Origin of the sequence: Anabaena sp. PCC 7108, from assembly GCF_000332135.1 — a bacterium.
In the GTDB taxonomy this organism is placed as follows: Bacteria; Cyanobacteriota; Cyanobacteriia; order Cyanobacteriales; family Nostocaceae; genus Anabaena.
Window position 1 is genome coordinate 3,452,365 of the sequence record NZ_KB235896.1, and the last position, 57,671, is coordinate 3,510,035.

The following is a 57,671-nucleotide window of genomic DNA, read 5'->3' on the forward strand; positions in this document are numbered from 1 at the left end:
AACTTTGCTCTCCCACGCCTCTATTCAAATTGGAGACGCAGACGCAGCTATTTTTGATGCCCATTTGTTATTTTTAGCAGATCCTGTATTACTAGAAGCCGTCAAAAAGAGTATTTTTGAAAAACGCCTCAATGCAGAAGCAGCTTGGCAAGCTGTAGTAGATGAGGTAGCAAATTCCTACCGCAGACTTGAAGATGCTTATTTGCAAGAACGAGTAGATGATGTTGTGGATGTGGGACGGAGGGTGTTAAGAATATTACTGGGAAACTCACCCTCTGACTTAGATTTGACAGAACCATCAATTATCATTGCCAGCGATTTAACTCCTTCAGATACCGCCAAGCTTGATCCCACCAAGGTTTTGGGTATTTGTATGACTTCGGGTAGTGCTACTTCCCATACGGCAATTATCGCCCGGACATTGGGGATTCCTGCGGTTTTGGGTATCGATGCTCAGGTGTTAAACTTGGAAAGTGGTACTTTGATCGCACTGGATGGGGAAACTGGCAGGGCTTGGATCGCACCAAAAGCGGCTACCTTGGCTAGATTAGAAACCAAGCAGCAAGTATGGCGAACAGCCCAAGAAGAAGCACGAAGAAAGGCGCACCAGCCAGCCATTACCCGTGATGGGCGACAAATTCAGGTTTTTGCAAATATTGGTAGTCTTGCAGATGTTCAAATAGCAGTCGCTAATGGTGCAGACGGAGTGGGATTACTACGCACTGAATTTTTGTATCTTGATCGCACAAGTGCGCCTGGAGAAGAGGAACAATTAGCAGTTTATCAAGCGATCGCTCAAGTTCTCGAAAATCGACCTTTAATTATTCGCACTTTAGATGTAGGTGGAGATAAACCACTCCCTTATCTAAATACAGGAGTTGCAGAAGCTAATCCCTTTTTAGGGGTGCGGGGAATTCGTTTCTGTTTAGCAAATCCGCAGTTATTGAAAACTCAATTACGAGCAATTTTACGTGCCAGTACCGGCAATATGATCAAAGTCATGTGGCCGATGATTGTCACTTTAACAGAAGTCAGAGCCGCAAAGGCAATTTTGACTGAGGTACAAAGGGAACTGCGGGAAGCGGGTATAGCTTTTGATGAGAAAATGGAAGTGGGAATGATGATTGAAACACCCGCAGCCGTCGCTATCGCTGATCAATTAGCGAGGGAAGTTGATTTCTTCAGTATTGGCACAAATGATTTAAGTCAGTATGTCATGGCAGGCGATCGCACTAATCCTAGAGTAGCAACTTTAGCCGATGCCATGCACCCCGCTGTTTTGCGAATGATTCAGCAAACAGTACAAGCTGCCCATGAGGAAAGTATTTGGGTAGGATTATGTGGAGAAGTCGCAGCAGACATTTTCGTAGCACCCATTTTATTAGGTTTAGGTTTGGATGAATTGAGTGTCAATCCCCAAGCTATAGCCCCACTCAAACAGGCAATCTCACATTTAACTATAACTGAAGCCCAAGCGATCGCATCTGTAGCATTACAACAAGATTCCGCAACCAGCGTCAGAGAGTTAGTTTATCCAATTGGCTAATATAGTAAATGACAGGTGAGAGTGTGAAAATTCTTTTGGTGTTTTAGCATAACATTTTCGGGATTTTGTTATGTTGTACTGTCGCTTAACTCAACTTATAAATATCTAGAATTTACGCACTATGGCAATTGGGAGCATCCCAAATGTGTAAGTTTATTTTTTATCTGAGCTTCCAACTGAATACAAAGCATAAAATAAACGAACCGCGAAGACGCGAAGAGCGCGAAGGTAAGGGGTAAAACAGGTTTTTTGGGTTAGTTGCGTATATTTTTGCAAAATTGGGATGCTCCCTGGCAATTTCTATTCTAGTGAGATACAAGCAATTAATAATTAAACGCAGCGAAAAGTTCCTCGTTCGCGTAAGCGTTCCGCAGGAAAGCCGGGTTTCCCGGCGTAGGAAACTTTTCAAGACAGATGGACGCAGATAAACGCAGATAATTTTGTACTTCCTTAGACTAGGAAATGCTATATACAAATTGATTGGATATGATCTGAATCAACGATAATTGGTTATTTTAGGCTTTTGAAACAGTATATTAGTAGGGTGCGTCAGACTCGATAATTTGCCACAATTAACAGATTTCCTAGATATGACGCACCTCAATACGGTTCGGTTAAGAGTTTTTGTAGCGACTGTCTTGATTGTCAAGCGATCGCACTTGTTGACGCAACAGGGGAACGCTGCGCTAGATTGGGCGGTGGTAGGTACGGGCATGAAGATTTTGGATTGGTAAACTAGATAGTCACAGCCCGCCCTACCACTTCACTACGTCGCCCAATCTTCCCCAGTTGCTAGATCACTCGTGAGGGTAAAAGTTGAATATTCACATTAAGGTTGAGGAAAAATTAATTTTTGGCAGCAGAAATAGGAACTCTGACTCATAGAGTAAAAAAGCCAACATAGTTTGTAATGACCAAAAATGAATTTCAGGAATTTAAAAGTTTTAAGCTGGTTGTAAATTATATTTAGCACCCCAAGGAAGATGATCCCGAACCATCGCATTTAAAATGACTAACATCTTATGAACGCAAGCAGTAATGGCTAATTTTTTGGATTTCCCACGTTCAACAAGGCGTTGATAAAAAGCTTTAATCACAGGATTATGACGCATGGCAACAACAGCACCCATATAAAGAATGGCACGAACATGAGCGCGACCACCATTAATCATTCGCTTACCTTTGTGTTGTCCCTACGGGTTCAGCAGTTGCTTTCCGACGCAAGGCGACAGGAACGCACTGCTTCACCACTATCATGATTAATAGGTGCAACACCAACTAAGCGAGAAATTTGCTTGGCGGTTAATTGACCTAATTCTGGTAAGTCAGAAACTAGGGTGGTAGAAATAACTTGACCAATGCCAGGAGTAGTTTTGAGTAAATTGACTTTATCAATCCATTGTTGATTATTTTGAGTCAGTTGGTCAATTTCTTGATTGATTTGTTGAAGACGTTGATTGAGATAATCAATATGTGCCTCAATATCTGCCAAGGCTTTACCGCGAGCGCGGTCACGGCGGTTTTTTTTCGGCTGTAGACATTTCCACTAATTGTCTTCGGCGACTGATTAATTCACCTAATTGACGTGCCATTTCGCTTTCAATTGCTAACACTTGCGGTTTCATTGCTTCACCGAAATGTGCCAAAACCTCTGCATCAATTGCATCAGTTTTTGCTAACTTACCTGTGGCTTTAGCAAAATCTCTTCCTTGGCGAGGGTTGATTAATGCTACTGGTAACAGTGCGGCTTGTAATTGGATTATTAGTTCTGTTTCTAGTCCTCCTGTTGCTTCTAATACAATTAGATTTAAGGTGTATAATTGGAGTTCCTTGACTAGATTAGCTATTTCTATTTCCGTGTTAGCAACTTTGAATGCTTTCCCTATTGGACGGATGTAAACATCTAGTGTTGCTTTACTTACGTCGATACCTATCCACTGAGAGATTTTTTCCATTTTTAACTCTCAACTTTCCACTAATTCTTTTACTCTTTTTTTCTTCATCCCCTTGATTTCACTCTTCCTTGCACGATACGGGCTATATTATCTATGTCTTTATTCATAGTTTTTACCCCAGGCGACTGTTCGAGTTCTGTCATGGAGATTGTTGTAGTGACCCTTGCTACTTAACGGTCTTTTTCGACCCTGGTTGGGGCGGTCTACTACTTCCTCTAAGATACAAGGTTGGGTTAAGCGATAGCGCAACCCAACAAATGCTTACAAGTGTTGGGTTTTGTTCCGATTGCTCCGCGAACGTTCACGTTCCACAACCCAACCTACATAATTCTGTTTTTTGAGCTTAACCGACAAGTATTGTAATTAGTAGGGGTTTAGCAATGCTAAACCCCTACAACTGAAGATTATGTAATGTCCTAATTATTTTGGCTATAGCTATATCTTTAACACCAAAAATATTGAGTTACAAACAACTCCTCAATTTCTGAATATCACCATTCATAATCACATCAATATTGCGAGTAATTTTCTCAATATCCCAATTCCACCAACCAATAGAAAGCAGAATTTCTATTTCTTCATCACTAAAACGCTGCTTAATAGTAACTGCGGGATTACCACCAGCAATTGTATAGGGAGGAATATCTTTCACCACCACCGAACGCGCTGCAATTATAGCACCATCACCAATTTTTACCCCCGGCATAATTAGAGAATCATAACCAATCCAAACATCATTACCAATGATAATGTCACCTTTGCTAGGTAAATTCATCAAATTTGACATTGCTGATTCCCAACCATGACCAAAAATTGGAAATGGGTAAGTAGAGATGCCATCAATTTTATGATTAGCACCATTCATGATAAACTTAACATGAGTAGCAATGGCACAAAACTTACCAATAATTAAAGAATCACTACCATAATTGTAAAGGATATTCTTCTCAAACTCCTCCGGGTTCACCGGATCATCATAATAAGTGTAATCCCCAACAATGATATTTGGAGATTTAATACAACTTTTAATAAAGCAAACCCGACGATGTTCAGGTATTGGATAAGGATGGTAAGGATTTGGACCGTATTGTTCCATTAAATTTAAACACCTAAATTTAAACACCCTGATTCTAGCTGCTATTTTTCCTCTTGATTATTATCACAAATCCCCAATCAGAATTTTACCCCTAACTGTCCATTGAAACCACGTATAGAATGATATCCAGCACCAAGAAAAACATTTTTAGTTGCGTTTCCTTGCACACCACCAGAAAAGGCAATACCCTTACCTTCTGAATAGTAACCAACTCCAACATAAGGAGAAATCACAGGTAAATTCACAAATTTTAAGACATCTACACCCGTAGAACTATCAGCACCAGATCCAATTTCAACGCCTAAACTCAATGCCCTAGCACCGATAGCATAGGTAACTTCACCATCTTTTTCACCCACAGAAACCCAAGGTTGTGGTACAATTTGTGCAGATGCTTGACTAGGGGTCAATAAAACTAATAAACCCAGAGAAGTGATAATATTTTTGAGAATAAATACTGGTTTCATTTCTTCCTCCTGATTATTTGCCACAACAAACAATCCTGACGTATTCCATCTAAATAAGTGCCTGAATATTGTAAAAATGATTTAGAAAATTATGCTATCTATCAAAATAAGGTGAGGATAGTCTTTCATTAATTATTTTTTTTGATGATGACTCCAAGAATGCTTATCTAGTGCGTAATAACTGCACAAAAGTATTACTTACTGTATTGTCTTTAGTATCAGCAGCGTATTGAATCAATTTTTCCCGCAGTTCTTTGGCTGCATCTAAAGGAAGCAAGGTTGCTAACAAGAAATATACACCACGAAAACGCGGGTCGCCCATTCTATCAACTAATAGTGCTTCGGCTGCATCATTTTCGCCGATAAAATTCTGCACCAAAAAGAAATCCATAATTTTATCGTGGCGGAAATACCATTCTTTCTTAGCTTCGCCTTTTTCATCTTGCCATTGACGGCTAACTACCATCTTGTATTTTTCATCTTCCAAAGACATTAGCACTTGATAAAATTCATCTGCGGGTAAGGCTTGTTTGTCTTGGATTCGCATTTCATAAACAGCGGCTGAAAATTTCTTCAAGGGAAATTCTTGTTTCCATTCCGTGAGATATTCTGCTGCTATTAAGTTGTATTGCTGTTCTTGCAAGCGAAATAAATTAGGATGTTTACCTTGTGATAACATTAGAGCCACCACAGTTAAATCCATTGGATTTGATAGAATGCGTTGGGCTGCGTCTAACTCTTCCTTGGCTTGTTGCTGTTTGAGGACTTCTTTTAAATAATCAGTGCAAGCTTTTTCATAATCAACGCCTTGAATTTGGGCATTTTTGGGTAGTCGCGGTTGACGAGAAAGCAAAAATTCTTTAATTTGTTGTGGTTCAAGAGGTTGCAATTTATATATCTTGGCCGTTGAGGGTGGTGTCCATTCTAGGGGTTGGGTAGTCATAATAATATTGCCCCGGAAATAGCTTTCCACAAACTGGACTATTTTTGCCCGTGTTTCGGCGGTGACTTCGTTAAGTCCATCAATGCAGATGTCAATTGCACCACTGTAAATCAGATTTTTGAGAAAGTCGGCATCTTGTGCCTGTCCGTGTAATTTGTCTTGAATGGCTTCAATTACCCCTTTATCACACTTTTGGGCGGGGAGATAAACAAGAATACGCTGGGAGTTTTTCACCAGATGACGCAAAAACATCGACTTACCCAAACCAGAATCACCTTCTAAGACAATTTGCCCTTTGATGCTGGGCAGGGCTGCGGTGACAGGGAGAATTTCTTCAGAACCAGGAATTTTAACTCTGGACTCTGGGAAGTATGATTGGTCATTAAATTTATCTAAGCCTACATCAGCTAACAGAGAAGGCTGGAATGGTTCAAATAATTTGCGGCGAAAGGGAGGAAACCAAGTGAGGAGAAAGCCGACATAACCGACACCGAGAATGCGGCGTACCCAAGGATTCCAAAAGAAGATGGCTTGGATTTGGGGGAATTTGGGATAAGCAAAGATGAGTGCCAGCCAAAAGGCAGCGTGAGAAATGATAGTAATTCGGGCGTTAAAAAACCACTGCCAACCTTGGAGGTTAACTATAACTGATTGCAGGGAATCAGCTTCGTTGAATCTAGCTTTTTTCAGGTTGTTGTAGTGAGTTTCTAAAAGCACAATATCTTGTGGTTTCCAAGTGACTTTTCTGGCAACTACAGCAATTTGCTTTGCTAAATCTGCCTTTAATTTAGTTAAATCTTGGCTGGGTTCCCAGACTTGCTGAAGGACTTTTAGTGTTTTTTCACCTTCAGCGTGTGTCAGTTTTTCAGGAGTTGTTTTTGGTTCGCCTACCCATGTCAGCAAGGTTTTCACATCATCAGTGCCGCCACCAAGGAAATAGGTTAAAAATCGCCATTTGGCAATTTGTGATTGACCATCGTAATAGACGCTATCCAGAATTACCACAACTTGATTTAACGTGAGTTTTTCTATCTTCCCCAATGCCACTGCTGCACCATAATGAACAGAGGAGTCAACGGATTTATCCTTGAGGATGTCGAGGATGTCTTGAACGTAGGGTTTGGCAGCCTCCCCTAGATTCCCCAATGCCACTGCTGCACCTTGACGAACAGAGGAGTCAAGAGAGGAGTCAACGGATTTATCTTTGAAGATGTCGAGGATGTCTTGAATGTAGGGTTTGCCAGCCTCGCCTAGATTCCCCAATGCCTTTGCTGCATCTTGACGAACCCCGGAGTCGGAGTCAACGGATTTATCTTTGAGGATGTCGAGAATGTCTTGAATGTAGGGTTTGGCAGCCTCCCCTAGATCCCCCAATGCTACCAATGCTATATTTCCACGACCAGGGAAGTCAACGGATTTATCTTTGAGGATGTCTTGAACGTAGGGTTTGGCAGCCTCCCCTAGATTCCCCAAGGCATAAATTGCACGATAACGAACACCATTGCCAACGGATTTATCCTTGAGGATGTCAGCGATGTCTTGAAGGTAGGGTTGGGCAGCCTCTCCTAGATTCCCCAAGGCATAAGCTGCACTTCCACGAACATCTTTGTCAACGGATTTATCCTTGAGGATGTCAGCGATGTCTTGAACGTAGGGTTTGGCAGCCTCCCCTAGATCCCCCAAGGCATAAGCTGCACTTCCACGAACATCTTTGTCAACGGATTTATCCTTGAGGATGTCAGCGATGTCTTTAACGTAGGGTTTGGCAGCCTCCCCTAGATTCCCCAAGGCATAAGCTGCACCTTGACGAACAGAGGAGTCAACGGATTTATCCTTGAGGAAGTCGAGAATGTCTTTAACGTAGGGTTTGGCAGCCTCCCCTAGATTCCCCAATGCCACTGCTGCACTATAACGAACATCTTTGTCAACGGATTTATCCTTGAGGAAGTCGAGAATGTCTGGAACGTAGGGTTTGGCAGCCTCCCCTAGATTCCTCAATGCCACTGCTGCATGAAAACGAACCTCTGAGTCAAGGGATTCATCTTTGAAGATGTCGAGAATGTCTTTAACGTAGGGTTTGGCAGCCTCCCCTAGATTCCTCAATGCCAATGCTGCACTTCTACGAACATTGGAGTCAACGGATTTATCTTTGAGGAAGTCGAGGATGTCTTTAACGTAGGGTTTGCCAGCCTCCCCTAGATTCCCCAATGCCACTGCTGCACCTTGACGAACATAGGAGTCAACGGATTTATCCTTGAGGATGTCAGCGATGTCTTGAACGTAGGGTTTGCCAGCCTCCCCTAAATTCCCCAATGCCACTGCTGCACTGGAACGAACATCTTTATCAACGGATTTATCTTTGAGGATTTTGGCAGCTTTTTGAGCAATATTTTCTGGTTTCTCAACCACCAATTGCAAATTTTTTAGATCATATTCATTGAGTTTGTCAAAAGCAAGTTTCTTAACTTGGTCATTTCCATCATCAAGGGCGGCTACTATACCGTTAATCTGCCACGGTTCCGGTTTAGGTTTAGGGGTTTCTTTGGCACTTACCCAAGGTAGACAAAGGAGAAAAGAAAGGATGAATGCCAAAGGATAAAGGATAAAGCGATAAGGCTTGCGATTATGGCGCAGAGTTGTGAGCATAATTGGGGCAAGGTGGCAGATTACACGCGATTAACGGTATAATAGCAGACTTGCCAGGATTTTGAACTTTAACCCTTTCTTAGAGGATGTTTGAAAAGCTTATTTTCATGCAGCGATTATTGATATTAAAATATAAACAAATCGGCAATCAATAACTAACCGATGCTAATAAACTAACAAATTAAGGTAAACGTGATGTTGCAACTACAAATTAAATCTGATTCTCCCGATATTGAAATTGTCCAAAATTTAGTTAGAACAGCCATTGAATCTGAGATTAAAAGCTTACAACGCTCACTAGCAAAAACCAATAAATTTTTGATGGAATTTGAAGCGAAATATCAAGTTTCGTCCGAGTTTTTTTTCACGCATTGGACAGCAGAAGACCTGGAAGGAGGTGATGAAGAATATGTGAGTTGGGTTGGGGAGATAAAAATTAAAGAAAAATTAACTAATTCTCTGCAAAAGTTAGAAGCAATTGAATATGTTACTCAACAATTACCAAGCTAATATTATTTCTGTTATTCAAAAATATGTAAATGATGGATGGATTTTATCCTTTAACTTTTCGGTAGATGCTAGATCAACTTATGTGGGTTTTATCCAAGGTAATTTAGAGTTTTTGCAAGGTTCTCACCTATTTTTCAAAGAATATGTTGACCTACAAGTATCTATTGACAAGCTTTCCTATTCATTCCATTATCAAGACCATGAAAATAACTTAATATTTCGCTATGACAATGCAAAACACAAGCCAGATTTAGGTTACACAAATCACAAACACATTAAAGATAAAATTATCCCATCTGAAATTCCAGATATTGAACAAGTAATTTTAGAAATTATTAGGGACTATTTAAATAATACAAAAGGAGAAACGTAATGCAATACTGTTCGGTTAAGAGTTTTCGTAGGTTGGGTTAAGCGACAGCGCAACCCAACAAAAACCCGTCAATGTTGGGTTGACGTTAGGAAACCCAACCTACTTACATCCTCTCCAACACCTTAATTCCCAACAAATCTAATCCCTTCTCTAGCGTTCTCGCAGTTAAATCACATAACATCAACCGCGATGTTCTTACAGGTTCCTCTGATTTCAGCACCGGACAATTTTCATAAAACTTATTAAACTTATCGCTGAGATTATATAAATAATCACACAAACGATTTGGGAGTAAATCCTGTTCAACTTCACCAATCACTTCATCGAGTTGTAACAAATGCTTTGCTAAAGTAAATTCTGTATCTTCTCTCAGAACAATTTTGGCATTATCTCCCAAATTAGCAAAGTCAATATTACCTTCTCGACTAATGCCTTGAGTCCTCACATAGGCATATATCATATAAGGTGCTGTATTCCCTTTTAGGGAAAGCATCTTATCATAACTAAAAACATAATTACTAGTGCGATTTTGGCTTAAGTCGGCATATTTTACCGCACTAATACCAACTACATTAGCAACGTTATTAATAAATTCTTCAGTTTCTTCTCTACCTTCTTCTTTTAATCTCGCTTCCAAATCTGCACGAGTGCGAGAAACTGCTTCATCTAATAAATCTCTTAACCGGACAGTGTCACCAGAACGAGTTTTGAATTTCTTCCCATCTTCACCTAAAACCAAACCAAAAGGAACGTGAACAATTTTCACATCATCAGGTATCCAATTAGCTTTTTTTGCTACTTGGAGAAATTGAGAAAAGTGGTTAGCTTGTCCTTCATCTGTAACATAAATTATCCGCTTGGCTTGATCTTCTTGAATCCGGTAACGCAGTGCTGCTAAATCTGTAGTAGCGTAGTTATAACCACCATCAAATTTTTGAACAATTAAAGGTAAAGGTTCACCCTCCCTATTTGTAAAACCATCCAAGAAAACGCATTTTGCACCTTGGTTTTCTACTAATAAACCAGATGCTTCTAAGTCTTCTACAACTTTTGGTAAGTCGCGATTATAAGATGATTCTCCTCTTTCTTCCAATTTGATATCCAGCCGATCATAAATTTCCTTAAACTCTTTTCGAGAAGCTTGACAAATAAGAGTCCATGCGGCGGTTGTGAATGGCTCTTTTTCAGATTGTAAGTTTACCACTGCTTGTCGGGATCTTTCTCGAAACTCTTCATCATTATCAAATTTCTTTTTAGCTTCTCTATAGAACTCAACCAAGTCTCCTATATTTATATCACCATGTAAATAATTGCCTAGAGAAGTTTCCATCAATCCAATGTCGGGATAAGTATCAACAAGATGAGTAATTAACATCCCGAATTGCGTACCCCAATCACCAACATGATTTAACCGCAATACATCATGTCCACGAAATTCTAAAATCCGGGCGATGCAATCACCAATAATTGTAGAACGCAAATGTCCGACGTGCATTTCTTTAGCAATATTCGGACTAGAAAAATCGACAATTTCCTTTTGGGGATTTTTCGCTGTGGGAACTCCTAACCGAGAATCTGCTTTAATTGCGTTGAGTTGTGCTTCCAGGTAGGATGTTTGCAATTTTAAATTAATAAAACCAGGCCCAGCTATTTCTGGAGGTTCGCAAATATCAGATATATCTAGCTTTTCTACAATAGCAGATGCGATCGCTCTCGGTTGCATTCCCAACTTCTTACTCAGGGATAAAGCCACATTCGCTTGAAAATCCCCAAACTTAGGATTACTCGCAGTCACCAAAATCGGATCTACCTCGGTGTAGTCAGCGCCAAACGCAGCCACCAAAGCCTGTGCTAATTTCAGTTTAAGTTGTTCTTGTGTAGCGTTCATATTCAAATATTATCTATGTCGAAAATGCTATGGGCTGCTGAAAGTTGGGATATTCCCAAACGCTTGACCATTCTAGTACAGCACAGCATAAATAAACTAACCATTCTAAATCTCCGACAATCCTATGCTATCTTCGTTTTGACTTCCGAGAAAGCGGTACTAGCCTCTTGACAGTTAATTACGAATTACGTTCGCGTAGCGTGCCGTAGGCATTATTACGAATTATGAATTATCTAACAACTGTCATACTTTGAATTCGCCACACACCTTGTTTACGAATCAAATCATAACGAACCCGTAACCGATCTTCAGAAGACTTTTTGCTTTCACCCTGTTCATAAAAGTGAGTAACTTCCTTAACTGTAGCTTCTACCACAGCGTTATCTGCAACAGTTTCCCTCTGATTGACAAATTCTACCTTCACATTATGCTCGTACTTGCGATAGCGGCTATCTCTTATATCTTGCTTGACAATTAATCGCCATTGTGATAAGGCAGAACCAGCTAATATCTCATTTAAAGTATTAATTTCATGATTTGGTCCTAAAGCTGCGGCCTTAGTAGATAACCAAGTTTTAATCACGTCCTCTGCTGTTGCTGTTGTTAGTTTACCTAACCCTACTTCTGGTTCGCTTTTGGGGTCAGGAATCATAATTACGGGTTGATTCAGTTCTATCGCCAAAGGTTCTCCCTGCAAAGTTGGTTTTGGGAAAAACATATTGTTTAACCATCCCCAAGCTGTAGAAGCTAATAACCAAAAAACTAATAAACCTCCCAAAGATAAAAAAACCATCCACACTATACGGGTTTTTGCATCTAAGGAGTTCACAAAAGTGCGCCTTTGTCGAGCATGAGATGGACGATACTCCCCAAAACGATCTCGATTGTTAGCGGAAGTTGGCTTGCGTCGCCTACGCTTTTTGGTTTGATTGGGTGCAACAGAATGAACAGCGTCATTCATTTTCTGGTGATTTCCTGCTGTCCCTATTGCTTCAGATGGCGAATGTACAGGTATCTCAGGTGTGTGACTTTCGGAAATAGGTACTTGAGGTGAGGAGAACTGAGAAGATTCAGATATTTCTCTAGCTGGTATTTCTGGGAAATCCGGGTCAGGTGTACGGCTGTGATTGATATGACGACTATTACCAGTCTCATGACTACGATGATGAGGACTATTGATTGGGGGTGTAGGAAAAGGCTGGCGGTGAATTGTGTCCCACTCATTAGTAGTTTGGGCATCTGTTGGTAAAGCTTCTAAATAAGCTTGTACCTGTTGATCAGCAAAGTAATCTTTTAAAGAAGCTTGTTGTCTGACCAAATCACGAAAGTGGGGAAATACCTCTTGTTGTAACCACAATTCACCATATAAACACAATCCTGGGAGTAAGTCTGGAGAATCTTGAGATTTTTCCCGAATAATAGCTAAAGCTTCATATTCCTGACTGAGTTCTAAAACACGAGTTGCTTCTTCGGTTTGTCCCAATAACAAAGCACATAAAGACTGTTCTAAATGGACATCTTGGCGCTTACCCAGACGGATCAACATTTGCTTGGCTTGGCGAATTAAAGCTGGTTGGCGTTGGGTAAAACCCCTAGCTATCAAGGCATAAACCGCTAAATATGTGGCCACGGCAGAGGGTCGCTTGCTTTCGGCTTCAAATAGTTTGTGCTGTTCGGCAACGGTTAAGTGGTTGCGTAACTGCTGGATAAATCGGAGAAAATCATCAATGTTTAAACCAGATTGATCATTGCCATTTCCATCCATTCCGCCCCGATCTTCTAAAATCCCCTGCAATAATCCCAATCCCTGACGGCGTTCTTTGGTTTTTTCTTGAGGTAATGCCAGTAATTCCAAGATTCGATATGGTCGCAGCTTACACAAATCCGCTGCAATTTCTCTTTGCACGCTGGGGAATATCCCTTCACGTAATAGCAATTCTTCGCCAGTTTCTAGAGATATGGCGGCATTTTCATAATGACCTTGCTGCCATTGTTCCCGTCCCAGTTCTAGACAGGCTAAGGCTACAGTCAGAATAATATCTGGTAGTTCAGGACTTGTAAAAAATTCCTCATTTGCCAGACGATTGCCTACTGTCACCCCGACAGTACGATTTTTATTGACGAGGTACGGGCGACCTAGTTTGAGTACAAGTTCATATTCTCCTAACTCTTGGAGAATTAATAAAGCCCCAACTAACTCCTCAGGATCAATTTCGATGCTGAGACTTTGGGTATCAGGTTTGGTGTTGTTGTTTTGGGCGCGGTTTTCCGATCCCAATGTCACAGATGACCTATCAGGATCATAGGCGTGGGCAAGATACTGATGATTGTAGGCGCTGCGTTCTTTGGAATCTGATAAAACCACGTAAGCTTCTTCTATGAGTTGTTTACGAGAAGATATGGCTGTAATCGAATACTCCCGTCGTGGCAATTGAACAATGCGATCGCTATACGCTTGCCGCAATTGTTCCTCACTTGCCGCTAACGGTAATCCTAAAATTCGGTAGTAATCGAGCGGAATTCGCACAGCCTACTTCCCCTGCACCGTGTTCGCGTAGTGTCTAGTAGAGATTGACATAGTTCACCTAGATCATTCCAGGTATGTAAAACCGTGCCATAATAATAGCTTTAGTAGTACCGTATCAAATATACACTTTAAGTGTATATTGCCACAGTCATTTTTCTTTCTTTCGGAGAATTAATTCATATCCTCAGAATTTCTTTTGGGCTTTGGTGTAGCCCACCGAAGATATCTCACTCAGCATGATGCTGTATGCAATTGCCCAGTGAGTCCTAGCCTTCTATTTTTATCCTTAGTAGTTTGCTGCAACCAAAATAAATACACCATTTTTACCCCCCAACGCCTGCAAAGACAACTACCGCTTTTGGTAGTAGCACAGACTTTACATTTATACCATTTTGGACTTGAGATTTGAGATTTTGGATTTTAAAAGACTACTAATAGTTGCTTTCATCATTCCATCTGTCGGCATCATGCTTCAAATGGTACTAACTGTAATCCCTGACAGAGCTTTTCCAGTTAAGGTGTGATATTAACACACCCCAGCATTGGTTTATTTTAATAACTAGGAAATAAACCATATCATAGTTAGACTTTAATGACAACTCTCTGCTCAAATATAAGTATTTTTGCGTAATTTTATCTAAATTCGCTCAAACTGTTAATAGTTATGCAGAAAGCCAGCTATCGGCATTGCTACCTTAATAATGAATGCAGAACATAAGTAGCAAAAACCAAAAACAGATATTTTTGCCTTGAGAAGCAAGAATAGGTCATAAAAATTAAAAATGGAAAAATTACAACTTACCCATTCCCTAGGGCATTGTTTTAGTGCATAAATTAAGATTTGATTGTTAGATGTTGACTCTCGTCAACGTTAGCTGATTCATTGCTGAAGTAATATACAGGAGAATTCAAGGGTCAGCCATAAAATCCCTCTGATACCTGATTTTTAGTAGACATTTTGTACTTCTTGCAACCTACAATCTGCTGTAAGACGAACTTAGATTAAAAACCGTAGCTATCATTTGTACGACAGGAATATTTGACAATAATGCTTCAAGAACGCACTTTACCCCCATTTGATGCTGCCACAGTCCAGATTACTAAAGAAGAAGGCTTGGCTTTATACGAAGACATGACATTAGGTCGCTTCTTTGAAGATAAATGTGCCGAAATGTATTACAGAGGCAAAATGTTTGGTTTTGTCCACCTGTACAACGGTCAAGAAGCTGTGGCCAGCGGTATTATCAGAGGAGCAATGCGACCGGGTGAAGACTACGTTTCCAGCACCTACCGCGACCACGTTCATGCTTTAAGCGCCGGAGTTCCAGCAAAAGAGGTAATGGCGGAATTATTTGGTAAAGCCACTGGTTGCAGCAAAGGGCGCGGTGGTTCTATGCATATGTTTTCTGCTGAACATCGTTTATTAGGTGGCTATGCGTTCGTAGCTGAAGGTATTCCCGTTGCAGCCGGAGCAGCTTTTCAAAGCAAATACCGCCGAGAAGTCTTAGGAGACAACAACGCTGACCAAGTAACAGCTTGTTTCTTTGGTGACGGTGCTTCTAACAACGGTCAATTTTTTGAAACATTGAATATGGCAGCTTTATGGAAACTGCCAATCCTGTTTGTGGTAGAAAATAATAAATGGGCGATTGGTATGGCTCACGACCGCGCCACTTCCCAGCCAGAAATTTACAAAAAAGCCAGTGTTTTTAACATGGTGGGCGTAGAAGTAGACGGCATGGATGTTTTAGCAGTGCGACAAGTGGCTCAAGAAGCCGTAGCCCGCGCTCGTGCTGGTGAAGGTCCAACTTTAATCGAAGCTATGACCTATCGCTTCCGTGGTCATTCCCTCGCCGACCCAGACGAACTCCGCAGCAAAGCCGAAAAAGAATTCTGGTTTGCCCGTGACCCCATTAAAAAATTAGCTGCTTATTTGCTGGATAAAAATCTAGCAGATGAATCAGAATTAAAAGCCATTGAGAAGAAAATTCAGGATATCATCGACGAAGCTGTGAAATTTGCCGAAAGCAGCCCCGAACCAGACCCAAGCGAGTTATATCGCTTCATTTTTGCTGAAGACGAGTAACTAGGGAACAGGTGACAGGTGACAGGTGACAGAGGTAAATTTTACCAATCACCAATCACCAATCACCAATCACCAATCACCAATCACCAAAAATCATGTTTACCATTGACATTCAAGAACAACAATACAAAACTTACATCCTTTCTGATGATAGTGCTGGTACACAAATAGAAGTAGTCCCAGAACGTGGTGGTATCATTACCCGTTGGCGTATTCAAGGTCAAGAAGTCTTTTATTTAGATGCTGAACGCTTTACCCATCCTGATTTGAGCGTCAGAGGAGGAAATCCGATTTTGTTTCCTCTTTGTGGTAATTTACCAGATAATACTTATACCGTTAGCGGTAAAGAGTATACTATCAAACAACACGGTTTTGCTCGTGAATTGCCTTGGGAAGTACGTGATCAAAAAACTGATGGTAAAGCTAGTCTGACTGTTGTCCTCAAGAGTAATGAGGAAACCAAGGCAGTTTATCCTTTTGACTTTGAACTGGCGTTCACTTACGAATTACAGGGTAATACCTTGGTAGTGCGTCAGGAATATAAAAATTTGTCATCGACACCAATGCCATTTTCGGCTGGTTTCCATCCCTATTTTCTCTGTGGTGATAAAAATCAGCTAGAGGTGGAAATTCCCTCTGGACAATATCAAGACAATAAAACCAAAGAATTCCACGCCTTTAACGGCAAATTTGACTTTAACCAAGATGAAATTGACTTTGCTTTTGGAGGGCTAACTAGTAAAACTGCATCTGTGACAGATAATAGCCGCAGGTTAAAGCTGACGTTAGATTATGATGATTTCTCTACCTGGCTGGTTTTCTGGACGGTGAAGGGCAAAGAATTCTACTGTTTAGAGCCTTGGAGTGCCACCCGTAACGCTTTCAATACTGGTGAAAACTTGACTGTGTTAGCACCTGGAGCTAGTTGTACTGCTTCTTTCGGGTTAACGGGAAATTTTTTCTAAAACCCCTTGACAAAACCATAGTTGTTGATGGTATATTGGGAAAGTTGCAAATTGCAGCAAAAGGGTCGCTAGCTCAACGGTAGAGCACTCGGCTTTTAACCGATTTGTTCCGGGTTCAAATCCCGGGCGACCCATTTTTAAGTAAAAGACGCTCGCTGAGACTTTGAAGATAAAAGTTGAGGCGAGCGTTTTTGTTATTAATCCATTTTTGCATGATTTTGCATGATATTTAAGCCCGTCTAATTGCTAATCAAAAAGACTGTACGCGTCACCCCGTTCTGTCGGCAATTAATGAAGAAAATATAAAAATTCTGTAAATTATAATCGTAAGACTAGGCAAAAGGAAATAAATGTTATATATTTTATTCAACGCCTTATACCGAAAGATTTATAGACTACCAAATATGTGATCCCCCTAGCTTGGAGTAAAAAGCAGCTAGGGGGATCTTGTTTTAAGGCAAAAAAGTAAAAAATCTGAGCAACTCTAACTGCTGCCCAGATCGATTTAGTTTAGTTCTGTCTGTGTCTGAACTAACTACACGAACAAGAATCACTATTCCGGGAATCAACTCCAATTTTCTCAGACCAAATTTTCAATCGGCTCAGAAGGTCACAAAGACACGCGGGAAGGCATATTTGGTGGGTGACTCAGACCCTTTTGGGACAAATTCCCTCCTCGTCCACGTCTTTGCATTATTTTGTTGACTTAAAGACAATGAATAAATTATAATTTTGGATTGTCTGTCTAATTCCTGCTCGGATCAGGTAGACATACTGCAAAAGCTGGCAAAAGCTATAAATCGTGTCTCTACAGGAGATAAAAGCCAGCTACCTGTACGGCAACTTCAAGGACAATTTCATGACTTACGCAATTATTGAAACTGGTGGCAAACAAATAAAAGTCGAGGCAGGTCGATTCTATGACATTGAACTGCTGACTGCCGAACCAGACGAAAAAGTGACAATAGACGCAGTATTACTGGTACAGCACGAGAGTGGAGTCTCTATTGGGCAGCCACTAGTGGCTGGTGCGACTGTAGAAGGGACGGTGATGCGACACTTTAGAGGTCGTAAAGTCCTGGTTTACAAAATGAAGCCGAAAAAGAAAACCCGTAAAAAACGGGGACATCGGCAGGAAATTACCAGATTTTTAATTAACTCTATCAACCTCAATGGTGAGGTGTTGGCTTATGAAGAAGCCCCAACTACACTTGAAAATCCTAATGTGGTTGATAGCACTCCCGTTGAAGAAACTGCTGCTGAATAATAAACAACAAGTAAATACATAAGGGGAAATCATGGCTCATAAGAAAGGTACAGGTAGTACGCGTAACGGACGCGATTCTAATGCTCAACGTCTGGGCGTAAAGCGTTTTGGTGGTCAAGTTGTACGTGCAGGAAATATTCTGGTGCGTCAACGTGGTACAAAATTTCATCCTGGTAACAACGTTGGTATTGGCAGTGATGATACCTTGTTTGCTTTAGTTGATGGTGTAGTTACCTTTGAAAGAAATGGCAAAACCCGCAAAAAAATTAGTGTTTATCCAGCTGTTGCTGCTGAAGCAGTAGCAAGTTAAATATTATTTATATCAAGTTCGCTTAATTACTTATACTTCAAAACTATACGTGTATTTGCCTTAGATAGGATGATAAGTGTTAATCCGAACTTGGTATCAGTTGTTCTTAGATATAGGAGTAAAAAAGAATTTAAAACCGAGAATTCCTAACTATAGAAAGTTTCTACAAGGTTTCTAGGTTATGTATATAGGACTTACGCACTGTACAAACCTGCCATGATATGATTGAACGAAATTGCGTCGTTTTCGGCTTTGAGAATATCTTATGGAGTAGGGTGTGTCAGATAGAGGAAATCTGTTTTTTGTGAAAATATCGTGTCTGACGTGGTTGGTGAGCTTGTCGAACCACACCTTTGTATATTTGAATTCGGTTGATGCCTAAATAGTTATTTGTTTTTGAATTTCCTACTGACTGAGGATTTAAATTAACCTGTCAAACAGGACACCTAAGGATAAACCTGTCAGAGAAAAGATACAGGTTAACCAAAAAGCTATACTTTCCTGAAAACCGGCGGCTTGAAAGTCGATCTTGACTAAGATAGTTGCGGAAAGCATAAGTAAAGTATCAAGAAATATCCGAAACCAGGCGATCATAATGAAGAACAATAAAGCTGCTAAAACAGCTACACCAAAGGATCTCGCATTGGATTGAAACAAGGTGTTGTAATACTCTGTTAGTTTTGACCAAGGAGTAGTTAAGCTAACTAGTAAGACTAAGATAGCACTGATAACGATTAACCACACAAACCAAGGTGCTTTTGTTGCGGATATTACCCAGCCCAAAGTACTGTAACTCAGTAGTACTAGTGATAGAGAAAACCAAGGAACTTGTTTTAAAATTAACATATATTGGTATTCCCCGTACCGGGTGCAGATATTATTGCCAAAATTATGTAACACCACTAAAGGTTTTATTTTATAGAATAGCAGGCTGAAAATCCTGGGGATGTTCAAAAAAGTCTGGGGTTGTATTTATTTTTTGAATATCTTCCCTTAAACTCTAAGTTTAACATTATGTTTTTACCGACCCAATCAATCAGCGCTTATGCTGTTATCAACTAATTTCATGAGCAAACTATCAACCTTCCCGGATTTTTTTTGTAAAAATTAGTTAAATTATGATCTTAAACATTTGTAAACTATTAGCAGTCGAGTAGCCGCGTGTCACATTTTATTAAGGTTAAGGACTAATCATGAAAAAACTTGCTATCGTTGAGCGCGTATGCCTGATTGGACACATCGTGTCTATGGTATTTGGACTAGTAGGGATATTACTAGTTGTTCCTAATGCCGAAGTAATTTTGAATTTATCTGAGGTTGGACAGACAGTCATGCAGTGGAGTATGGCTGGTGGTGGCGTAGCTTATATGATTTTGGGTGCAGTAGGTGTTTTCTTGTATGCTTACCGGACCTTGGGTTTAGGTCGCACCTTGGGATTTCTGATCCCATCACTCGGAATTTCTTTGACCAGCGAATTACTGGGAACTAGCACAGGCTTTCCTTTTGGTCACTACAGCTACCTGAGTGGATTGGGTTATAAAATTGCGGGTTTAGTACCATTCACAATTCCCTTGTCCTGGTTTTATGTGGGATGTGTGTCCTACCTGTTAGCGCGTGTTGGTTTAGAAGTAGACAAAAAACCGAGCTTATTACGTCATCTGAGTGCGATCGCACTCGGAGCTTTATTGCTGACTTCTTGGGATTTTGTACTTGACCCAGCCATGAGCCAAACTTCTCTTCCCTTCTGGTATTGGCAACAACCAGGGGCTTTCTTTGGAATGCCTTACCAAAACTTTGCTGGTTGGATGGGTACAGGTTCCTTGTTCATGACTGTAGCGGCACTGTTATGGAGAAACAACCCTCTGAAGTTAGAGCGATCGCAACTCAATATTCCTTTGGTTGTATATTTGGCTAACTTTGGTTTTGCCACAGTTATGAGTTTGGCTGCTGGTTTCTCCATTCCTGTATTGCTAGGCGTGGCACTTGGTGTTGCTCCTGCTGTGGCACTGTGGTTAAGAGGTCCAAGTGCATCTGCTGCTGTTGAAGCCACCACCAAGGAAGTTTCCGTTGCCAGCGTTAAAGTCGCTTTCAAGTAAGCTGACAGAATTTTAGATTTTGAATTTTGGATTGAAAGATTCAAAATTTAAAATTTAAAATTTAAATCAGACATTTTCATGTATCGGCAAGTATGTTGACCAAAGTCTAAATATCCGTTACAAAGCTTAATGAAGTATCTCTAGGGGGACGGTCGGCACTATGACCAATTACGTTAGGGTAGCTCCTCTGTAAGAGGCATGATAAATTACAAATTATTTTTAATTTCCCTCTGCGGTACTAGTTGACATAAATTGTGGGAAGATTAAGTAATTTATAGTTATCCAGAGCAACTACTCAGAATTTTGATTATACAAAGCGCTATTTCCCTCCTGTTACTACTTATACAAGTACCAGCAGCGGCGATTCTACTTTCACGTCTGCTGAAAGGACCAAGACGATACCCTCCCATTGAACCTGAACAACCAACAGTGGAACTGTTAGGTAGTGTAAGTGTCGTTGTTCCCACACTCAATGAAGCAATGCGGATCAGCCCTCTGTTAGCTGGGTTAAGTCGGCAAAGCTACGAAGTCCGAGAAATTATTGTAGTTGATAGCAAGTCCCAAGATGGAACTCCCGACTTAGTAAAAGCTGCACAGCAAAAAGATCCCCGTTTTCGCCTGATGACAGATGATCCTTTACCTTCTGGTTGGGTGGGTCGTCCTTGGGCGTTACATAATGGCTTTTTATTTAGTGCTGAGAAAAGTGAGTGGTTTTTGGGAATGGATGCGGATATCCAGCCCCATCCTGGCTTGGTAGCGAGTTTGGTGAAAACAGCCCAAGCCGAAGGCTATGATTTGGTTTCTCTTTCGCCGCAATTTATTCTCAAGTATCCAGGAGAATGCTGGTTACAACCAGCTTTACTGATGACGCTCCTATATAGATTCGATCCCACTGGCATTTATACAGAGCAACCAGAAAGGGTAATGGCTAATGGTCAGTGTTTTTTGTGTCGGCGCTCGGTTCTAGCGGCTGTAAGTGGTTATAGCAGTGCAAAGGGTTCTTTTTGTGATGATGTGACTTTGGCGCGACATATTGCCACTCAAGGCTTTAAGGTGGGCTTTTTAGATGGAGCAAAAGTGCTGAAGGTGCGGATGTATGAGGGAGCAATGGAAACTTGGAAAGAGTGGGGACGCAGTCTTGATTTGAAGGATGCTTCTTCCCGCGCTCAGATTTGGGGAGATTTATGGCTGCTGTCAGCGGTTCAAGGTTTGCCAATATTGATCTTACTTGGTTTTCTCCCCTTGCTCCCACTGCCGCCCCTGCTCCCTCTGCACCTGTTATTGGGACTAAATATATTTTTATTAATGATTCGCTTTGCTTTATTATTAGCGATCGCTCCTTCCTATGATCGCAAAAATGCTCAGGGTAGCTGGTTATTCTGGCTTTCACCCTGGGCTGATCCCTTAGCTGTGCTGCGAATCTTCTTATCTGCTTTTCGCACTCCACGAGAGTGGCGCGGAAGAAAGTATGATACCCCACCAAGTTGCTAGTACAGCTTGGCAAAAATAAGTAGGTAAGCATCATCAAACCAAACTGTGTAAAGAAAAGTAAAAAAGGCTAAAACCCTTTCTCCCACTGCTCCTGCCTTATCTCAAAAACAATTTTTAACGCCACCCTACTTAAACTTTCTTCCCTCCTAGGGGAAACTGCTGAGTGCTACGCGCAGGCATCTATGAAGAAATGATGACTACCTCCCAAAATAGATATTATCAAAAAGATATTCTGATAGTTGATGATACTCTAGATAATTTACGTTTCTTAGATACCATCCTCACTAAAAAGGGCTATTCTGTTCGCAAAGCATTAGATGGAACAATGGCTCTAACAGCGTGTAAGAATCTCTTGCCAGATTTAATTTTACTGGATATTATGATGCCGGAAATGGATGGATATAATGTTTGTCGGCTACTGAAAGCTAATCAAGCAACTAGTAAGGTTCCAGTAATTTTTTTAAGCGCTATAGATGATATTTTAGATAAAATAAAAGCTTTTGAAGTTGGTGGTGTTGACTATATTACCAAGCCATTTCAAGCTGAAGAAGTTTTAATTCGGGTGGAAAATCAATTGGCATTAAAAGCAGCCGAACAAAAAATTTTAAGCTTAAATATTGAATTGGAACGAAAAGTTAAAGAGCGGACATTACAGCTAGAAATAGCTAATCAAGACCTCAAGCGAGAACTATGGGAACGCAAGCAATTAGAAGAAAAACTATTGTATAGAGCGTTACATGATCCGCTCACTAATTTAGCCAATCGAACTTTGTTAATGGAACGGCTAGATGAAGCACTAAAACTAACTAAGATTGAATCTAATTATCACTTTGCTGTGTTATTTTTAGATTGCGATCGCTTTAAAGTTATCAATGATTCTCTTGGACATTTAATAGGAGATGAATTACTAATTGCGATTGGTAATAGACTGCAAAATTTGATGAAAGATACGGACATTTTAGCTAGATTAGGTGGTGATGAATTTGCTATTTTTTTAGATAAAATTGCAGATATTAGCTATGTAAAACTAGTAGCAGATAAAATTTTAAAAGCCATTTCAGCACCTTTTCAATTATCTAGAACTGAAGTTTTCATTACTGCTAGTATTGGAATTGTTTTCAGTAATAGTAACTATAACAAACCTCAAGAATTGCTGCGAGATGCTGACACTGCAATGTATAAAGCTAAATCACAAGGCAAGTCTAGATATTGTGTATTTACTTATAGTATGTATCAGAAAGCTCTTAAACTTTTGCAGTTGGAAAATGATTTAAATAGAGCAATTGAACTACAAGAATTTATTGTTTATTATCAGCCAATAGTTTCTTTAACTACAGGTAAAATTAGCGGATTTGAAGCACTTGTACGCTGGCAGCATCCGACCCATGGTCTAGTTTCTCCGGCTGAATTTATTCCCGTAGCAGAGGAAACGGGCTTAATTGCTGCTATAGATACGTGGGTATTACAAACAGCTTGCCGCCAACTACGTAACTGGCAAGAACAAAAAGTTATTGGTGAAGAGATTTCAATTAGCGTTAATCTTTCAGTTAAATTATTTTCTCATCCCAACTTACTAGAAACAATTAATCGAGCTTGGTGCGACATTCAGTTAAATCCACAAAACTTGAAGCTGGAAATTACGGAAAGTGCTATTATGGAGGATATTCAAGCAACAGCCGTAATTTTGCAACAACTGCGAGAATCTAAAATTGAATTATCTATTGATGATTTTGGAACGGGATACTCTTCTTTAAGCTACTTGCATAGACTTCCGGTAAATATCCTCAAGATTGATCAATATTTTATCCGTAACTTAGAGCAAAACCCCAAGAATATAGCTTTAATTTCTACTATCATTAACCTTGCTCATACGAGTGAGTTGAGAGCAATAGCTGAAGGGATAAAAAACCCCGTTCAGCTAAAGAAACTGCGAAATTTGGGGTGTGATTTTGGTCAGGGTTATTTTTTTTCTAAACCGTTAGCAGCCAAGTCAGTTGTGGATCTGCTTGCGTCTACACCCCAATGGTAATGATTTATATTCAGTCGGTGTCAGTTTCTACTTGATCACCTCTTTCTAATTCCCAGAGAATTTGATTACCTTCTCTTCTTACCCGTGAAACTATCCAGTTCCGCCAACGCCACTGGTCTCCTCGACTGGTGACAGCACTGGCGTGGACATCCATGAGGTCTGCTAGTTCAGAACTAGTGATTAAGTAGCCTTTTTCAGAAATTTCGTCAGCGATATGCAAAGTTTCCACTAAATTGCGGAGTTGCAAAACCCTCATCTCAGGTAGTTTTTCGTCGTTTGTGGTTGTGGCTGACGTTGTAGATGGTTCCATAGTAGTTATTTCTAATGGAAAAGTAATGCTTTCTGGGATGTTTTCGGGGATTATTGTAGAGTTTCTTGTAGAATCAGATTCTTTTACTACATTTACTTCACTTGTATTAGGTAAGGTTTGGGAAGTATTTCCCGGCGATAATTGTTGAAGAGATGGAATTTTGCTGCTGGCAAAGGAGCGAGCAATCACATCACAGCGTTCGTTACCTATATTACCAGAATGTCCGCGCACGTGCTGCCATTTTACAAGTCGGCTGTTAAGTTCATCGAGGATTTCTAAAAGGTCTTGGTTTTGGACTGGGTTCCCATCCGACTTTTTCCAGCCTTTCTTTTTCCAGCCTTTCACCCATTTGGTCACGCAGTTAATCAAATATTCGCTATCGGTGTAGAGGGTGATGGGTTCATTTTGTCCAGATGCTTCTAGATATTGTAGGGCTGCGATCGCAGCTTGCATTTCCATTTTATTATTGGTGGTATGGCGTGAGGCATCGCCCATTTCATGAATTGACCCATCATTGAAATAGACAACAACAGCCCAACCACCGGGACCGGGGTTGCCAGTGCAAGCACCATCTGTATATATGCTTTGAATTATACGTTGAGTGGACATAGTGGAAGTATTAAACTGCAAAGGACACGAGACAAAAAGTAATTAGTGACAAGTTTTGGTCAATAATATTCAAGTTATTATAGTTAATAATCAGCTTTTTCAACTTTCGTTAAAATTTTTATAGCTGCGGCTAAAATTACTTCCTATTCACATTTTTATGGCTTATGTTTAGGTTTAAATATCATACAAATTACCATTCTTATGTGTGAAAATCCATCCTCCATCATCACTAGATTTAGCAATTAAATCATCATCTGGATAGTACACTTCTTCTCCAGGGCTTCTATCTCCAACTTCCAAATAAATTACGATTGCTTGAGATTTATTCAAAAGTTGATGTCCATTTTCTTCTCCTGCTGGGAAACCTGCCATCATTCCCGCTGTGAGAATTTGCTCACCTGCATTAGTAATTAAAGTTGCTTCTCCTTGAATAATATAAATAAACTCATCTTGTTGAGTATGCCAATGTCTTAATGCTGAACAGCTTCCTGGAGTCAGAGTGACTAAGTTAACACCAAAATTTTTTAGTCCGGCTGCATTTCCTAAAGCTTGTTTGACTCGTCCTACAATTCGAGATTTAAATACATCTGGATAAACAGAAGTAGTTCGACGAGGTACATTGTCTGGATTAATAATCATGATCCTATTCCGCAAATAATGGGTTATAACGTCGCATTAATTTAAGTCCATCTACATCATATTGGAAACCCCATCTTTCATAAAAAGGAATCATTTCTGCTAAACAATAAAGGGCAATATTTTCAACTTTTTTCAACTGTGGATGATTAATTACTTCATCTAACAATTTAGCACCAAAACCCATTTCTCTATAGTTAGATTTAATAATTACGTCATAAAGAGTACCTCGATAAACAAAATCAGTTAGAACGCGACAAAAACCAATTAATTCTTCGTCATCACCTACCAAAGCAATTATTATATCTGATGCCTTTAACATCTTGAGTACTCGCTCATAAGTCCGGTCTTTACTCCAAAATTCATTTTTATATAATTCCACAAGTTGATAAATTTGGGTTTCAGTTAACTGGTTAACGACTTTGTAATTCATGGTTAATTTTGAATCAATTTAATTTTTACAATAATTTTAGTATTAATCTAATTATTAAATGTGCAATTTGTATCAATATAATATACAATTTATATTAATCAAACAATTCTATAAAATCTAGTGATATGACGCAACTAACTTTAGTAATTGGTAATAAAAATTATTCATCTTGGTCACTGCGTCCTTGGCTGGTGATGAAGCACTTTAACTTGCCATTTCAAGAAATTCGCGTTCCTCTCTATACGTCAGATTCTTTATCACAACTTCAGCAATATTCTCCATCTGGAAAAGTACCTGTATTGTTGCACAATAATATAACTGTGTGGGATTCTTTAGCTATTTGTGAATATCTAGCGGAAACATTTCCCCATTTACACTGCTGGCCAGAGGATAAATCCACCAGAACATTAGCTCGTTCTATCAGTGCAGAAATGCACTCTGGTTTTCAAACTTTGCGTCAAAATATGTCGATGAACTGCTGTACTAAATACCCTGGTAAAGGTTTAGTATCTGGTGTTCAACAAGACATTGATCGCATCACCGATATTTGGCAAGAATGTCGGCAAAAATTTAGCGTGGGTGGTGATTTTTTGTTTGGTAATTTTACTATTGCTGATGCCATGTTTGCTCCAGTTGCATTGAGATTTGTCACCTATGATGTACAGATAGATTCAGTTTCCAGGAATTATGTAGAAGCTATTTTATCATTACCTGCAATACAAGAATGGATCACAGCAGCCAAAAGTGAGACAGAAGTAATCTCCAAGTTCGAGTTTTAGCTATTTCACAATTCACTAAAATCTAATTTTATGAGATGCTGCCGACTGATTTACCATTTGCACAGTTTTAAAATGCAGTTTTTGAAGCAGAATCATATTTGATTAATCAACCAAATGCTGCATTTTACTCAATGGCGTTGATAAACCATCGATACTCATAATATTTTTCTGCTGTTGATATTCTTTAATTCCCTCTTCTCCTTTTTTACTAGCCCATTTAACTAAAGTTTCTCTTTGTCCTTGATATTCATACAGCGGCACACCAAAACCACAAGAAGTTTGTACACGTTCAATATTTGCAACAATAATTTGTCGAGTTCCAGGAACAGGATAAAATAGAGAATAGAGAGAATTCCATTCCGGAGAATCTGGTAAGATTGTTTTTCCCTGACCATAAAGACGGAGAATACAAGCAGGTTCTTGAAAAGCACAAAACATAAAGGTTATTCGTCCATTTTCCTGCAAATGAGCCGATGTTTCGTTACCACTACCTGTGACATCCAAATAACCGACTCGGTGCGGAGAGAGAATGCGAAAACTTTCTAAACCCTTGGGAGAAAGGTTAACATGACCGGTAGAACTCAAAGGTGCAGAACCTACAAAAAATAGCTTTTGGGCTGCAATAAAGTTTTGCAGTTCTTCAGTAATACAATCAAAAAGTTTAGACATAACTGATGTGATAGTTTTAGCAGTTTTTTGATTTTATTATATTCCATTAAAGTTTAACTTTTACTTGATATGTCGTCAATTTTTTTGCCTCCACCTATTCAAAGAATTAATAGTGAAATAGTAGCTAATGCAGGTGTTAAGTTATCTATTTTGCGTCTGGATCTCATGCATCCCCAAATTAACGGTAATAAATGGTTTAAGCTGAAGTATAACCTGGCGGAAGCTAAAGAGAAAAATTTCTCAACCATCCTTACTTTTGGTGGTGCTTATTCTAACCATATTTATGCTACCGCAGCCGCAGGTAAAATATTTGGTTTCCGCACGATTGGCATAATTCGTGGAGAAGAAAATATCCCTCTAAATCCTACTTTACAATTTGCATTAGCACAGGGAATGGAATTAGTATATATTGATCGTCGTACATATAAAGAACGTCATACAGATGAATTACAAAACCAATTAAAACAGCAATTTGGAGAAGTATTCATTATTCCTGAAGGTGGTTGTAACTTAAATGGTATGCGTGGTTGTATAGAGATATTAGAAACGGTTAAAGAATTTAATACTATCTGTCTAGCTTGCGGTACAGGAACAACACTGGCAGGTATGACACTATCATTAAGTCAACAACAAAAAGTGCTGGGATTTCCTATATTAAAAGGTGGTGATTTTCTCAATGAAGATATCAAAAATTCATTAATAAATTATCTGGATTCTGGATTACCTGCACCTGTTAATTGTCCCTCACCTTGGGAATTAATTTGTAATTATCATTTTGGTGGTTACGCTAAGGTAAATAATGAATTAAGGCTATTTTGTCAAAATTTTCAACAACAATATGACATACCTTTAGATTATGTATATACAGGAAAAATGTTTTATGGAGTTATGGATTTAATAACAAAAGGCTTTTTTAATTCGGAATCTTTGCTTTTAGTACATACAGGTGGGTTACAGGGTAATCTCGGATAAGGCAGTACAAAAGTTTGATAAATTCATTTATCGCATCATTCAACAAAAAAGAGAAAGTACTGAAGATATACTAAAAACGGTTGGAAACTTTACTTTTAAACGCAGAGGTTCGCTGAGGTAAACGCAAAGTGACGCAGAGTTTTTACTGACTTGTAAAAAGAGGACTTATCCTGCCCACCCGTCTTATATTTAACTGTGTGTACCTACTTAAATGCGAGTAATTGTGTTGTGTGTCGATGACTATACAACCTGATGTCAAGTAAGAATGAAGAACTTTGGTTACATTTTAAAGAGTATATGAAAAATCTCCGTACTTAAGTATTTTTATCAGGATACGCTATATATTACTAACTAGGCATAAATGATCTTAGCTACTCAGGGATTAAAAGGGATGCAAAGCAATAGTAGTGCGACTCCAGAATCAACTCAAGTTTCTACCAATACCAATAATTCTAGCCAACAAGTTCAACATATCTATACTTTAGAAAACTTGGTTAAAACATTAGAAGAAGTAGCTACTCACCTAGCAGCAAATTAAGCTGTTGTGCAATGGCGATAATAGCGATAACTTAAGTAGGTAGACAGAATTAAATGTCAGATAAAATTTTGGTCGTAGTGAGCGATTTATCGCTCTTTTGCTAGGTTTGATAGGGCTAAAGCCCTTACTACTAACTTTTCTTTTATTCAGTCTTACTACTTTGAAAGGAAAGTTTATTTACTTCTTTTTTGTTTGGTAAAGAGGGAGTGAACTGCTTTTTTTCACTACACAAAAGATATCTCAATTTCTTTTTGGTAATCTTAAGCATGAAGGTTGGCTTGTTCTTGTAACCAAGGATCTACAGGTTGTCCATCTTTGCGTTTTAATTCTATTTCTATTACCATCACTTCTTTGGAACCGGGAGGTGCAGGTTTTTTGTGGAATATAATGTCGTAGTCTGCGGGGTTATGTTGACGTTCTTGCAACCATTCTTGTACTTTGGTGATGGCAAAGAATGATTGCCCTTGTTCAAACATTCTGGTAATTTGTAATTGTAAGGTGTAAGGATTGATACGGCTCATTTGTATTGACTCCTTTGGTACTTGTAATTATTATAGTCTCACGCAGAGGAGCCAGTGCGTTGCGCGGGTTTCCCGTGTTGTAGCAACTGGCGTAGCGCAAAGAGGAAGATTGAGTTGGGAGTTTTTTATTCTTCTGTGTTAATATCTACTTTATCATAAATATTTGATAACAAGATTTGGTAGGGAATGGAGGCTAGATTTAAGCTATGGGTGTGCGGGGTTTACAAACTGAAAATCGGCGCATTCTTGATATTTTGCAAAATCGTCCTCCTGAGCAGGAATCTTGATTTTTACTTACTTTTCAATATGTATGTATTTTTATATCCCTGACTTATTAAAAAAGCTGGGGATATATTTTAAAAATTTGTTAATTAATAAAAATTTGCATGAATTGGCGGTAGATTTATGAAAGAGTACTGAAGGGGAGTTTAGACTAAATTGGTTATATTCAAGAAAAAAAAGGAGTCTGATTGAATACAGTCTCCCTTTTGACAGAAACTGAGAGAAATCCGGGCTAACTCTGACTCGCCAATATGAAACGTGCCAGATTAGAAGAATTCCGTCAAGCAGCCTACAAACATCTATGTAGAGCTAAAGACGCTACCTTTGAATTGACAGATGCCATATTTATACAACACCCAAAATTGCCACCCCATACATTTTGCTTTAATTCAAAGTTATTACTTCTAAATTTTCTTAAATTTTTAAGAAGCAGATAAGTAAATTTTGAATTGTTTAGCGTTGGAGTTGAATATAGTTACTTACCTGTAGGTTATTAATAAGGGCTTTTCTCCGGATATAGGAGGTTAATACGCTTTTGCCGTAATGCTAATTCTTCTTTGTGCAGTTGCTCTAACTGCTCTACTATCTCTCCTTTTACCCCTATAATAGAAGCCATTTGTAGAATTTTTTTCTTTTCCTGTTCATGAATTTCTCCATCAGCAGCAGAAGCTCTAATTGCTGTGAGAAGTAAATCTCTTTGTGCGATAGATACTTGAGGAGAGCGAGCAATTACCTCTTCTATGTCTTCATCGGCTTCGTATGCTTTTAGCTCTTCAATTACCCAGTCTGCTACTCCCCAGGATGCACAGAATCCAATAGCCCAATCTTTTTCTTCCCTTGAGAGAACTCCATCTCCCTTAGCGCAACATAAAACTGATTTCATATAAATGCAACAATCTTCATCTGTAGGGATCTCACTAAAGCCAAAAAACCAATTAAATATCCAAGATTGACCAAGTTTTTTGATGTCAGACATAAATTTTCCTTCTTGTCTATTAAAACATGATTTCACTCTGGGATGTTATCATTACTAAGGAAAAAACACAAGGACAGTTTAGACTGTTACAGAAAATATCTTAAACTGCAAATATTTACTAGCAAAAAGCCTAATATTAAAAATATATTAATCAATGCAAAAATTTGGGTAGGCAAGATACCTACCCCACAAACTCCTATTTCAACGCTGCTAACAACTCATTTTTTGCTGTTTCCAAAGCTTGCGGTAATTTGGTTTCGTCACGTCCCCCAGCTTGGGCTAAATTGGGTTTTCCACCACCACCACCTCCACAAATCTTAGCTACATTACCAACAAATTTTCCAGCTTGGACACCTTTCTTATTAACTTCAGAACTAAATGCTGCAACGATACTCACTTTTCCTGCTTCAGGAACTGAACCTAAAACCACCGCACCATTACCGATTTTTTGCAGCAATCTTTCCGCAGCAGCTTTTAATGATTCTGCGTCAACATCTTCCAGTTGAGAAACAATAATTTTATGTTCTCCAATTGTTTCCGCAGTTTGTAATAAGCTGTCAGATTTGACTATGGCTATTTGTGATTTCAGACTTTGAATTTCTTTTTCGTTGTTGCGAAGTTCAGTTTGTAGAGTTGTGATTCTGTCGGGTATTTCTTCGGGTTTGACTTTAAAGCGATCGCTCAAATCTTTAACCACTTTATCACGCACATTTAAATAATCCAAGATCGCCGCACCAGAAACCGCTTCTATTCTTCTCACCCCAGAAGCAACTCCCGCTTCAGAAATAATCTTGAAAACGCCAATTTCCGCAGTATTACTAACGTGAGTTCCCCCGCACAGTTCCATTGACACACCAGGGAAATCAATCACGCGCACATCATCACCGTACTTTTCCCCAAACATCGCAACTGCACCTTTGGCTTTTGCTTCTGCTAAGGGTAATACTTCGATTTTTACAGAATGTGCTTCGGAAATCCAACTATTTACTAACTCTTCAATTTGTTGAACTTCATCCGCAGTTAAAGCGCGAGGACAGTTAAAATCAAACCGTAATCTGTCGAAAGAAACCAAAGAACCCGCTTGAGAAATTCCTTCATCAACAACTTTCTTTAATGCAGCTTGTAATAAATGAGTTGCTGTATGATTAGCTTGAGCGCGACGACGACAACCCCGATCTATTTGTGCGGTAATTTCATCACCAACTCTAATTGTTCCTCTTTCAATGCGTCCGAAGTGAATAAAGAAATCAGATTCTTTTTTCACATCTTCAATTCTGACTAAAACACCATCACCGGCAATATATCCTTTATCACCAATTTGTCCCCCAGACTCAGCATAAAATGGAGTTTTATCTAAAACAATTTGCACTTCTGTTCCTGCTTCTGCTGCTTCTTCAGAAACACCAGCAACTAACAAAACTTCGATTTTTGCAGTTGTTGTTAATTGGGTATAACCGATAAATTCTGTGGAATGGATATGTTCTGCAAGTTTATCTAAAGAACCTTGAACAGTTAAATCAATAGTTTCGTGTGCAGCTTTCGCACGTTCCACCTGTTTTTGCATTTCTGTATTGAAACCATCAACATCAACAGTGATGTTATTTTCTTCTGCGACTTCTTGGGTTAATTCCAATGGGAAGCCGTAGGTATCATATAGAGTAAACGCACTTTCACCACTAATAGAAGTTTGTCCTTTTTGTTTTACGGTTTGGATAATTTCTGATAACAGCTTTTCTCCTCTATCTAAAGTTTTGAGAAAATTAACTTCTTCTCTTTGCAATTCAGCTTTAATTGCAGTTTCTCTTTGTCGCAAATTTGGATAAATTGATTCAGAAAGAGAAATTGCGGTTTCTGCAACTTGGTTAATAAATTCTCCAGTAATACCAATTAATCTCCCATGTCTGACAACGCGACGAATCAAACGCCGTAAAACATAACCTCTTCCCACATTAGAAGCGCGAATTTCATCAGCAATCATGTGAACTACAGAACGGACATGATCACCAATTACCTTTAAAGAAACTTTGGTATTTTCATCACTTTTGTAATAATCAATTTTGGCAATTTTTGCTGCTGTTTCAATAATCGGGAAAATCAAATCTGTTTCATAATTATTCGGCTTCTTTTGCAGGATTTGCGCCATTCTTTCCAAACCCATTCCCGTGTCAATATTCTTGTTTTGCAACGGGGTTAAATTTCCTGAAGCATCCCGATTATATTGCATGAATACCAAGTTATAAAACTCGATAAATCGGGTATCATCTTCTAAATCAATATTATCTTCACCGCGTTCTGGGTGAAAATCATAATAAATTTCCGAACATGGTCCACATGGTCCAGTGATTCCTGATACCCAGAAGTTATCATCTGCACCCATGCGCTTGATGCGTTTTTCTGTTACACCAATATTCTCGCGCCAGATGGTAAAAGCTTCGTCGTCGTCTTCAAAGACGCTGACAACGAGATTTTGAGGAGAGAAACCAAAGACTTGAGTGGATAATTCCCAACCCCAAGCGATCGCTTGTGCCTTAAAATAATCACCAAAGCTAAAATTCCCCAACATCTCGAAAAATGTATGGTGGCGTTGAGTTCGTCCCACATTTTCGATATCATTGGTACGAATACATTTCTGTGATGTCGTAGCGCGTTTGAATTCCGGTGTCCGTTGTCCCAAGAAGATAGGCTTAAATGGTAACATACCTGCAATAGTTAGCAGTACAGTGGGATCTTCTGGAACCAGGGAAGCACTAGGAAGCGGTTGGTGTCCCCGTTGAGTGTAGAAGTCGAGGAATAAAGTGCGAATATCGTTACCGCTAAGATACTGGGGAGTTGAAGACATGAGAGGTTACAAAAAAATAAGAATTTAAGTTGCTAGTTATCTAGTTTAGGCTGCTAATTGGTAATTAGTGATGAGTAAAATTCTTAGCTGTTACTTATTCCTTAGTTGGCGTTGCATAAGTGCGTGATGTTTGTTAAGTGTAGAGCGGAGAATCCCTACCCATGGAACGTCTCTACAAGGGTTTTGAATGTATGCAAAATTGTTTTCATCCCCAAAATCAGCAACGCCCCTTAGTTTTCATGACAAGTATTACAGTAACTTTACAAAAATTTGTTATTCTATATACAGCAGACTGTAAGCAAATGAAGTAAAAATTTTTCTGCAAAAATCAAGTATCAAGGGGCTTTTACCCACACCATTACCTGATGTCTCATGACAAATATTCTTTCCTACCTACTTAATATAGCAGCTGACAGTCTGAAAAGTCTTTTGGTATCCTAACCGCCCTGTCTGTAGCCATAACATGGAATTCTTAAGAAATACTTGTGAAAAACCGAAATAGAGATACAAGTAAAGATACAAATAAAGAACTCATGGTAAAACTTTCATAACATATTCATTTTAGATTTTAGATGACGACTGTTGACATAATTCAATAGTTAATTTGTTTTGAGAACACATTTATTAAGTCCACTGGGAATAAAAAACTTGTTTTTTTACAGTCCTCAATATTCTGTTAACTCATATCTGGCACATTAAGAATCAACACGTAAAGTCTGTAAAAATGCGCGATAAAGCTACCTTATTTTCATGGGTTTTTATCGCTAAATCAAGGATTTTGAAACTTGGCTCTATAAAGGAACTAGATCAATTCTAGATCAACTTTTATTGGTGCAAGACGTGAGTTAATATAACTTAGATTATGAAAATATATCTTTGTTCCAATTTTCAATGGTTTTAACCGCCACTACATCCCGCATTTATGCAACACAAAAAATAGTTGTACAAAGCAGTATGTTCGTAATCATTTATATATTTGACTTGGAAATAAGGCAAATGCACAACGATGAAAAGTTCAATTTTGGTTTTTGGAAGTACTAATTTTCTGGCTACACTACCAGATCAGATTCTTGATACAAATATCTTTAGTATCGATATTGTTACCAGTCTCAGTCAGGCTCAGTCGTGCATTCACATTACGCCCATAGATATAATTTTGGTACAAGCAAGTTTAGAAGGGAGTATGGAATTATGTTCTTGGTTAAAAGAACAAACTAAGCTATCTTGTGTTTACTGCATTTTGTTTGAAGATCGTCCTGAGTTACTTACTCAGAAAAGTCAGGAAAATTGGGAGTGGGAATTATTAGTAAATGCTGCTGCATTAGAACAAGGTGCGGATGCTTATGTTTGGCAAATTCCTGAAAATCAAACTACATATAGTTTAGCAAATTTTGCAGCTAATTATCAAATAATAATAGCTCAATTTACGGTGGGTTTACGGAAAGCACAAAAATACCGGGATTTACTAGATAAAAATGCCTTACTATCAGCAATTGCTCTAGCCGATTCCTTAACAGAATTAAATAATCGTCGGGCTTTAGAATGGGACTTACCTAGACAAGTTCAACAAGCTAGAACTTTAAAAGATCCCTTTAGTCTAATTATCTTAGATGTGGATTTTTTCAAAAAAGTTAATGATACTCACGGGCATTTAGTAGGTGATCGTTTATTACAATTACTTTGTAAACGTTTGCAAAACAATCTACGTTCACAGGATATAGCCTTCCGTTATGGAGGCGAAGAATTTGTGGTTTTGCTAACTAATACAAGCATAGAAGAAGCACTAAATATCGCTGTTCGTCTCAATCGAGTAGTTGATGAAAGCTCATTTGTGATTAATAATCAACTCTCTATTAATATTACTATCAGCTTAGGTGTAGCCACTTTAGAACCGGAAGATAATGAAACTGGAATCAGTTTATTACATCGTGCTGATCAATGCTTATTAGCAGCCAAAGAAACTGGTAGAAATAAAGTGGTAAGTTGGGATGAACACCATCATATTTCTCATTTAAATTCTGTTTCTTATTAACTCAGAATCACTCGTTGACATTCAGACACAGTAGCCCGTCTTTTCATGGCCGCCACCAAAGCTTGATAACTGTCCCAATTTTCCTGAATCAGATTTTTAGATTGGAGAAGATGAAACCGTTGTTTTTGCTGATAACCTGCTTCCGAAAACCCAAGAACTTGTAAAACTTCAATTAACTTAGTTTTATCATCATTGCCACCTTCAGCCGAGTTAAAAACCAAAGTTTCCGCAGCAATTCCCGCCATCCAAATAGTACAATAACGGTCTAACATTTGGGCGGTAATTTGACCTTTTTCTATTTGCGCTGTTAACTCCCCGTCTTCTAAAGTTATTCCACCTTGTCCTGGTTGTCCCTGTTTCCAAGCTTCCCATGCGCTGAGAGTATAGCCAGTTACAGGAATTTCTAAAAGATTAGCAACGAGAAAATGACCTGCTTCATGATGTAGAATACGCTCTTTATATTCTGGAGAAAATCTTGCTAACCAATCTAATACTATTGTTCCTCCCTTTCCTTGAAAGCTGAAATTATCTAAAGTTGCAATTCCTAAAAACGTCACTGTAGCTAAAGCGGGGAATGTTGGCGAAAGATGTATTAATGGTCCTAACAGAGTTGAGAGAGTCATGAGAAAGACAGAAATAGCAATGAGATTGATTGCAGTTTGGCTCATTTTCAGATTTGTGAATTTAAATTAATCTTTCTTTATTTTAGATACTTTACAAAAGTCTGGGCTTGGGCTGATAGTCGGTGGTTTTGATACCAAGCATAAGCATGATCTGCAACTATCTGTCCTACTGATAAGTTCATACTATTTTGATACTTATCCGCCAGCCAGTAATGTTTACCTGCTTCTAGACTATCTACATTTTTACCTTCATACCATATTCCTATGGGCAACAATTTGTGAGCGCAGTAAGCAGCAAAAATTGTTGATTTTGTCAAGTATTCAGTTGAGTAATTAAAAAACCCTACCAAGGAAGTTGATAATAAACTGCTGATTTCTTGAGCAGACTTAACTCCCAAGCAAGTAACTGGGATATTATTCACTGGCTCAATTGCAAATTTTAGCGGCGGACCGATATCTAATATTTCCTCAATTTCCAACTCTTGACAAGTCCGCTCTAATGCTAATAATGATTGCTGATAAACACGAGAACGAGGTCCGACACCACCAAAAACTACCAAACGCCGGGAACGTGCTGACAAAGGTGTGAGATATTCAGGTTCACCCACATTAGAAAAAACTGGTAAAGCCGGAATATCAAAATGCTTACCCTGACTGAATTTCCTGATTATATCAGCATAACCTTGCTTACTGGTCAGAGTGCGATCGCTCAAACAAACCAAACGCGCAGCTAAATTTCTTTGCAGTGGTGATGTCCAAAACTGACTAGTCCAAATTGCACCAAAAGCATAGAGTTCGTGAAACATCGTCACGAAACGGCGATTATTACCCTTTTTTCGCCACTTTTCTAAACCTTCCACCAACCAAACCGGACAGCCTCTTTTTGCGTAACCATAGCCCACATAATGTAACAGCACAGTTTGTACAGAGTTCTGTTGATGAGGTAATAATTCTAACAAAGCAGGATAGGAGCAATCAGCCACCTGCTTAACTGCAAATCCTTCTACAACCGCTTCACCAGACCAATTTGCATCTCCAATAATAAATTCTGTTACTACTCCCCAATCTTGACGCATTTGTTTAGCCAAATTTAGGCCATAGTCTCCCACTCCATCAACAGCAGGGGGTAAACGGGGAACAATTACAGTAATTACCATACTCCAGCTATACTAATTTTTACCACGATATTAAATTTTTTTTAGGCAACAAAACTCAAAATATCATACTTTCGGTTTAAGTACTGATAATGATATTAAATAAACAATACCATTAATCCCTTCGCTAACCGATGCCAAATACTCGCAAAATTCTCTCTATTGGTCACTCCTATGTTGTCAATCTCAACCGCCGATTAGTCAATGAAATAGCCCGTTTGGGACAGGATGAATGGGAAGTAACAGCAGTGGCTCCGGCATTTATGCACGGAGATTTGCGACCCATGCACCTAGAAACAGATCCTAATGAAATTTGTCATCTCGAACCAGTAAGTGTGTATAATAGCCAACGCATTCATATCATGACCTATGGTTGGCAACTGCGGGAAATTATGCAGCAAAGATGGGATTTAATACATTGTTGGGAGGAGCCATATATATTTGCAGGCGCACAGGTTGCTTGGTGGAAAACAGAAAAAACTCCACTAGTTTACTCTACATTTCAAAACAAATCTAAGCAATATCCACCCCCATTTAATTGGATTGAGCAATATGCTATGAGTCGTGCTACAGGATGGATTGCTTTTGGACAAACCGTTACCGAAGCTTTAAAATCTCGTCCTGGCTATTCACATCCCATGCGAGTGATTACCCCTGGCGTAGATATTAACCATTTCTACCCCTCTATTGATGCCAAATACCAAATTCGTCGGTTTTTAGGCTGGGAAGCACAAGAAATCCCTGTTGTTGGTTATTTAGGACGTTTTGTTCCTGATAAAGGATTAGATTTGCTGATGAAGGTTTTGGATAGATTAGAAACTCCTTGGCGAGCTTTATTCGTTGGTACTGGTGTAATGGAATCATCAATGCAGACTTGGGCAAAGCGTTATCCTAAACAGGTGCAAATTTGCACAGATGTTAAACATAATGAAGTTCCTCAATATCTCAATGCTATGGATATACTTGTCGCTCCCAGTCAAACTATGCCTAACTGGAGAGAACAGTTTGGAAGAATGCTAATTGAGGCTTTTGCTTGCGGTGTTCCCGTAATTGGTAGTGACAGTGGCGAAATTCCTTATGTGATTGAAGATGCAGGGGTAGTAGTTGGCGAAAAAGATGAAAATGGTTGGGTTGAAGCTATTTCTGACTTGCTTAATAGTCCATCTATGCGTCAAGAACTAACGCAAAAAGGTTTAGAAAGGGCGCATAAATTATACGCTTGGTCATCTGTTGCTCAACAACATTTGCTATTTTTTAACGAATTGTTAGAGAATAGATCAAGTTAACAACGGTTTTTGCCAAATAGCCGCAGTCTTGATCCCATTAGTCGATTGATCAACAATTTTCCAATCTTGAGGAATACTCAAAGCCTCTAATGAATTCCACAGATTAGTATCATCAATAAGCAAGTATCCTCCAGCTTTAATCTTCTTTAAACATTTTCTGGCACAATTAGTTCTGTAGTGTCCATCAACAATAACTAAATCTAAACTTTCATCTGCAAATTCCTCCAGAACTGCCACATAACTAGGACATATTTGATAACTATCTTGTTCGGGTTCTGACACAGGATGATCCAACAAAATCAGCCGCAAATTTATATTAGTGATATTTTCTGTTTCTATTTTGCTTTTTACAACTTTATACCAATTTTCATCAGATTCTATACTAGTGATTTTGCTTACCAGCCTAGCAAACCAAACTGAACTCCGTCCGCTGCCAAATTCAAGCACTGACATGGAAGCAGCAAGATGTTTTCTACAAAATTCTACAGTTCCTGGACACATCCAAGGTTCATCTGGATGAAGTTTTTCCCATACCCAATACCTGACACGATATACTATTAACTGAGGTCGTTGCAGCCAGAAAAAAAAGCTTTTTAGTGAAATTAATAACATTGTAGCTTCCTATTCATTTTCAGACATTAGCCTTATTTTACACTTTTATAATGTAAAATTACATAGAAAATAAGTAGAACTTTGTCATGGCTTATCCATCATCATTAATTATTTAGTTAAATCATGAAAAATTAGAGAATATTTACCATATGACTCCAATGCGTCTCGCTGTAATCCGCGATTACTCAGAAGAAAATTGGCATAGCATGGATTTATGCGCTCAGATGCTAATTAAGCAATTGCAAACAGATTACAATACATCTATTCAATCTATAGAAGTTCTACCCAAATTTAAAAGTCGTTGTCAACAAATTCCCTGGATTGGTAAACAGCATTTTGCCTATAATGCAGACCGTCTACTTAACCGATTTTGGGACTATCCCCAGTATCTCAAACCAAAGGTAACAGATTTCGATTTTTATCACATTGCTGACCACTCCTACGCCCATTTAGCCCATGTTTTACCTCCAGAAAGGACGGGAGTGTATTGTCATGATCTTGATGCCTTTCGCTCGCTTCTAGATCCAGAAAGAGAACCCAGACCAGCTTGGTATCAAGCCATGTCTCAGAGAATTTTAGACGGGTTACAGTCCTGTGCTATTGTATTTTATTCTACCGCAGAGGTTAGAAAACAAATTGAGCATTACCAACTCGTAAAACCATCCCGGCTGATTTCTGCTCCTTTAGGTATTGCCTCGGAATTTAGTATTAATACTGAGAAAGTAAGTAATAGTAACCAAGAAAGATTAGAAATAGCAAAAATAGGTACTGCACCTTTTCTTCTGCACGTTGGTAGTTGCATTCCACGTAAACGCATTGATATTCTATTAGAAGTATTTGCACGAGTCAAGGTTACTCATCCAGAGTTGCAACTAGTTAAAGTCAGTGGTGAATGGACACAAAGCCAACAAGAGCAAATTGCTCAATTGAATATCAGTAAGTCGATAATTCACCTCCACGGTTTACAACGCTCCACCATAGCAGCCCTTTATCAACGAGCCTCAGCAGTGTTATTAACAAGTGAAGCAGAAGGTTTTGGATTACCTGTGATTGAAGCCTTAGCTTGTGGGGCGATAGTAGTTGCTAGTGATATTCCTGTGTTGCGGGAGGTAGGCGGACAGGGTGTGATATACTGCCCGACTGGAGATGTATCAGCGTGGGTAGAAAAGATAGTGCAACTATTATCAAACCCAACTAGCGCACCTGTGATTAATATCCGTCTCAATCAAGCGCAGAGATATTCTTGGTCTAATCACGCCCAGATTATTGCCCAATCTTATATCAAGTTAGCGGGTGTTGAAAATATATGAAAATTGTATTTGTTAACCCAGTGGGAGCAATTGGTGGTGCTGAGAGAGTTTTACTAACTATTTTTGCTGCACTTTTAAATACAAAGCCAGATATTCAATTACATCTAATTGTAGGTACTGATGGACTATTGATAGAACAAGCCGAAAAATTGGGAGTGCAAGTCACATTATTACAGCTACCAGAAGAATTTAATCAACTGGGTGACAGCGCTTTCAAAGGTAGTAATAAAGCCTTAGCAGGATTGACATTACTATTAAGACTAGTAAAAATTTTACCAAGTATCGGTACATATCTAGGAGAATTCAAGCGATCGCTCTGTGAACTCAAACCAGACTTAATTCACTCCAACGGCATTAAAACTCATCTACTAACTGCATTGGCTGGAGTTAAGAGTATACCTGTAGTTTGGCACATTCATGACTTCTATGGCTCACGCCCATTCATGGCACAGGTTTTAAAATGGGTAAGCTATAGTGCTAAACAGGGAATTGCTATTTCCCAAGCTGTCGCCCAAGATGCTCATTCCACAATCCCAAACTTACCAATAGAAGTAATTTATAATGCCGTAGATATCAATTACTTTTATCCTAATTTCCCAACTTCTCATCTTCCCCTGCGGGTGGGACTAGTTGCAACTTTTGCACGTTGGAAAGGGCATGATATTTTTCTAGAAGCAGCATCAGAAATTATCAAAAAGCATCCACATTTAAATGTCCGTTTCTGTATTGTTGGGGGAGCAATTTATAAAACTCGTGGTTCTCAATTTTCAGAACAAGAATTAAAAGACAAAGCTGCACATTTAGACATTATAGACAAAGTTGATTTTCTCGGCTTTCAAGAAGATATAGCCGAAATTTACCGCACTTTAGATATTGTCGTTCATGCCAGTACGCAACCAGAACCATTTGGTTTAGCAATAATCGAAGCAATGGCTTGTGGTAAACCAGTAATAGTATCCCAAGCAGGTGGTGCTGCTGAGTTATTTACTCATAACTATGATGCAGTTGGTGTCCCACCTGGAGAACCAAATGCTTTAGTAGCAGCTATTTTAGATTTACTAAACAACCCAGAAAAACGTCAACTTCTATCAGAAAATGCGAGGCATACAGTCATAAAGAAATTCAGTCACGAACGTTTAGGTGAGCAACTCATGAAAGTCTATGAAATGAATACATAACACTGATTATTAGACGTTGCAGGCAAAGTATCTACATTTTTTGTTAGAGATAATTTAATTATCAAACTCTACAACTCAAGCTCTACTAACTGCATAATAACTAGAATCTGGCTGATTAGCATTGACACCATTCATAGCTACACCTAAAACATTTTGGTCAGCTTTCTCCAACATTTCTTTAGAGAGAGAAACACTATTAGAATCAGCTACACCTGGACGGACTACAAACAAAATTCCATTCACAAGTTTTCCTAAAATCGTTGCATCCGCAGCTACAGTTAATGGTGAAGTATCAATGATCACAAAATCATATTTTTGGGCGATTTGTGCCACAAACACAGCCATTTGACTAGAATCAAGTAGTGAAGCTGGATTTTGATTAAGTTCCCCAGCCGTGAGAACTTCTAAATTAGGAGAAATTTGAGTCACAGCCCGGTCTAAATCCAATTGACGTTTAAGAACGTTGCTTAAACCTACTTCATTGGGAATTTCCCAAATTTTGTGTTGGCTAGGATTACGTAAATCAGCATCTACTAGTAATACATTGCGCCCTAATTGAGATATAGAGAAAGCTAAATTGGCAGAAATAGTTGATTTACCTTCTTTGGGAACAGAACTGGAAACTACAATCACCTTAATTGATTGTTCTGAATTAAAAAATCTCAAGTTAGTTTGCAGCATCCGAAAAGCTTCACTAACAGGAGAATCTGGTTGATTTTTAACAATTACTTCAGGGATAAAATTGCCGTTGGGAAAAGGTGGAATATAGCCCAGTAAGTTGTAACCCAATAAGTCTTTGGCAGATTTGGAGGTTTTGATAGTCTTGTCTAATCTTTCTAAAACAAAGGCAGTAGCTACCCCCAAAACAATCCCACCAATTAATCCTTGCAGTAAATTTATATACTGACGGCTTCTAATTGGTACTCCGGGAATTAAGGCAGGTGTAACAATCCTGGCGTTACTAACTTGTAGATTTTCAGCCACTTGCAATTCTTGATACCGAGCCAGAAGTCCTTGATAGCTCAAATCAGTGGCAGATATTTCCCGTTCTAACTGGCGTTGCTGCAATTCTAATTGCGGTAAAGTATTAGCCCTTTGTCTGTAAGATTCAATGACCCCAGCTAACGATTTTAGTCGTACCTGCAAACTCAAACGTTCTGCTTCAACACTGGCATAGTTACCCAGAATCCCTTGTTGTAAACCTTGACCTCTAAGTTGAACGATTTTGTCAGGTTCTAGGGTTTGATTCAAACGCCCTGCTTTACCTATAAAGCTTTGTTCTATTCGCTTCTTCAGTTCTTTTTTGAGAATCGCTTCTTCATCCTTAAGGTCAATCATGGTGGGATGAGTATCAGTCAAGCGCAAACCTGTAACTTGTATTTTTTGCTGGATATTTTGCAGCTGTCCCAGAACTGAGACTGTTGATGGCGATTCACCCACAAAACCTGCAACTACAGCCTCTTGGGAACTAACACCAAAGAGTTTTTGGATTGATTGCATACGGGCTGTTTGCGAAGATAAATCGGATCTAGTTGCAGCTACTTGTCTATCTAATTCAGTCAAAATTGCCACACTAGCTGAGGCTTCTGCTTTCAAGTCTAAAACTCTATTCCGCTGTTTAAAAAATTGTAGTTTACGTTCAGAAGCTTGTAAGGCAGCTTTCCTCAAGGGCAACTGTTGGGCAATAAAGTCTCTAGCAGACCTGGTTTGAGCGCGGTTCGCATCAATATCATTTTCGATATAGACTTTCATTAATGTATTGACAATTGAAGCAGCTGTTCTGGGATCTGTGCTTGTGTAATACAGTTCCAGAATATCTGTGTTGTCAATATTTTTGACTTCCAGGTCTTTTAAAAACACTAGAGGGTTGATATTGAGGCCAAGGGTATTGATTGTCTTTTCAGCTAAGGGTAGTGAACGCAAAACAGCTACCTCTGTTCCTAATGGTCTACCACTAACTGAACTCTCCAATTGTCCTAATTGGTTCCCCACTCCTGTCAGCGAAGAGGTAGAGTTCTTTTTCAGTACCAACTGACCTCCTGCCTGATAAATGGGCGTTTCTAGTACAGTTTTTACTATACTCAATGCTAAAAGACTTATAAAAACTATAGAAGTAGGCAACCAACGTCGCTTAAGTATTGACCAATAGCGCAAATATTCTTCCATATTCTCCTCTATCTATTTTGATTTTTTTGGTTCTCAGATTTTGATTTTTGTGTTCTTCTTAACTCAGCAAAAACTGTCTTTTATAGGGTTGTATGCTGCATTTTCGTCGTGAGAAAGTGTTTTTACTTAGGTCAAGTTATCCCAAAATTTACACCAAAAGCGAAGTTGAGTAAAAAATGTAACATTTTTACAATAAAAACATCTTATTGAATAGAAGTTTAGTTTGCCTAAAATCAATGTATTTGTCAATACACTGATGAATATTGTTCTATCAAAGCTCTATTAAAATTTACAACAGGATTTAAGCAGGAATTTGTGAACTATATCTTTATTATCAGGATAAATACGTAAATTTTATATAAAGAGCATTGACAGGGATTGTCTTCAATGTAAAATTAAAAACATTAATCAAGTGTTTAAATTATAGTCAGAAACTAATCACCATAATCTTTTTAGCTCTTTAGATATCTCCTCTAAACACAGAAGTTATACTATCAACCACAAAAAATGACAAAACAGAAACAAGAAAGACTACCAAAAAAGCCCATAGAAATAACAGACAGTATTGAGAATATGTCTTTCTCCTTACTAAGGTTGCTCGGCTATATTCTGCTGATCTTTTCTCTCATTGACTACCTGGCTATCTTGATACCTCCACGCTTAACAGATCCGGGTTGGGAATTACAAGCTATTGGACAAATGGTAGATCACGTCTGGTCTATCTTACTGGGATTAACATTTATATTTTTGCATAACAAAGGTAGTATCCTGCAACCAAAACAACTACCAATTCTTAAACTTTTATCTTGGGTTAGTTTAACAATTGGAATATTTTATCTGCTGATGCTGCCTTTAGGAATTAATAATAGCCTCACACTCTACAGAAATATTAATAATCAATTTATCACTCAACAAGGTCAACAACAAGAGCAACTGCAAAAAATAACTGAAAAACTCAAGACAACTAACTCTCCCCAAGAATTAAATAACTTAGCCAGAATTTTAAATCTGCCTAATCAAGGCGGAGCTAGTAAATCTCCTCAAGAATTAAAAAATCAAATATCTCAACAAATTCAAACAGTTGCCCAAAATTCCATTGCTACTGCTAACGCTGCCAAGCGAGAACAGATTAAAAATTTAATTAAAAGTGCGGTGAGAATCAATCTAGGAACAATAATCTCAGGTATTTGCTTGATTATGTTCTGGAATATGACTCGTTGGACGCGCATTATCGATAAAAATATTGGATAAGAATGGAAGATAAAAATGTTCATCAGTAGCCAGAAAATAGATCAAGTAAAAGAAGCATTTTTGCTGCGATTTAAACCCTTAATTCAAACCCAGAAATTTTACTTGCTGGGAATTTTTACAACATTGGCTGTTTTGCATTTAAACATAATTAGAAATCATCCACTTGAAAGTGAGGAAATTACATTTTATGCAATTTACTGGGGAGGAATTTTATATTTACTTTGGCAAAATCAGCGACAAGAGAAAACTCCAACATTGTTCTCTAGCTACTTCGGTTTAGGATTGCTATTTGTAGTGATAATTAGACCTCTAAATTTATGGCATTTAGACCTAATATTATTTAGATTTGGACCGATTTTTGCTGGCTTGGGTTTAGGTTTACTATCTTTTGGCTTTTCAGAAATCAGGCATTATTGGCGCTTATTTTTATTATTGTGCTTAATGCTTTTTCCATTTAATTTTATCAATGGAATTTTTGATTCTCGGTTACATTTTAATGAAGTAACTGCGACCATATCCGCTTTCTTACTCCACTATCTAGGTTTTGGTGCTACTCATTCTGGAACTTTGGTAAAACTGCCTACAGGTCAAGTAGAAGTTCTTTATGCCTGCACCGGTGGAAAGTTAATTTTGTGGTTACTACAGCTAACTCTACTGATTATAGTAGTGGTTGTTTCCTTAACTTGGAAACAGAGATGGGCATTAGTTATATCTGCTGTGGCTACGGGATTTTTAGTTGGCTGTATTCGCGTTGCTTTATTAGCTGTAGTAGTTAACAACCAGAATCTGTTTGAATATTGGCACGAACAGTCTGGGGGAACAATTTTTATGGGATTTGCAACTATTACCTTTGCAGCCTTATGTAATTGGATAATGCCAGTGGAATTTTTAGCTTCTACAGAAACCTCATTATCAACTACCACAGTCACTCTAGAGCTAAAGAGGCGCTTTTTGCTTGCTGCTACCTGGGTGGGAATTATATTGACTGCTATCTATTTAATAGCCACTAGAAGACCCATCAGTACTGATATTTTTCCAGATAAAATTTCTCTGAATAGTTGGAAGCAAGTCAAAGTTAACTCTCTGGGTCAGCAAAAATATAAGAATCCGCTGACTGATAACTTTGTATTAATGGACTTTTCACAAGACTATAGTTATCTCAAAAATAGTCAGAAGTTAGAATTGCAAATGCGTTATGTAATCAATACCAGAGGTGAACCAAACCCATTTCTGCTTAACATAAGTCCAGACTTAGTTAAGTATAAACAAAACGACCTTGGACAGCAAACACGAGTTAGCCATTATGCACTCTATAGTGACGGGCAACAAGCTTATCTGACAGCTTGTATTAATCCCCGTGGAGGTAGTACTTTGACTTCATCTCAATTTATGCAAAATCGATATAAATACGATGTTACCTTGAATCGATTATTACCTTGGGTTTTTGGACAGGATGTGATCAGAGACGACCGCTGTATATGGACTCAATTATCTATTCCCTTGAATGGGTCACTTGCCACTGAAATTTATACGGTGTTAGAATCGATATGGGACGATAACTACAGTACCTGGCAATCACTCTTTACGAAAAAATACTGAGCATCTCACTTATATTAGGCTAGTCCATTTGCCAGGATGTCTAATCAACATGCATAACATTCAGGGTAGAAAGTAAGTACTTTATGAAGGTACGACACTATTATTCATGTTTTTAGTACATAGACTAGCCGCTCAGGGAAGAATTTAAGCAAACACAGAAGAGTAACAATGAGTTTCTTTAGATTTAGTTAGAGTGACTCTTAATAGTTTTTCCTTGATTAATCAGATGTTTTGATTTTCTTCTTATAAACCATGTCGAAAATATCAAATTATAGAATTATCCATTTGTCTAAATATTATCCTCCAGACCGAGGGGGGATAGAAACACACGTACAAACTTTAGCTCAAACTCAGGCCGCTTTAGGTGCAGAAGTTCATGTAGTTTGTGTCAATGCTTTTGATGAACAAGGACGTTTATCGAGAACAACCCAGACGATTAAAGAAATGGACGGAAATGTCAGTGTTACTCGCATGGGTAGGCTTGTATCATTGGCAAGATTTGATGTCTGTCCAGAACTGCCTAGCAAGTTATGTCAAGTAGTTAAAGATAGGAATACATTAATACATCTGCATACGCCTAATCCGACAATGCTGATGGCTTTAACAATGCTTCATCATCACTCACCCTTAGTAATTACCCATCACAGCGATGTTATTAAGCAAAAAATTTTGAAGTATGGATTGCGTCCATTTGAACACCTAGTTTACAGTAAGAGTTCGCAGGTTTTAACTACGAGTTCTCCATATATTCAAGGCTCAAAATTTTTACGTTCTTATCGTGATAAATTGAGTTATTTACCACTTGGTTTAGATGCTAATAATTATACTCAACCTAATAAAAGAGCGATCGCATTTAGTCACAACCTCAAGAAAAAATATCCAGGACCAATTTGGTTGGCAGTTGGTAGATTAGTCTATTACAAAGCATTGCACGTAGCAATTGAAGCTCTAAGCATGGTGACAGGAACACTGGTAATAATTGGTGTTGGTTCTTTAGAACAAGAACTAAAAACCCTGGCCAAAAAACTAGGAGTAGACAAGCGCATTGTTTGGTTAGGTCGCGTGAACGATGATGAACTCGTTGGTGCTTATCATGCAGCAACTAGTCTTTGGTTTCCTTCTAATGTTCGTAGCGAGGGTTTTGGGTTAGTCCAAGTAGAAGCAATGGCTAGTGGCTGTCCGGTAATTAATGCCAATATTATCTGTAGTGGTGTACCTTGGGTCAGCCGTCATGAACAAGAAGGTCTGACTGTACCAATTAACAATCCAGTAGCTTTGGCTGAAGCTTCACAACGTTTGCTTTCTGAACCTGGGTTGCATCAGCGACTCGCCGCAGCCAGCCGTAAACGAGCCGAATACTTTAACCATACAACTATGGCGCAACGCAGCTTTAAATTCTATGAACGAGTTTTGAATCAAGAACGCAGATATGGAATTATACCAAAACCAGCGAATCTGTTATGAAAATATTGCACGTTTATGCAGGCAATCTGTTTGGTGGGATAGAAACGCTGCTGGTGACATTAGCAAAGGAACAAAGTTTATGTTCACAGATGCAACATCACTTTGCACTATGCTTTGAGGGGAGATTGGCCAAGGAATTGCGAAATTTAGGTGCAAAGGTGCATCTGTTAGGTAAAGTCCGAATAAGTCGTCCTTGGACAGTGTGGAAAGCTAGGCAGCAACTCCAACAACTATTGAAGCAAGAGGGATTTGATCTAGTTATTTGTCATTCTTGCTGGCCGCAAGCTATTTTTGGCTCAGTTGTCCGAGCTAACAATTTACCATTAGTCTTTTGGTGTCATGATGTGCCTAATGGTGAACACCCTCTGGAACGTTGGGCAAAGTTAGTCCCTCCAGATTTGGTAATTGCTAATAGTCGTTATACCCAAACAGCCATACCAAAACTCTATCCTCAAACTCGCAGTGATACTCTTTATCTACCTGTAACTTCTCCAAATATTGGCAATCATACATCAGTTCGCCATGAGATTAGAGCAGAACTTAATACCTCCGATGATGCAGTAGTTATTATTCAGGTATCGCGTCTGGAACGTTTGAAAGGACAAAATGTGTTAATCTCCGCTTTGGGGGAGTTACGCGACATCCCCGGTTGGATATGTTGGATAGCTGGGGGAGTACAACGCTCCCATGAGACTAAATATCTAGAAGAACTGGAGGCACAAGTACAGGAATTAGGTATTGCCGAACGTGTATTATTTCTAGGACAACGATCTGATATACCGAGCTTGTTAGCTGCTGCTGATATTCATTGTCAACCTAATACTAAACCAGAAACATTTGGTATTGCTTTTATAGAAGCTCTTTATGCAGGTTTGCCGGTGGTGACAACAGCTATAGGTGGTGGTATGGAAATTATTGATCATTCCTGTGGGCATTTGGTTGCAGCTAATGATATTGATGCTTTGAGTAAAACTTTAAGAATATTGATTTCTAATCCTGGTAAAAGAGCTTCTTTAGCATCTGGAGGAAAACAACGGGCGGAGTATCTTTGCAATCCGCAACAGCAAATAAATCGGCTTTATAGTTTGCTTTCTCAACTTGTTGAAAAAGCATCTGTAGCATGATTTTATTAGATGTTTGTCGTTGAAATTTATTGTTCAAAAGTTAAAGATGGTCAACTTGGGTATGTTAATACAGGAATTCTGTGGGTATGGAAATAAAAATTCATAAATTATACTTGATAAATTCTACCTTTCCACCTAAACTCTGTGGAGTTGGCGATCATACTGCCTACCTAGCAACAGAATTAGCCAAAATAATTGAAGTTAAAGTTTTAGTGGCATTTGGGGAAATAGACAACTTTACACAATTCAAAGTCGAGCCGATATTCAGCTATGTGAAACCTGAGAGTTTTTTTTCAATCATTAAATTCATTCGTGAAGATCCACCTGATTGGGTTATCCTTCAATACGATCCGTTTGGTTATGGAACACGTTATGGTTTAAATCCATATATACCTCTGGCAATAAATATACTAAAACGGCTATGTCCGAAAGTTAAAATCGGAGTTATTGTACATGAGTCATTTATACATATTCAGAATAGAAAATTAGCAGTATTGGCGCAATTACTAAAAGCACAATTGTGGTTACTTGGGTGTGCTGTGGATACGATTTTTACTGTTATAGAACCTTGGGTTTCCATACTTAATAGTTGGTTTCCAAATAAACTGATTCAACATCTGCCCGTCAGTTCAAATATTCCCCAAGTGCCTACAGATAGAGCTAAGGTTCGTGAAAGCTTAAGGATCTCACCACAAACGATAGTTCTTGGAATGTTTGGACGTATTCAGAGAGTACGCAGATTAGATCATATAATCAATGCCGTCAAGAAAATTCAAGCTGAGGGATTTGAGGTTTTAGTAATGTATATCGGACACGATACTGTTGGGGCAAAATCTGGCTTAACAGATGTACCTCTATTAGCTGAAGGACCATTTTCACCTGAAGAAGTTTCGCGGCGGTTTGCTGCTATGGATATTTATCTAGTCCCTATTGATGAAGGAGTATCAACAAGAAATACTTCTTTTATGACTGGTCTTCAGCATGGAATTCCAACTGTTGCCACATTTGGCAGTGCTACAGATAGTATGCTAATGCAAGAACACGGGAAATCACTTTTTCTAGTGGATGTTAAAGCACCTGATGATTTTGCTCAGGCAGTGTTAGAGTTAGCGTCAAATCCTCTACAGCGAAAATTGCTATCTGATGGGGCAAAGGAATTATTTGCTCGTGAATTTACTTGGTCTCATATTAGTTCAAAGTTATTGACTACACTAGAATCTTTTGAAGTATAAATATAAAAATAAACTCAATGACTTTAAAAACAACACAGTCTTCCTTCAATTCCATTCCCATAGCAGCAAAACTACACTGGACATGGGCGCACACTTTTATCCTGTTACAGTTTTTCCTGCAAATATTACTCTTATTCCCCGCAATCGGTCTTTTCCGAGTACCAATGCGGATTGCTTCCTTTGCCCTAGGTTTGTTTTTATTGGTGTGGCTACCTTGCTCACATAAAAAGACACATCCAGCGACTATGCCAGCAATGATAGTCCTAGCAATTATGCTACTAGAGTTTTGTTTGAATCCTTATATTAATTCGGTAACGGCAGGATTAGCTCAAGGAGCAATGTATCTTGCTATTCTCAGTCCTCTTTTTTGGGTCAGAGGATTAAAAATTACACCCAAAGCTTTTGAAAGCTTAATGTTTATGATGTGGGGCATTAACACATTAAGTGCCATTTTTGGGGTGTTACAGGTTTACTATCCAGGGAAATTTCAGTTAGCTGTTTCTACTGTGATTCAAAATAACGCTTTTGGTGGAAAGGACTTATTAATCACATTAGCTAATGGCGCACAAGTATATAGACCAATGGGCTTAACTGACGTACCTGGAGGTGCAGCCAGTTCTGGTTTATATGCTCTTTTATTCGGGGTTGTATTTGCGCTCAAAAATAAAAACCCGATTATCAGAATTGCTGGGGTTAGTAGTGCTGCTCTGGGTTTATTTTGCATCTACCTAACTCAAATTCGTTCTATTTTGGTATTGGCTGCTATTTCTATGGTTGTTTTGGCAGTAGTCTTAATCAGAACAGGTCAAGTTGCGCGTGCGACAGTGATGATCTCAGGTGTGACGGGCTTGTTTGCAGGTACATTTTTTTGGGCAATAGCCATTGGAGGAGAATCAACTTTACAACGCATAACTAGCTTGTTTGCTGGTTCTCCTCAGGAAATTTACCAACAACACAGGGGGGGGTTTTTGCAAAATACTATTGAGAATTTATTACCTAAATATCCTTTGGGTGCAGGTTTGGGACGTTGGGGGATGATAAATGGCTATTTTGGTGATAATGCCGACCTGGTATCTCAACCAATTTGGGTAGAAATTCAGTGGACAGCATGGTTGCTAGATGGGGGAGTGCCACTAATATTTGCTTATGTTTTTTCTCTTTATGGGGCTTGTCAGACAGCATGGAATATTGCTATTAATCGCAAATTAGGAGATTTTGCACTGTGGGGAGGGTTAATTTTTGCTTATGACATTGGGGTGGTAGCGTTGACCTTCAACTATCCCATTTTTATGAGTCAAGGCGGTATGGAGTTCTGGTTACTAAATACAGCATTGTTTGTAGCTGCTAATCATATTTTGGATCAAAAACCTTTAGATGTGCAGTGATGAAGTCTTATTTGCTAGTAACAGGGGATTTTGTTAAAACAGGTGACATTGATTGGGTAAATTGTCATTTTGCCTTTGATTAGTCCCGAATTGTAGTAGCTAAACATTTATTAATCACACAAAATCCTGGATATATGTTCAAATTCAAAAAGCACACCAATACAAATTCCCGTTCTGCACATCTACCTCCTCATCTGACAATGCACTATTTGCCAGAACATACAGAAAGTATCCTTGATGTAGGGTGTAATGTAGGGCTGGGTCTCAAGTTTGCCAGCGAGTTGGGGGTTAAAAAACTTTATGGTATCGATATCAATCCCCACGCAATTGAGTTAGCAAGAGATAATCTCAAAGATATTGATCAAGTTGAACTGTATCATAATTCAGCCGATAGACTGCCCATTAAAGATGCAAGTGTTGACGTAGTTAATTGTACTGAAGTCCTAGAGCATATTCCCTTTGATCTTCGTCCTTTTCTGATAGAAGAAATTCACCGAGTTCTTGCAAATAATGGCAAACTGCTCATAACTGTACCCGCAAGAGGTCTTTTTCATTTCTTAGACCCAGCAAATTTTCGACTGATGTTTCCGTCCCTTTTTTATACTGTGAGCAAGCTTGTAGGCGGAAGTGGAAGAGAGTTAGGATATGCTGAACAGAAACACGATATAGTCTGGCATCATCACTTCACCATACCCGAACTTAAAGCTCTACTAGAACCGCTATTTAATATTTATCACATTCGAGGTAGAGGGTGCTTTTTTAGCCCAATTTGTAATTGGCTAGAGTGGCCTTTCTATCGGATGAATCGCATGAATAATATTTTATATAAAACAATCAGTGAGTTACACCAATGGGATATGTCTTGTGATTGGGGTATGGGATTAGCCTATAACGTACTAATTGTAGCAGAGAAGAAAAGTGACCTTTCTGAAAGTTGATCAATTCCACTACAATACTGAACGCAAATTCAATGTCAAAGAATTTCTGAAAGGATTGGTTTATGAAGTCTTATCTGTTAGTAACAGGGGATTTTGTCAAAACTGGTGGCATGGACAGAGCCAATTTTGCTTTGGCTGACTATTTAGCAAGACAAGGTGAACAAGTACATTTAGTAGCTCATCGAGTAGCTAATGAATTATTAGCTTATCCCAATGTTAAATTCCATCGAGTACCAAAAGTCGGGAATTCTTATCTACTCAGCAGTCCTTTACTAAACAAAATGGGACGTATTTTGGCACAGCGATTAGCTGCAAATGGAGGTAGAGTCTTGGTCAATGGTGGTAATTGCCAATGGCCAGATGTGAACTGGGTACATTATGTTCACGCAGCTTACCAACCTGATCATAAAGCTGGGTTACTGCGTCAGTTGAAGGGTTCGGTTTCACGTCAGATGTTTTTAGATGCAGAAAAAAAAGCATTAAACTCTGCACGGATAATCATTGTTAATTCAAATCGTACTAAACAAGATTTGATTGAGAAATTGGCTATTTCTGAGCAAAAACTGCACACAGTATATTATGGAATTGAACCGCAAGTATTTTATCCGGTAACACCAGAAGAAAAAGCCGCACTGCGTCAGCAACTAGGATGGAAAGAAGATAAAAAATTTGTAATATTTATTGGTGCTTTAAGCGATCGCCGTAAAGGATTTGATACTCTGTTTACAGCTTGGGAACAGTTATGTAATTTACCTAATTGGGATGCTGAATTGGTAGTGATTGGAGTTGGTGCCGAATTAACAAAATGGCAGAGTCGTGCTGCTATTGCTGGTATTTCTAATATTCATTTTTTGGGTTTTCGTGCTGATGTTCCCAAATTGTTGCAAGCGGCTGATTGTCTAGTTGCTCCCACTCGTTACGAGGCTTATGGATTGGGAGTCCATGAAGCTTTATGTTGTGGAATACCTGCTTTAGTTAGTGCTAATGCTGGGGTGGCAGAACGCTATCCAGAGGAGTTACAAGACTTGTTAATTCCTAATCCTGATGATGCGGTTGATTTGGCAACAAGACTGGAAAAATGGGGTAAAGATAAAACACATTATAGTAAGTTAGAATTTTCTTTTTCCCAGGAATTACGAGGTTATACTTGGGATAATATGGCAAAAGATATATTAGATTTTTTTGATTCTTGCTTTTAACCTATTCTCTGACTTTGATTACTTTAGCAGGATTACCAGCGACAACACTATAAGGAGCAACATCTTTCGTTACAACTGCCATAGCTCCAACAACCACTCCATCACCAAGATTTACTCCTGGCAAGATGCACGCACCACCACCTATCCAACAATCATTGCCAATATTAATTCCTTTTTTAGATATACCCCCCATCCCCTGGTCTCTGATTAGTGTATTTTTTGATAAATAATCGTGGTTTGTAGAAATCAGTTGAGCTTGTGGTCCAATCATACAATTATCACCAATAATTATTGCGGCATCTACACAGTGAATGATACTAAAATCCCCTAAATGAAAATCTTTTCCAATTTTAATATTTGAATTCAATAATGCCAATATAGTGCTATATCTACCAACATTAAAATAATCTTTAAATTCAATAAAACTTGAATTATCTGTTTTTAGTTTTGCACTTAAAGGAATTCCAACATTTAAATGATCGACTCTAATATTTGACTGGGAGATTATTTTGAACCGAACTATACGCTGTATATTTCCTAATATACTCATAGCTAAACTTTCTCCACCTTATAGCTTCACAACCAAAAAAATATATTTCTAGGACTTACGCACTGTACGAATCTGCCATGATGTGAATGAACGAAATTGCGTCGTTTTCGCCTTTGGGAATAACTTATTGAGTAAGGTGCGTCAGATAGAGAGAATCTGTTTTTTGTGAAAATATCGTGTCTGACGCACCCTACAAGAAATATAATTCATATTACATATTTGAGGAATCTTGTCAATGCGTAAGTCCTAATTTCGAGGATAGATGCTTTTTATTACTCTGAATAGCTTTTTCATAAGCCTTGGCAATTTTCTCTCCTGCACTTTCCCATGTATATGCCTGTACTTTTTGTCTAGCTGCTTCCCCAAGAGAACGCGCTAGAGTTTGATTTTCAACTAAATGATCTAAAGATTGGGTAAGAGATTCAACATCACCAACTGAAACTGTAATACCATTAATGCCATTCTCAATAAAATCAGCCATGCCACAGATATTAGTTGTCACAATGGCCAATCCCATAGCAGCAGCTTCAAACATTGTCAATGGCTGACCTTCAAAATAGGAAGGTAATACTAATATTGAATGCTGACGGTAAATCTCAATTAGTTCTTCATTATTTGATATTTTTGGGATTATCTGGATTCGAGAACGGATATCTTCAGCAAAATCTGCTAAAACAGTATCAGCATCAAAACCACAACCAGCAATAGTAAACTGAAGCGATGGATGATGTTGCATAACCTGGCTTATAGCTGGAACTAAATCCAATGTGCCTTTTCGTAACACCCAACTTCCCAAAAACAAGATTCCTGAGCGAGATAGACTGGCTGGTGCTAAAATTTCACCTGCGAGCAAAAACTGTGATTCAACACCATTATTAACTTGAGTAATCCTGTTTTTATCCACACCAATTTGTTGTAGATAACCATTATCCTCTGAATTTAAACAAATCACATGATCGCAATTTTGCAACCCATACATTGCCTGTAAAACCGTTAACCGTAAGAAGCGAAGGGAGAGAGAAACAGGAAGACATTTCTGCCGTCTATAAGCTAGTTCCGCTAATTGGTTACGTTTTTCCAAACCATGTGAAAATAATACTACAGGTGGTAGATTCTGATTAATTTTACGATTGAAACAGTAAGGAGCTGCCAGAGGTTCATGAATCTCGACAACATCATACTGTTTGCCTTTCTGAGCTAGGCTGTAAATTAATTCTGGTATTTGTAGTGGCACAGTGAATCGCTTCGGAATAACAGATGCCCTTAACTGCCAGTATTCGCCGAATATATAATCAACTTGATGACCCATAGTTATTAGCGTATCCCCAGTGCAGTACATTGCACGAGACATACCACCTGTTCGATTATTAGAAGCAGTACTTATCCGTAAAATTCGCATTTATGATGATAGCAAAGGCTAAATTTTAGTTGCTACTGACAGAGAATATGCAGTTATTCCCTGGTAGTTTTGTTAACTGTTCTTTTAGATTCCAGACAGCGCAGGTAAGTTTCACTGGTGATTTGGGCAATATGCTGCCAGGAAAACTTTTGAGATTGCTGTTTAGCCCACAGACGAGCAACTTGAAGTTTTTCTTGATTATGTAACAAATTGATTACTTTGTCACTCATGCCTTTGATATCTCCTCTAGGCACTAAATACTCAGGTGGTAGCATCATTGGTGGACCAGGAACATCATAAGCAATCACAGGAATAGAAGCAGCAAGCATTTCTAAAACTCCAAATCCAAAGCCTTCCAAATATGAAGGAAAAATTCCTACGGAGCAAGTAGCAAGTAGCTTGGGTAGTTCTTCTGAATCAAAGTTAGATATAACTTCAATTTTGTTCCTCAGTCTCTGATGAAAATGTCCTAAAACTTCTTTTTCTGTTTTGTAGCGTCCACCCATTAAACGAAATTTTACGTTGGGAATTACTTCTGAAATATACTGCACAATTTTAGGAAAATCATTAGAGCCTTTGCGGGGGTCGAATGTGCCAATAAAAGCTACAGTAGGTTTAACAGGAGACAAGCTGGAAATATTATCGAACAAAAGCCTTCTACTTTGACTAATACCATAAGGAATTACAGATATCTTGTCAGCTGGTATTCCTCGTCTGATTAATTCTGTTTTATCATCATCATTACTCACATTAACGAGATCAGCTTCTCGAATAGTCAGTGTGGCATCCCTAATCCAGTTCTGAACCTGAGCTTTTCTTGAGGCTCTTTTTATGAGATTAGCAATCTTGCCCTTCAAATTATTGGGGATGGGAATAGTAAGGGTTTCATAATGATGTACCAGTAAAACTGATCTAGCAACAAATAGAGTTGAATTAATAAATTCATCTCTTGAATAAGGAAGATAGACATGATCATAGTCTATGACATCATATTCTGAAGCATATTCATGCAAATAATTCTTTAAAGATTGAGAATAAATTTGTTGATACTTGATTCCGGTATAACTTAATATATCCGGGCAAATATCTGTTGGACTTAATAACTTACATAGCCAGCCTAGTTCTTGCAGTTCTTCTATCAATTCTATTAAGACTTTTGACATTCCTAATTCTTTAGAAGGAACTATTGGACTACAAAAAAGTATTTTCATTAACTGCCTCTTAAGAATTTTTTGTCTGACTAAGTTCTAATAAGGTATTCTCTAAACAAGTTAATACTACTTCACTTCTCCAATTTCTAGCTTTGTTTATGGCATTTTTAGATAAATATTGCCAAGTTTGACGATTAGTATAAATTTGGGCGATCGCATCTGCAAAAGCCTTGCTAGTCAGTTCCTTAACCAGTAATCC

47 protein-coding genes, 1 tRNA gene and 2 pseudogenes (2 of these 50 only partly in view) are annotated in these 57,671 nt (G+C 38.6%); 28 read left to right on the plus strand and 22 right to left on the minus strand.

What is annotated here, in order from left to right; all coding sequences use genetic code 11:
- Both ptsP and ANA7108_RS30540 read left to right on the plus strand, forming a co-directional pair.
- A protein-coding gene (gene ptsP / locus ANA7108_RS0116320) for a phosphoenolpyruvate--protein phosphotransferase (protein ID WP_016951875.1) crosses the window boundary here: on the plus strand, nucleotides 1-1,546 show its 3' portion. Its footprint begins 992 nt before the window's first position; only the last 1,546 of its 2,538 coding nucleotides appear in the window; its start codon lies beyond the left edge, outside the window; the stop codon is at nucleotides 1,544-1,546.
- Nucleotides 1,547-2,136: 590 nt separating this feature from the next.
- Complete coding sequence (locus ANA7108_RS30540; RefSeq protein WP_192815415.1) at nucleotides 2,137-2,280, plus strand: hypothetical protein; 144 nt, start codon at nucleotides 2,137-2,139, stop codon at nucleotides 2,278-2,280.
- A gap of 210 nt (nucleotides 2,281-2,490) precedes the next feature.
- Here ANA7108_RS30540 and ANA7108_RS30545 read toward each other — a convergent pair.
- The 4 genes and pseudogenes from ANA7108_RS30545 to ANA7108_RS0116340 all read right to left on the minus strand — a co-directional run bounded on the left by ANA7108_RS30545 (nucleotide 2,491) and on the right by ANA7108_RS0116340 (nucleotide 8,653).
- A pseudogene (locus ANA7108_RS30545) lies at nucleotides 2,491-3,501 on the minus strand (IS110 family transposase).
- A gap of 463 nt (nucleotides 3,502-3,964) precedes the next feature.
- On the minus strand, nucleotides 3,965-4,597 hold the full coding sequence (locus ANA7108_RS0116330) for a Vat family streptogramin A O-acetyltransferase (RefSeq protein WP_016951876.1): 633 nt from the start codon (nucleotides 4,595-4,597) through the stop codon (nucleotides 3,965-3,967).
- Nucleotides 4,598-4,674: 77 nt separating this feature from the next.
- Complete coding sequence (locus ANA7108_RS0116335) at nucleotides 4,675-5,064, minus strand: hypothetical protein (protein WP_026104237.1); 390 nt, start codon at nucleotides 5,062-5,064, stop codon at nucleotides 4,675-4,677.
- 163 nt (nucleotides 5,065-5,227) lie between these two features.
- On the minus strand, nucleotides 5,228-8,653 hold the full coding sequence (locus ANA7108_RS0116340; RefSeq protein ID WP_016951878.1) for a HEAT repeat domain-containing protein: 3,426 nt from the start codon (nucleotides 8,651-8,653) through the stop codon (nucleotides 5,228-5,230).
- Between the two features lie 195 nt (nucleotides 8,654-8,848).
- On the opposite strand from ANA7108_RS0116340, the gene ANA7108_RS0116345 reads away from it, so the two are divergent.
- Both ANA7108_RS0116345 and ANA7108_RS0116350 read left to right on the plus strand, forming a co-directional pair.
- Nucleotides 8,849-9,163, plus strand: a complete 315-nt coding sequence (locus ANA7108_RS0116345) for a hypothetical protein (protein ID WP_016951879.1) — start codon at nucleotides 8,849-8,851, stop codon at nucleotides 9,161-9,163.
- Nucleotides 9,138-9,536: a DUF6516 family protein gene (locus ANA7108_RS0116350; protein ID WP_016951880.1), complete on the plus strand. Its 399-nt coding sequence runs from the start codon at nucleotides 9,138-9,140 to the stop codon at nucleotides 9,534-9,536. Before ANA7108_RS0116345 ends, ANA7108_RS0116350 begins: the two co-directional genes overlap by 26 nt.
- A 103-nt stretch (nucleotides 9,537-9,639) precedes the next feature.
- On the opposite strand, the gene argS is transcribed toward ANA7108_RS0116350, so the two are convergent.
- Nucleotides 9,640-11,424, minus strand: coding sequence for an arginine--tRNA ligase (argS, locus tag ANA7108_RS0116355; RefSeq protein WP_016951881.1), 1,785 nt, complete (start codon nucleotides 11,422-11,424; stop codon nucleotides 9,640-9,642).
- 15 nt (nucleotides 11,425-11,439) lie between these two features.
- Here argS and ANA7108_RS30270 point away from each other — a divergent pair, with 15 nt between their 5' ends.
- Nucleotides 11,440-11,595 (plus strand): hypothetical protein, encoded by a 156-nt coding sequence (locus ANA7108_RS30270; RefSeq protein ID WP_158318368.1) that lies wholly within the window; start codon nucleotides 11,440-11,442, stop codon nucleotides 11,593-11,595.
- 58 nt (nucleotides 11,596-11,653) lie between these two features.
- On the opposite strand, the gene ANA7108_RS0116360 is transcribed toward ANA7108_RS30270, so the two are convergent.
- The gene (locus tag ANA7108_RS0116360) at nucleotides 11,654-13,951 is read right to left on the minus strand and encodes an IMS domain-containing protein (RefSeq protein ID WP_016951882.1); all 2,298 of its coding nucleotides are present in this window, start codon (nucleotides 13,949-13,951) and stop codon (nucleotides 11,654-11,656) included.
- A 1,048-nt stretch (nucleotides 13,952-14,999) separates the two neighbouring features.
- On the opposite strand from ANA7108_RS0116360, the gene pdhA reads away from it, so the two are divergent.
- The 5 genes from pdhA to rpmA all read left to right on the plus strand — a co-directional run bounded on the left by pdhA (nucleotide 15,000) and on the right by rpmA (nucleotide 18,579).
- Entirely contained in the window at nucleotides 15,000-16,037 is a 1,038-nt protein-coding gene (gene pdhA, locus ANA7108_RS0116365) for a pyruvate dehydrogenase (acetyl-transferring) E1 component subunit alpha (protein ID WP_016951883.1), read from the plus strand.
- 95 nt (nucleotides 16,038-16,132) lie between these two features.
- Entirely contained in the window at nucleotides 16,133-17,002 is an 870-nt protein-coding gene (locus ANA7108_RS0116370) for an aldose 1-epimerase (protein ID WP_016951884.1), read from the plus strand.
- Nucleotides 17,003-17,064: 62 nt separating this feature from the next.
- Nucleotides 17,065-17,136 (plus strand) — tRNA-Lys (locus ANA7108_RS0116375).
- Nucleotides 17,137-17,861: 725 nt separating this feature from the next.
- Nucleotides 17,862-18,269, plus strand: a complete 408-nt coding sequence (gene rplU, locus ANA7108_RS0116380) for a 50S ribosomal protein L21 (RefSeq protein WP_016951885.1) — start codon at nucleotides 17,862-17,864, stop codon at nucleotides 18,267-18,269.
- Nucleotides 18,270-18,300: 31 nt separating this feature from the next.
- Nucleotides 18,301-18,579 carry a 50S ribosomal protein L27 gene (gene rpmA, locus ANA7108_RS0116385; protein ID WP_016951886.1) on the plus strand — a complete coding sequence of 93 codons (279 nt, stop codon included), beginning with the start codon at nucleotides 18,301-18,303 and terminating at the stop codon, nucleotides 18,577-18,579.
- A gap of 420 nt (nucleotides 18,580-18,999) precedes the next feature.
- Here rpmA and ANA7108_RS0116390 read toward each other — a convergent pair whose 3' ends face one another.
- A complete protein-coding gene (locus ANA7108_RS0116390) occupies nucleotides 19,000-19,425 on the minus strand; it encodes a hypothetical protein (RefSeq protein ID WP_016951887.1) in 426 nt (141 codons plus the stop codon).
- A 347-nt stretch (nucleotides 19,426-19,772) separates the two neighbouring features.
- Here ANA7108_RS0116390 and cruF point away from each other — a divergent pair, with 347 nt between their 5' ends.
- The 3 genes from cruF to ANA7108_RS0116405 all read left to right on the plus strand — a co-directional run bounded on the left by cruF (nucleotide 19,773) and on the right by ANA7108_RS0116405 (nucleotide 24,195).
- Entirely contained in the window at nucleotides 19,773-20,675 is a 903-nt protein-coding gene (gene cruF, locus ANA7108_RS0116395) for a gamma-carotene 1'-hydroxylase CruF (protein WP_026104238.1), read from the plus strand.
- 303 nt (nucleotides 20,676-20,978) lie between these two features.
- Nucleotides 20,979-22,166, plus strand: coding sequence for a 2'-O-glycosyltransferase CruG (cruG, locus tag ANA7108_RS0116400; protein WP_016951889.1), 1,188 nt, complete (start codon nucleotides 20,979-20,981; stop codon nucleotides 22,164-22,166).
- A gap of 193 nt (nucleotides 22,167-22,359) precedes the next feature.
- Nucleotides 22,360-24,195: an EAL domain-containing response regulator gene (locus ANA7108_RS0116405; protein WP_016951890.1), complete on the plus strand. Its 1,836-nt coding sequence runs from the start codon at nucleotides 22,360-22,362 to the stop codon at nucleotides 24,193-24,195.
- 10 nt (nucleotides 24,196-24,205) lie between these two features.
- Here ANA7108_RS0116405 and rnhA read toward each other — a convergent pair whose 3' ends face one another.
- From rnhA to ANA7108_RS0116420, 3 genes are all read right to left on the minus strand, one after another.
- Entirely contained in the window at nucleotides 24,206-25,114 is a 909-nt protein-coding gene (rnhA, locus tag ANA7108_RS0116410; RefSeq protein ID WP_016951891.1) for a ribonuclease HI, read from the minus strand.
- A 174-nt stretch (nucleotides 25,115-25,288) separates the two neighbouring features.
- Nucleotides 25,289-25,753, minus strand: coding sequence for a cupin domain-containing protein (locus ANA7108_RS0116415; RefSeq protein WP_016951892.1), 465 nt, complete (start codon nucleotides 25,751-25,753; stop codon nucleotides 25,289-25,291).
- Nucleotides 25,754-25,757: 4 nt separating this feature from the next.
- Entirely contained in the window at nucleotides 25,758-26,183 is a 426-nt protein-coding gene (locus ANA7108_RS0116420; protein ID WP_016951893.1) for a GNAT family N-acetyltransferase, read from the minus strand.
- 125 nt (nucleotides 26,184-26,308) lie between these two features.
- Between ANA7108_RS0116420 and ANA7108_RS0116425 the strand changes: the two genes are divergently transcribed.
- Nucleotides 26,309-26,962 carry a glutathione S-transferase family protein gene (locus ANA7108_RS0116425; protein WP_016951894.1) on the plus strand — a complete coding sequence of 218 codons (654 nt, stop codon included), beginning with the start codon at nucleotides 26,309-26,311 and terminating at the stop codon, nucleotides 26,960-26,962.
- A gap of 102 nt (nucleotides 26,963-27,064) precedes the next feature.
- Here the strand turns inward: ANA7108_RS0116425 and ANA7108_RS0116430 are convergent, their stop codons facing one another.
- The gene (locus ANA7108_RS0116430; RefSeq protein WP_016951895.1) at nucleotides 27,065-27,631 is read right to left on the minus strand and encodes a pyridoxamine 5'-phosphate oxidase family protein; all 567 of its coding nucleotides are present in this window, start codon (nucleotides 27,629-27,631) and stop codon (nucleotides 27,065-27,067) included.
- A gap of 69 nt (nucleotides 27,632-27,700) precedes the next feature.
- Here ANA7108_RS0116430 and ANA7108_RS0116435 point away from each other — a divergent pair, with 69 nt between their 5' ends.
- Together ANA7108_RS0116435 and ANA7108_RS0116440 are read left to right on the plus strand one after the other, a co-directional pair.
- A complete protein-coding gene (locus ANA7108_RS0116435) occupies nucleotides 27,701-28,603 on the plus strand; it encodes a 1-aminocyclopropane-1-carboxylate deaminase/D-cysteine desulfhydrase (RefSeq protein ID WP_026104240.1) in 903 nt (300 codons plus the stop codon).
- Nucleotides 28,604-28,964: 361 nt separating this feature from the next.
- The gene (locus ANA7108_RS0116440; RefSeq protein WP_016951897.1) at nucleotides 28,965-29,141 is read left to right on the plus strand and encodes a hypothetical protein; all 177 of its coding nucleotides are present in this window, start codon (nucleotides 28,965-28,967) and stop codon (nucleotides 29,139-29,141) included.
- A 260-nt stretch (nucleotides 29,142-29,401) separates the two neighbouring features.
- On the opposite strand, the gene ANA7108_RS0116445 is transcribed toward ANA7108_RS0116440, so the two are convergent.
- The 3 genes from ANA7108_RS0116445 to alaS form a co-directional block, all read right to left on the minus strand.
- Nucleotides 29,402-29,662: a hypothetical protein gene (locus ANA7108_RS0116445; RefSeq protein WP_016951898.1), complete on the minus strand. Its 261-nt coding sequence runs from the start codon at nucleotides 29,660-29,662 to the stop codon at nucleotides 29,402-29,404.
- A 775-nt stretch (nucleotides 29,663-30,437) separates the two neighbouring features.
- Nucleotides 30,438-30,920: a hypothetical protein gene (locus ANA7108_RS0116460; RefSeq protein WP_016951900.1), complete on the minus strand. Its 483-nt coding sequence runs from the start codon at nucleotides 30,918-30,920 to the stop codon at nucleotides 30,438-30,440.
- Nucleotides 30,921-31,116: 196 nt separating this feature from the next.
- The gene (alaS, locus tag ANA7108_RS0116465; protein ID WP_016951901.1) at nucleotides 31,117-33,759 is read right to left on the minus strand and encodes an alanine--tRNA ligase; all 2,643 of its coding nucleotides are present in this window, start codon (nucleotides 33,757-33,759) and stop codon (nucleotides 31,117-31,119) included.
- A gap of 1,006 nt (nucleotides 33,760-34,765) precedes the next feature.
- On the opposite strand from alaS, the gene ANA7108_RS0116475 reads away from it, so the two are divergent.
- The gene (locus ANA7108_RS0116475) at nucleotides 34,766-35,791 is read left to right on the plus strand and encodes a GGDEF domain-containing protein (protein WP_016951903.1); all 1,026 of its coding nucleotides are present in this window, start codon (nucleotides 34,766-34,768) and stop codon (nucleotides 35,789-35,791) included.
- On the opposite strand, the gene ANA7108_RS0116480 is transcribed toward ANA7108_RS0116475, so the two are convergent.
- Both ANA7108_RS0116480 and ANA7108_RS0116485 read right to left on the minus strand, forming a co-directional pair.
- A complete protein-coding gene (locus tag ANA7108_RS0116480; protein ID WP_016951904.1) occupies nucleotides 35,788-36,459 on the minus strand; it encodes a hypothetical protein in 672 nt (223 codons plus the stop codon). The two genes, ANA7108_RS0116475 and ANA7108_RS0116480, sit on opposite strands and share 4 nt — an antisense overlap.
- A 32-nt stretch (nucleotides 36,460-36,491) precedes the next feature.
- Nucleotides 36,492-37,571, minus strand: a complete 1,080-nt coding sequence (locus ANA7108_RS0116485; RefSeq protein ID WP_016951905.1) for a hypothetical protein — start codon at nucleotides 37,569-37,571, stop codon at nucleotides 36,492-36,494.
- 131 nt (nucleotides 37,572-37,702) lie between these two features.
- On the opposite strand from ANA7108_RS0116485, the gene ANA7108_RS0116490 reads away from it, so the two are divergent.
- Nucleotides 37,703-38,854 (plus strand): glycosyltransferase family 4 protein, encoded by a 1,152-nt coding sequence (locus ANA7108_RS0116490; RefSeq protein ID WP_016951906.1) that lies wholly within the window; start codon nucleotides 37,703-37,705, stop codon nucleotides 38,852-38,854.
- Here ANA7108_RS0116490 and ANA7108_RS0116495 read toward each other — a convergent pair.
- Nucleotides 38,846-39,466, minus strand: coding sequence for a class I SAM-dependent methyltransferase (locus ANA7108_RS0116495; protein ID WP_016951907.1), 621 nt, complete (start codon nucleotides 39,464-39,466; stop codon nucleotides 38,846-38,848). The two genes, ANA7108_RS0116490 and ANA7108_RS0116495, sit on opposite strands and share 9 nt — an antisense overlap.
- Nucleotides 39,467-39,615: 149 nt before the next feature.
- Between ANA7108_RS0116495 and ANA7108_RS0116500 the strand changes: the two genes are divergently transcribed.
- Together ANA7108_RS0116500 and ANA7108_RS0116505 are read left to right on the plus strand one after the other, a co-directional pair.
- The gene (locus ANA7108_RS0116500) at nucleotides 39,616-40,776 is read left to right on the plus strand and encodes a glycosyltransferase (RefSeq protein ID WP_016951908.1); all 1,161 of its coding nucleotides are present in this window, start codon (nucleotides 39,616-39,618) and stop codon (nucleotides 40,774-40,776) included.
- On the plus strand, nucleotides 40,773-41,954 hold the full coding sequence (locus ANA7108_RS0116505; protein WP_016951909.1) for a glycosyltransferase family 4 protein: 1,182 nt from the start codon (nucleotides 40,773-40,775) through the stop codon (nucleotides 41,952-41,954). The genes ANA7108_RS0116500 and ANA7108_RS0116505 overlap by 4 nt, the downstream gene beginning before the upstream one ends.
- A gap of 75 nt (nucleotides 41,955-42,029) precedes the next feature.
- On the opposite strand, the gene ANA7108_RS0116510 is transcribed toward ANA7108_RS0116505, so the two are convergent.
- The gene (locus ANA7108_RS0116510; protein ID WP_016951910.1) at nucleotides 42,030-44,120 is read right to left on the minus strand and encodes a polysaccharide biosynthesis tyrosine autokinase; all 2,091 of its coding nucleotides are present in this window, start codon (nucleotides 44,118-44,120) and stop codon (nucleotides 42,030-42,032) included.
- Nucleotides 44,121-44,627: 507 nt separating this feature from the next.
- On the opposite strand from ANA7108_RS0116510, the gene ANA7108_RS0116515 reads away from it, so the two are divergent.
- The 8 genes from ANA7108_RS0116515 to ANA7108_RS0116550 all read left to right on the plus strand — a co-directional run bounded on the left by ANA7108_RS0116515 (nucleotide 44,628) and on the right by ANA7108_RS0116550 (nucleotide 54,312).
- Nucleotides 44,628-45,371 carry an HpsJ family protein gene (locus ANA7108_RS0116515; protein ID WP_016951911.1) on the plus strand — a complete coding sequence of 248 codons (744 nt, stop codon included), beginning with the start codon at nucleotides 44,628-44,630 and terminating at the stop codon, nucleotides 45,369-45,371.
- 15 nt (nucleotides 45,372-45,386) lie between these two features.
- On the plus strand, nucleotides 45,387-46,970 hold the full coding sequence (locus tag ANA7108_RS0116520) for a cyanoexosortase A system-associated protein (RefSeq protein WP_016951912.1): 1,584 nt from the start codon (nucleotides 45,387-45,389) through the stop codon (nucleotides 46,968-46,970).
- A 252-nt stretch (nucleotides 46,971-47,222) separates the two neighbouring features.
- A complete protein-coding gene (locus ANA7108_RS0116525) occupies nucleotides 47,223-48,434 on the plus strand; it encodes a glycosyltransferase (protein ID WP_016951913.1) in 1,212 nt (403 codons plus the stop codon).
- Nucleotides 48,431-49,558, plus strand: a complete 1,128-nt coding sequence (locus tag ANA7108_RS0116530; RefSeq protein ID WP_016951914.1) for a glycosyltransferase family 4 protein — start codon at nucleotides 48,431-48,433, stop codon at nucleotides 49,556-49,558. The genes ANA7108_RS0116525 and ANA7108_RS0116530 overlap by 4 nt, the downstream gene beginning before the upstream one ends.
- Before the next feature lie 86 nt (nucleotides 49,559-49,644).
- Nucleotides 49,645-50,790 carry a glycosyltransferase family 4 protein gene (locus ANA7108_RS0116535; protein WP_016951915.1) on the plus strand — a complete coding sequence of 382 codons (1,146 nt, stop codon included), beginning with the start codon at nucleotides 49,645-49,647 and terminating at the stop codon, nucleotides 50,788-50,790.
- 17 nt (nucleotides 50,791-50,807) lie between these two features.
- Complete coding sequence (locus tag ANA7108_RS0116540; RefSeq protein WP_016951916.1) at nucleotides 50,808-52,175, plus strand: hypothetical protein; 1,368 nt, start codon at nucleotides 50,808-50,810, stop codon at nucleotides 52,173-52,175.
- A gap of 134 nt (nucleotides 52,176-52,309) precedes the next feature.
- Nucleotides 52,310-53,113, plus strand: coding sequence for a class I SAM-dependent methyltransferase (locus tag ANA7108_RS28230; RefSeq protein ID WP_016951917.1), 804 nt, complete (start codon nucleotides 52,310-52,312; stop codon nucleotides 53,111-53,113).
- A 62-nt stretch (nucleotides 53,114-53,175) separates the two neighbouring features.
- The gene (locus ANA7108_RS0116550; protein WP_016951918.1) at nucleotides 53,176-54,312 is read left to right on the plus strand and encodes a glycosyltransferase family 4 protein; all 1,137 of its coding nucleotides are present in this window, start codon (nucleotides 53,176-53,178) and stop codon (nucleotides 54,310-54,312) included.
- A 7-nt stretch (nucleotides 54,313-54,319) separates the two neighbouring features.
- Here the strand turns inward: ANA7108_RS0116550 and ANA7108_RS31405 are convergent.
- The 4 genes and pseudogenes from ANA7108_RS31405 to ANA7108_RS0116570 form a co-directional block, all read right to left on the minus strand.
- A pseudogene (locus ANA7108_RS31405) lies at nucleotides 54,320-54,484 on the minus strand (DapH/DapD/GlmU-related protein); the annotation flags it as partial.
- A 610-nt stretch (nucleotides 54,485-55,094) separates the two neighbouring features.
- Nucleotides 55,095-56,213, minus strand: a complete 1,119-nt coding sequence (locus tag ANA7108_RS0116560) for a glycosyltransferase family 4 protein (RefSeq protein WP_237741520.1) — start codon at nucleotides 56,211-56,213, stop codon at nucleotides 55,095-55,097.
- 101 nt (nucleotides 56,214-56,314) lie between these two features.
- A complete protein-coding gene (locus ANA7108_RS0116565; RefSeq protein WP_016951921.1) occupies nucleotides 56,315-57,472 on the minus strand; it encodes a glycosyltransferase family 4 protein in 1,158 nt (385 codons plus the stop codon).
- Between the two features lie 10 nt (nucleotides 57,473-57,482).
- Nucleotides 57,483-57,671 carry the final stretch of a glycosyltransferase family 4 protein gene (locus ANA7108_RS0116570; protein WP_016951922.1) on the minus strand. 993 nt of this gene lie beyond the right edge of the window, so only the last 189 of its 1,182 coding nucleotides appear in the window; the start codon falls outside the window, past its right edge; the stop codon is at nucleotides 57,483-57,485.

What these genes read in the sequence shown, in the direction of transcription:
- ANA7108_RS30540 (WP_192815415.1), top strand. Translation starts at nt 2,137, where the DNA reads ATGACGCACCTCAATACGGTTCGGTTAAGAGTTTTTGTAGCGACTGTC.
- ANA7108_RS0116330 (WP_016951876.1), bottom strand. Translation starts at nt 4,597, where the DNA reads ATGGAACAATACGGTCCAAATCCTTACCATCCTTATCCAATACCTGAA.
- ANA7108_RS0116335 (WP_026104237.1), bottom strand. Translation starts at nt 5,064, where the DNA reads ATGAAACCAGTATTTATTCTCAAAAATATTATCACTTCTCTGGGTTTA.
- ANA7108_RS0116340 (WP_016951878.1), bottom strand. Translation starts at nt 8,653, where the DNA reads ATGCTCACAACTCTGCGCCATAATCGCAAGCCTTATCGCTTTATCCTT.
- ANA7108_RS0116345 (WP_016951879.1), top strand. Translation starts at nt 8,849, where the DNA reads ATGTTGCAACTACAAATTAAATCTGATTCTCCCGATATTGAAATTGTC.
- ANA7108_RS0116350 (WP_016951880.1), top strand. Translation starts at nt 9,138, where the DNA reads ATGTTACTCAACAATTACCAAGCTAATATTATTTCTGTTATTCAAAAA.
- argS (WP_016951881.1), bottom strand. Translation starts at nt 11,424, where the DNA reads ATGAACGCTACACAAGAACAACTTAAACTGAAATTAGCACAGGCTTTG.
- ANA7108_RS30270 (WP_158318368.1), top strand. Translation starts at nt 11,440, where the DNA reads ATGTCGAAAATGCTATGGGCTGCTGAAAGTTGGGATATTCCCAAACGC.
- pdhA (WP_016951883.1), top strand. Translation starts at nt 15,000, where the DNA reads ATGCTTCAAGAACGCACTTTACCCCCATTTGATGCTGCCACAGTCCAG.
- ANA7108_RS0116370 (WP_016951884.1), top strand. Translation starts at nt 16,133, where the DNA reads ATGTTTACCATTGACATTCAAGAACAACAATACAAAACTTACATCCTT.
- rplU (WP_016951885.1), top strand. Translation starts at nt 17,862, where the DNA reads ATGACTTACGCAATTATTGAAACTGGTGGCAAACAAATAAAAGTCGAG.
- rpmA (WP_016951886.1), top strand. Translation starts at nt 18,301, where the DNA reads ATGGCTCATAAGAAAGGTACAGGTAGTACGCGTAACGGACGCGATTCT.
- ANA7108_RS0116390 (WP_016951887.1), bottom strand. Translation starts at nt 19,425, where the DNA reads ATGTTAATTTTAAAACAAGTTCCTTGGTTTTCTCTATCACTAGTACTA.
- cruF (WP_026104238.1), top strand. Translation starts at nt 19,773, where the DNA reads ATGAAAAAACTTGCTATCGTTGAGCGCGTATGCCTGATTGGACACATC.
- ANA7108_RS0116405 (WP_016951890.1), top strand. Translation starts at nt 22,360, where the DNA reads ATGACTACCTCCCAAAATAGATATTATCAAAAAGATATTCTGATAGTT.
- rnhA (WP_016951891.1), bottom strand. Translation starts at nt 25,114, where the DNA reads ATGTCCACTCAACGTATAATTCAAAGCATATATACAGATGGTGCTTGC.
- ANA7108_RS0116415 (WP_016951892.1), bottom strand. Translation starts at nt 25,753, where the DNA reads ATGATTATTAATCCAGACAATGTACCTCGTCGAACTACTTCTGTTTAT.
- ANA7108_RS0116420 (WP_016951893.1), bottom strand. Translation starts at nt 26,183, where the DNA reads ATGAATTACAAAGTCGTTAACCAGTTAACTGAAACCCAAATTTATCAA.
- ANA7108_RS0116425 (WP_016951894.1), top strand. Translation starts at nt 26,309, where the DNA reads ATGACGCAACTAACTTTAGTAATTGGTAATAAAAATTATTCATCTTGG.
- ANA7108_RS0116430 (WP_016951895.1), bottom strand. Translation starts at nt 27,631, where the DNA reads ATGTCTAAACTTTTTGATTGTATTACTGAAGAACTGCAAAACTTTATT.
- ANA7108_RS0116435 (WP_026104240.1), top strand. Translation starts at nt 27,701, where the DNA reads ATGTCGTCAATTTTTTTGCCTCCACCTATTCAAAGAATTAATAGTGAA.
- ANA7108_RS0116440 (WP_016951897.1), top strand. Translation starts at nt 28,965, where the DNA reads ATGATCTTAGCTACTCAGGGATTAAAAGGGATGCAAAGCAATAGTAGT.
- ANA7108_RS0116445 (WP_016951898.1), bottom strand. Translation starts at nt 29,662, where the DNA reads ATGAGCCGTATCAATCCTTACACCTTACAATTACAAATTACCAGAATG.
- ANA7108_RS0116460 (WP_016951900.1), bottom strand. Translation starts at nt 30,920, where the DNA reads ATGTCTGACATCAAAAAACTTGGTCAATCTTGGATATTTAATTGGTTT.
- alaS (WP_016951901.1), bottom strand. Translation starts at nt 33,759, where the DNA reads ATGTCTTCAACTCCCCAGTATCTTAGCGGTAACGATATTCGCACTTTA.
- ANA7108_RS0116475 (WP_016951903.1), top strand. Translation starts at nt 34,766, where the DNA reads ATGAAAAGTTCAATTTTGGTTTTTGGAAGTACTAATTTTCTGGCTACA.
- ANA7108_RS0116480 (WP_016951904.1), bottom strand. Translation starts at nt 36,459, where the DNA reads ATGAGCCAAACTGCAATCAATCTCATTGCTATTTCTGTCTTTCTCATG.
- ANA7108_RS0116485 (WP_016951905.1), bottom strand. Translation starts at nt 37,571, where the DNA reads ATGGTAATTACTGTAATTGTTCCCCGTTTACCCCCTGCTGTTGATGGA.
- ANA7108_RS0116490 (WP_016951906.1), top strand. Translation starts at nt 37,703, where the DNA reads ATGCCAAATACTCGCAAAATTCTCTCTATTGGTCACTCCTATGTTGTC.
- ANA7108_RS0116495 (WP_016951907.1), bottom strand. Translation starts at nt 39,466, where the DNA reads ATGTTATTAATTTCACTAAAAAGCTTTTTTTTCTGGCTGCAACGACCT.
- ANA7108_RS0116500 (WP_016951908.1), top strand. Translation starts at nt 39,616, where the DNA reads ATGACTCCAATGCGTCTCGCTGTAATCCGCGATTACTCAGAAGAAAAT.
- ANA7108_RS0116505 (WP_016951909.1), top strand. Translation starts at nt 40,773, where the DNA reads ATGAAAATTGTATTTGTTAACCCAGTGGGAGCAATTGGTGGTGCTGAG.
- ANA7108_RS0116510 (WP_016951910.1), bottom strand. Translation starts at nt 44,120, where the DNA reads ATGGAAGAATATTTGCGCTATTGGTCAATACTTAAGCGACGTTGGTTG.
- ANA7108_RS0116515 (WP_016951911.1), top strand. Translation starts at nt 44,628, where the DNA reads ATGACAAAACAGAAACAAGAAAGACTACCAAAAAAGCCCATAGAAATA.
- ANA7108_RS0116520 (WP_016951912.1), top strand. Translation starts at nt 45,387, where the DNA reads ATGTTCATCAGTAGCCAGAAAATAGATCAAGTAAAAGAAGCATTTTTG.
- ANA7108_RS0116525 (WP_016951913.1), top strand. Translation starts at nt 47,223, where the DNA reads ATGTCGAAAATATCAAATTATAGAATTATCCATTTGTCTAAATATTAT.
- ANA7108_RS0116530 (WP_016951914.1), top strand. Translation starts at nt 48,431, where the DNA reads ATGAAAATATTGCACGTTTATGCAGGCAATCTGTTTGGTGGGATAGAA.
- ANA7108_RS0116535 (WP_016951915.1), top strand. Translation starts at nt 49,645, where the DNA reads ATGGAAATAAAAATTCATAAATTATACTTGATAAATTCTACCTTTCCA.
- ANA7108_RS0116540 (WP_016951916.1), top strand. Translation starts at nt 50,808, where the DNA reads ATGACTTTAAAAACAACACAGTCTTCCTTCAATTCCATTCCCATAGCA.
- ANA7108_RS28230 (WP_016951917.1), top strand. Translation starts at nt 52,310, where the DNA reads ATGTTCAAATTCAAAAAGCACACCAATACAAATTCCCGTTCTGCACAT.
- ANA7108_RS0116550 (WP_016951918.1), top strand. Translation starts at nt 53,176, where the DNA reads ATGAAGTCTTATCTGTTAGTAACAGGGGATTTTGTCAAAACTGGTGGC.
- ANA7108_RS0116560 (WP_237741520.1), bottom strand. Translation starts at nt 56,213, where the DNA reads ATGTCTCGTGCAATGTACTGCACTGGGGATACGCTAATAACTATGGGT.
- ANA7108_RS0116565 (WP_016951921.1), bottom strand. Translation starts at nt 57,472, where the DNA reads ATGAAAATACTTTTTTGTAGTCCAATAGTTCCTTCTAAAGAATTAGGA.